Source organism: Rhizocola hellebori, assembly GCF_016862955.1.
GTDB classification, from domain to species: domain Bacteria; phylum Actinomycetota; class Actinomycetes; order Mycobacteriales; family Micromonosporaceae; genus Rhizocola; species Rhizocola hellebori.
This window is the reverse complement of the sequence record NZ_BONY01000036.1, coordinates 1-49,862: the sequence shown is the minus strand read 5'-3', so window position 1 is coordinate 49,862 and position 49,862 is coordinate 1. Positions and strand designations below refer to the sequence as shown.

The 49,862-nt window shown below is 66.6% G+C and carries 81 protein-coding genes (1 of these 81 running past the window's edge); 19 read left to right on the top strand and 62 right to left on the bottom strand.

All coding sequences use genetic code 11. The features are described 5' to 3' along the window. The 20 genes from Rhe02_RS27095 to Rhe02_RS27000 all read right to left on the bottom strand — a co-directional run. Window positions 1-115 carry the 5' portion of a hypothetical protein gene (locus Rhe02_RS27095; RefSeq protein ID WP_203911193.1) on the bottom strand. 89 nt of this gene lie to the left of the window's left edge, so only the first 115 of its 204 coding nucleotides appear in the window; the start codon lies at window positions 113-115; its stop codon lies off the left edge, out of view. Next, window positions 112-321, bottom strand: coding sequence for a hypothetical protein (locus Rhe02_RS27090; RefSeq protein ID WP_203911192.1), 210 nt, complete (start codon window positions 319-321; stop codon window positions 112-114). The genes Rhe02_RS27095 and Rhe02_RS27090 overlap by 4 nt, the downstream gene beginning before the upstream one ends. Further along, the gene (locus tag Rhe02_RS27085; protein ID WP_203911191.1) at window positions 318-617 is read right to left on the bottom strand and encodes a hypothetical protein; all 300 of its coding nucleotides are present in this window, start codon (window positions 615-617) and stop codon (window positions 318-320) included. The genes Rhe02_RS27090 and Rhe02_RS27085 overlap by 4 nt, the downstream gene beginning before the upstream one ends. Continuing rightward, complete coding sequence (locus Rhe02_RS27080) at window positions 614-880, bottom strand: hypothetical protein (RefSeq protein WP_203911190.1); 267 nt, start codon at window positions 878-880, stop codon at window positions 614-616. Before Rhe02_RS27080 ends, Rhe02_RS27085 begins: the two co-directional genes overlap by 4 nt. Then, complete coding sequence (locus tag Rhe02_RS27075; protein WP_203911189.1) at window positions 877-1,644, bottom strand: hypothetical protein; 768 nt, start codon at window positions 1,642-1,644, stop codon at window positions 877-879. Before Rhe02_RS27075 ends, Rhe02_RS27080 begins: the two co-directional genes overlap by 4 nt. Beyond that, the gene (locus Rhe02_RS27070; RefSeq protein WP_203911188.1) at window positions 1,637-1,843 is read right to left on the bottom strand and encodes a hypothetical protein; all 207 of its coding nucleotides are present in this window, start codon (window positions 1,841-1,843) and stop codon (window positions 1,637-1,639) included. Before Rhe02_RS27070 ends, Rhe02_RS27075 begins: the two co-directional genes overlap by 8 nt. Further along, a complete protein-coding gene (locus Rhe02_RS27065) occupies window positions 1,840-2,631 on the bottom strand; it encodes a hypothetical protein (RefSeq protein ID WP_203911187.1) in 792 nt (263 codons plus the stop codon). The genes Rhe02_RS27070 and Rhe02_RS27065 overlap by 4 nt, the downstream gene beginning before the upstream one ends. Before the next feature lie 17 nt (window positions 2,632-2,648). After that, window positions 2,649-2,924, bottom strand: coding sequence for a hypothetical protein (locus Rhe02_RS27060; protein WP_203911186.1), 276 nt, complete (start codon window positions 2,922-2,924; stop codon window positions 2,649-2,651). Between the two features lie 121 nt (window positions 2,925-3,045). Beyond that, window positions 3,046-3,465, bottom strand: a complete 420-nt coding sequence (locus tag Rhe02_RS27055) for a hypothetical protein (protein WP_203911185.1) — start codon at window positions 3,463-3,465, stop codon at window positions 3,046-3,048. Next, window positions 3,466-4,095 carry a group I intron-associated PD-(D/E)XK endonuclease gene (locus tag Rhe02_RS51000; RefSeq protein ID WP_203911184.1) on the bottom strand — a complete coding sequence of 210 codons (630 nt, stop codon included), beginning with the start codon at window positions 4,093-4,095 and terminating at the stop codon, window positions 3,466-3,468. It lies immediately after the preceding gene. A gap of 39 nt (window positions 4,096-4,134) precedes the next feature. Then, on the bottom strand, window positions 4,135-4,560 hold the full coding sequence (locus Rhe02_RS27045) for a hypothetical protein (RefSeq protein WP_203911183.1): 426 nt from the start codon (window positions 4,558-4,560) through the stop codon (window positions 4,135-4,137). Between the two features lie 159 nt (window positions 4,561-4,719). Next, complete coding sequence (locus Rhe02_RS27040) at window positions 4,720-5,319, bottom strand: hypothetical protein (RefSeq protein WP_203911182.1); 600 nt, start codon at window positions 5,317-5,319, stop codon at window positions 4,720-4,722. Between the two features lie 10 nt (window positions 5,320-5,329). After that, entirely contained in the window at window positions 5,330-5,515 is a 186-nt protein-coding gene (locus tag Rhe02_RS27035; RefSeq protein ID WP_203911181.1) for a hypothetical protein, read from the bottom strand. After that, a complete protein-coding gene (locus Rhe02_RS27030) occupies window positions 5,515-5,706 on the bottom strand; it encodes a hypothetical protein (protein ID WP_203911180.1) in 192 nt (63 codons plus the stop codon). The genes Rhe02_RS27035 and Rhe02_RS27030 overlap by 1 nt, the downstream gene beginning before the upstream one ends. After that, a complete protein-coding gene (locus Rhe02_RS27025) occupies window positions 5,706-6,029 on the bottom strand; it encodes a hypothetical protein (RefSeq protein WP_203911179.1) in 324 nt (107 codons plus the stop codon). The genes Rhe02_RS27030 and Rhe02_RS27025 overlap by 1 nt, the downstream gene beginning before the upstream one ends. Further along, window positions 6,026-6,460 (bottom strand): helix-turn-helix domain-containing protein, encoded by a 435-nt coding sequence (locus Rhe02_RS27020; protein WP_203911178.1) that lies wholly within the window; start codon window positions 6,458-6,460, stop codon window positions 6,026-6,028. The genes Rhe02_RS27025 and Rhe02_RS27020 overlap by 4 nt, the downstream gene beginning before the upstream one ends. Then, window positions 6,457-6,804, bottom strand: coding sequence for a hypothetical protein (locus tag Rhe02_RS27015; RefSeq protein WP_203911177.1), 348 nt, complete (start codon window positions 6,802-6,804; stop codon window positions 6,457-6,459). The genes Rhe02_RS27020 and Rhe02_RS27015 overlap by 4 nt, the downstream gene beginning before the upstream one ends. Before the next feature lie 49 nt (window positions 6,805-6,853). Further along, the gene (locus tag Rhe02_RS27010) at window positions 6,854-7,624 is read right to left on the bottom strand and encodes a hypothetical protein (protein WP_203911176.1); all 771 of its coding nucleotides are present in this window, start codon (window positions 7,622-7,624) and stop codon (window positions 6,854-6,856) included. A gap of 221 nt (window positions 7,625-7,845) precedes the next feature. Continuing rightward, window positions 7,846-8,415, bottom strand: a complete 570-nt coding sequence (locus Rhe02_RS27005; RefSeq protein WP_203911175.1) for a hypothetical protein — start codon at window positions 8,413-8,415, stop codon at window positions 7,846-7,848. After that, entirely contained in the window at window positions 8,412-9,338 is a 927-nt protein-coding gene (locus Rhe02_RS27000) for a phage replication protein O (RefSeq protein WP_203911174.1), read from the bottom strand. The genes Rhe02_RS27005 and Rhe02_RS27000 overlap by 4 nt, the downstream gene beginning before the upstream one ends. A gap of 93 nt (window positions 9,339-9,431) precedes the next feature. On the opposite strand from Rhe02_RS27000, the gene Rhe02_RS26995 reads away from it, so the two are divergent. After that, entirely contained in the window at window positions 9,432-9,710 is a 279-nt protein-coding gene (locus Rhe02_RS26995) for a hypothetical protein (RefSeq protein ID WP_203911173.1), read from the top strand. 63 nt (window positions 9,711-9,773) lie between these two features. Here the strand turns inward: Rhe02_RS26995 and Rhe02_RS26990 are convergent, their stop codons facing one another. From Rhe02_RS26990 to Rhe02_RS26820, 36 genes are all read right to left on the bottom strand, one after another. Then, the gene (locus Rhe02_RS26990; RefSeq protein ID WP_203911172.1) at window positions 9,774-10,199 is read right to left on the bottom strand and encodes a hypothetical protein; all 426 of its coding nucleotides are present in this window, start codon (window positions 10,197-10,199) and stop codon (window positions 9,774-9,776) included. A gap of 65 nt (window positions 10,200-10,264) precedes the next feature. Continuing rightward, window positions 10,265-10,489, bottom strand: a complete 225-nt coding sequence (locus Rhe02_RS26985) for a hypothetical protein (protein WP_203911171.1) — start codon at window positions 10,487-10,489, stop codon at window positions 10,265-10,267. Window positions 10,490-10,491: 2 nt separating this feature from the next. After that, a complete protein-coding gene (locus Rhe02_RS26980) occupies window positions 10,492-10,698 on the bottom strand; it encodes a hypothetical protein (protein ID WP_203911170.1) in 207 nt (68 codons plus the stop codon). Beyond that, on the bottom strand, window positions 10,695-11,165 hold the full coding sequence (locus Rhe02_RS26975; RefSeq protein WP_203911169.1) for a hypothetical protein: 471 nt from the start codon (window positions 11,163-11,165) through the stop codon (window positions 10,695-10,697). The genes Rhe02_RS26980 and Rhe02_RS26975 overlap by 4 nt, the downstream gene beginning before the upstream one ends. Before the next feature lie 26 nt (window positions 11,166-11,191). Continuing rightward, window positions 11,192-12,310, bottom strand: a complete 1,119-nt coding sequence (locus Rhe02_RS26970; RefSeq protein ID WP_203911168.1) for a hypothetical protein — start codon at window positions 12,308-12,310, stop codon at window positions 11,192-11,194. A gap of 51 nt (window positions 12,311-12,361) precedes the next feature. Continuing rightward, window positions 12,362-12,697, bottom strand: a complete 336-nt coding sequence (locus tag Rhe02_RS26965) for a hypothetical protein (RefSeq protein ID WP_203911167.1) — start codon at window positions 12,695-12,697, stop codon at window positions 12,362-12,364. Next, window positions 12,694-12,903 (bottom strand): hypothetical protein, encoded by a 210-nt coding sequence (locus Rhe02_RS26960; protein WP_203911166.1) that lies wholly within the window; start codon window positions 12,901-12,903, stop codon window positions 12,694-12,696. Before Rhe02_RS26960 ends, Rhe02_RS26965 begins: the two co-directional genes overlap by 4 nt. Then, window positions 12,896-13,831, bottom strand: a complete 936-nt coding sequence (locus Rhe02_RS26955) for a hypothetical protein (protein WP_203911165.1) — start codon at window positions 13,829-13,831, stop codon at window positions 12,896-12,898. The genes Rhe02_RS26960 and Rhe02_RS26955 overlap by 8 nt, the downstream gene beginning before the upstream one ends. Continuing rightward, window positions 13,828-14,052, bottom strand: a complete 225-nt coding sequence (locus tag Rhe02_RS26950; protein WP_203911164.1) for a hypothetical protein — start codon at window positions 14,050-14,052, stop codon at window positions 13,828-13,830. Before Rhe02_RS26950 ends, Rhe02_RS26955 begins: the two co-directional genes overlap by 4 nt. Further along, complete coding sequence (locus tag Rhe02_RS26945; RefSeq protein WP_203911163.1) at window positions 14,049-14,276, bottom strand: hypothetical protein; 228 nt, start codon at window positions 14,274-14,276, stop codon at window positions 14,049-14,051. Before Rhe02_RS26945 ends, Rhe02_RS26950 begins: the two co-directional genes overlap by 4 nt. Next, window positions 14,273-14,449: a hypothetical protein gene (locus Rhe02_RS26940; protein WP_203911162.1), complete on the bottom strand. Its 177-nt coding sequence runs from the start codon at window positions 14,447-14,449 to the stop codon at window positions 14,273-14,275. Before Rhe02_RS26940 ends, Rhe02_RS26945 begins: the two co-directional genes overlap by 4 nt. Continuing rightward, window positions 14,446-15,867, bottom strand: a complete 1,422-nt coding sequence (locus Rhe02_RS26935) for a DNA cytosine methyltransferase (protein WP_203911161.1) — start codon at window positions 15,865-15,867, stop codon at window positions 14,446-14,448. Before Rhe02_RS26935 ends, Rhe02_RS26940 begins: the two co-directional genes overlap by 4 nt. Before the next feature lie 165 nt (window positions 15,868-16,032). Further along, on the bottom strand, window positions 16,033-16,296 hold the full coding sequence (locus Rhe02_RS26930; protein ID WP_203911160.1) for a hypothetical protein: 264 nt from the start codon (window positions 16,294-16,296) through the stop codon (window positions 16,033-16,035). Continuing rightward, window positions 16,293-16,637 (bottom strand): hypothetical protein, encoded by a 345-nt coding sequence (locus tag Rhe02_RS26925; protein WP_203911159.1) that lies wholly within the window; start codon window positions 16,635-16,637, stop codon window positions 16,293-16,295. The genes Rhe02_RS26930 and Rhe02_RS26925 overlap by 4 nt, the downstream gene beginning before the upstream one ends. Continuing rightward, window positions 16,637-16,915, bottom strand: coding sequence for a hypothetical protein (locus Rhe02_RS26920; RefSeq protein WP_203911158.1), 279 nt, complete (start codon window positions 16,913-16,915; stop codon window positions 16,637-16,639). The genes Rhe02_RS26925 and Rhe02_RS26920 overlap by 1 nt, the downstream gene beginning before the upstream one ends. Further along, window positions 16,915-17,382, bottom strand: a complete 468-nt coding sequence (locus tag Rhe02_RS26915) for a hypothetical protein (RefSeq protein ID WP_203911157.1) — start codon at window positions 17,380-17,382, stop codon at window positions 16,915-16,917. Before Rhe02_RS26915 ends, Rhe02_RS26920 begins: the two co-directional genes overlap by 1 nt. Further along, window positions 17,379-17,783 carry a hypothetical protein gene (locus Rhe02_RS26910; RefSeq protein WP_203911156.1) on the bottom strand — a complete coding sequence of 135 codons (405 nt, stop codon included), beginning with the start codon at window positions 17,781-17,783 and terminating at the stop codon, window positions 17,379-17,381. The genes Rhe02_RS26915 and Rhe02_RS26910 overlap by 4 nt, the downstream gene beginning before the upstream one ends. Beyond that, on the bottom strand, window positions 17,780-18,070 hold the full coding sequence (locus Rhe02_RS26905; protein WP_203911155.1) for a hypothetical protein: 291 nt from the start codon (window positions 18,068-18,070) through the stop codon (window positions 17,780-17,782). The genes Rhe02_RS26910 and Rhe02_RS26905 overlap by 4 nt, the downstream gene beginning before the upstream one ends. Further along, window positions 18,067-18,570 carry a hypothetical protein gene (locus Rhe02_RS26900; RefSeq protein WP_203911154.1) on the bottom strand — a complete coding sequence of 168 codons (504 nt, stop codon included), beginning with the start codon at window positions 18,568-18,570 and terminating at the stop codon, window positions 18,067-18,069. Before Rhe02_RS26900 ends, Rhe02_RS26905 begins: the two co-directional genes overlap by 4 nt. Next, complete coding sequence (locus Rhe02_RS26895) at window positions 18,567-19,058, bottom strand: hypothetical protein (protein ID WP_203911153.1); 492 nt, start codon at window positions 19,056-19,058, stop codon at window positions 18,567-18,569. Before Rhe02_RS26895 ends, Rhe02_RS26900 begins: the two co-directional genes overlap by 4 nt. Next, the gene (locus Rhe02_RS26890; protein ID WP_203911152.1) at window positions 19,055-20,104 is read right to left on the bottom strand and encodes a DEAD/DEAH box helicase family protein; all 1,050 of its coding nucleotides are present in this window, start codon (window positions 20,102-20,104) and stop codon (window positions 19,055-19,057) included. The genes Rhe02_RS26895 and Rhe02_RS26890 overlap by 4 nt, the downstream gene beginning before the upstream one ends. Further along, window positions 20,104-20,328 (bottom strand): hypothetical protein, encoded by a 225-nt coding sequence (locus Rhe02_RS26885; RefSeq protein WP_203911151.1) that lies wholly within the window; start codon window positions 20,326-20,328, stop codon window positions 20,104-20,106. The genes Rhe02_RS26890 and Rhe02_RS26885 overlap by 1 nt, the downstream gene beginning before the upstream one ends. Then, window positions 20,325-20,654: a hypothetical protein gene (locus Rhe02_RS26880; protein WP_203911150.1), complete on the bottom strand. Its 330-nt coding sequence runs from the start codon at window positions 20,652-20,654 to the stop codon at window positions 20,325-20,327. The genes Rhe02_RS26885 and Rhe02_RS26880 overlap by 4 nt, the downstream gene beginning before the upstream one ends. Next, on the bottom strand, window positions 20,651-21,298 hold the full coding sequence (locus tag Rhe02_RS26875; RefSeq protein WP_203911149.1) for a hypothetical protein: 648 nt from the start codon (window positions 21,296-21,298) through the stop codon (window positions 20,651-20,653). The genes Rhe02_RS26880 and Rhe02_RS26875 overlap by 4 nt, the downstream gene beginning before the upstream one ends. Next, the gene (locus Rhe02_RS26870; protein ID WP_203911148.1) at window positions 21,295-21,672 is read right to left on the bottom strand and encodes a hypothetical protein; all 378 of its coding nucleotides are present in this window, start codon (window positions 21,670-21,672) and stop codon (window positions 21,295-21,297) included. Before Rhe02_RS26870 ends, Rhe02_RS26875 begins: the two co-directional genes overlap by 4 nt. Continuing rightward, window positions 21,669-22,241: a hypothetical protein gene (locus Rhe02_RS26865; RefSeq protein ID WP_203911147.1), complete on the bottom strand. Its 573-nt coding sequence runs from the start codon at window positions 22,239-22,241 to the stop codon at window positions 21,669-21,671. The genes Rhe02_RS26870 and Rhe02_RS26865 overlap by 4 nt, the downstream gene beginning before the upstream one ends. Beyond that, complete coding sequence (locus Rhe02_RS26860) at window positions 22,238-22,477, bottom strand: hypothetical protein (RefSeq protein ID WP_203911146.1); 240 nt, start codon at window positions 22,475-22,477, stop codon at window positions 22,238-22,240. The genes Rhe02_RS26865 and Rhe02_RS26860 overlap by 4 nt, the downstream gene beginning before the upstream one ends. Further along, on the bottom strand, window positions 22,474-23,070 hold the full coding sequence (locus tag Rhe02_RS26855) for a hypothetical protein (RefSeq protein ID WP_203911145.1): 597 nt from the start codon (window positions 23,068-23,070) through the stop codon (window positions 22,474-22,476). The genes Rhe02_RS26860 and Rhe02_RS26855 overlap by 4 nt, the downstream gene beginning before the upstream one ends. Beyond that, the gene (locus tag Rhe02_RS26850) at window positions 23,067-23,300 is read right to left on the bottom strand and encodes a hypothetical protein (protein ID WP_203911144.1); all 234 of its coding nucleotides are present in this window, start codon (window positions 23,298-23,300) and stop codon (window positions 23,067-23,069) included. Before Rhe02_RS26850 ends, Rhe02_RS26855 begins: the two co-directional genes overlap by 4 nt. Beyond that, window positions 23,291-23,422 (bottom strand): hypothetical protein, encoded by a 132-nt coding sequence (locus Rhe02_RS50605; RefSeq protein ID WP_275412649.1) that lies wholly within the window; start codon window positions 23,420-23,422, stop codon window positions 23,291-23,293. The genes Rhe02_RS26850 and Rhe02_RS50605 overlap by 10 nt, the downstream gene beginning before the upstream one ends. Beyond that, window positions 23,406-23,717 carry a hypothetical protein gene (locus Rhe02_RS26845; protein ID WP_203911143.1) on the bottom strand — a complete coding sequence of 104 codons (312 nt, stop codon included), beginning with the start codon at window positions 23,715-23,717 and terminating at the stop codon, window positions 23,406-23,408. Before Rhe02_RS26845 ends, Rhe02_RS50605 begins: the two co-directional genes overlap by 17 nt. Continuing rightward, complete coding sequence (locus Rhe02_RS26840) at window positions 23,714-23,941, bottom strand: hypothetical protein (RefSeq protein ID WP_203911142.1); 228 nt, start codon at window positions 23,939-23,941, stop codon at window positions 23,714-23,716. Before Rhe02_RS26840 ends, Rhe02_RS26845 begins: the two co-directional genes overlap by 4 nt. 3 nt (window positions 23,942-23,944) lie before the next feature. Continuing rightward, a complete protein-coding gene (locus Rhe02_RS26835) occupies window positions 23,945-24,241 on the bottom strand; it encodes a hypothetical protein (RefSeq protein WP_203911141.1) in 297 nt (98 codons plus the stop codon). Next, entirely contained in the window at window positions 24,238-24,465 is a 228-nt protein-coding gene (locus Rhe02_RS26830; RefSeq protein ID WP_203911140.1) for a hypothetical protein, read from the bottom strand. The genes Rhe02_RS26835 and Rhe02_RS26830 overlap by 4 nt, the downstream gene beginning before the upstream one ends. Beyond that, window positions 24,462-25,016, bottom strand: coding sequence for a hypothetical protein (locus tag Rhe02_RS26825; protein WP_203911139.1), 555 nt, complete (start codon window positions 25,014-25,016; stop codon window positions 24,462-24,464). Before Rhe02_RS26825 ends, Rhe02_RS26830 begins: the two co-directional genes overlap by 4 nt. Window positions 25,017-25,951: 935 nt before the next feature. Further along, window positions 25,952-26,188, bottom strand: coding sequence for a helix-turn-helix domain-containing protein (locus tag Rhe02_RS26820; protein ID WP_203911138.1), 237 nt, complete (start codon window positions 26,186-26,188; stop codon window positions 25,952-25,954). A gap of 162 nt (window positions 26,189-26,350) precedes the next feature. Here Rhe02_RS26820 and Rhe02_RS26815 point away from each other — a divergent pair, with 162 nt between their 5' ends. The 4 genes from Rhe02_RS26815 to Rhe02_RS26800 all read left to right on the top strand — a co-directional run bounded on the left by Rhe02_RS26815 (window position 26,351) and on the right by Rhe02_RS26800 (window position 30,276). Next, a complete protein-coding gene (locus tag Rhe02_RS26815) occupies window positions 26,351-26,617 on the top strand; it encodes a helix-turn-helix domain-containing protein (RefSeq protein WP_203911137.1) in 267 nt (88 codons plus the stop codon). 10 nt (window positions 26,618-26,627) lie between these two features. After that, window positions 26,628-27,776 carry an acyl-CoA dehydrogenase family protein gene (locus tag Rhe02_RS26810; protein WP_203911136.1) on the top strand — a complete coding sequence of 383 codons (1,149 nt, stop codon included), beginning with the start codon at window positions 26,628-26,630 and terminating at the stop codon, window positions 27,774-27,776. A 142-nt stretch (window positions 27,777-27,918) separates the two neighbouring features. Beyond that, on the top strand, window positions 27,919-28,557 hold the full coding sequence (locus tag Rhe02_RS26805) for a BON domain-containing protein (protein ID WP_203911135.1): 639 nt from the start codon (window positions 27,919-27,921) through the stop codon (window positions 28,555-28,557). Between the two features lie 165 nt (window positions 28,558-28,722). After that, on the top strand, window positions 28,723-30,276 hold the full coding sequence (locus Rhe02_RS26800; protein WP_203911134.1) for an acyl-CoA carboxylase subunit beta: 1,554 nt from the start codon (window positions 28,723-28,725) through the stop codon (window positions 30,274-30,276). A gap of 73 nt (window positions 30,277-30,349) precedes the next feature. Here the strand turns inward: Rhe02_RS26800 and Rhe02_RS26795 are convergent, their stop codons facing one another. After that, complete coding sequence (locus tag Rhe02_RS26795) at window positions 30,350-31,324, bottom strand: hypothetical protein (RefSeq protein ID WP_203911133.1); 975 nt, start codon at window positions 31,322-31,324, stop codon at window positions 30,350-30,352. 48 nt (window positions 31,325-31,372) lie between these two features. Here Rhe02_RS26795 and Rhe02_RS26790 point away from each other — a divergent pair, with 48 nt between their 5' ends. Further along, window positions 31,373-32,410, top strand: a complete 1,038-nt coding sequence (locus tag Rhe02_RS26790) for an alcohol dehydrogenase catalytic domain-containing protein (protein WP_203911132.1) — start codon at window positions 31,373-31,375, stop codon at window positions 32,408-32,410. A 5-nt stretch (window positions 32,411-32,415) separates the two neighbouring features. After that, the gene (locus Rhe02_RS26785) at window positions 32,416-32,865 is read left to right on the top strand and encodes an Lrp/AsnC family transcriptional regulator (protein WP_203911131.1); all 450 of its coding nucleotides are present in this window, start codon (window positions 32,416-32,418) and stop codon (window positions 32,863-32,865) included. Between the two features lie 4 nt (window positions 32,866-32,869). On the opposite strand, the gene Rhe02_RS26780 is transcribed toward Rhe02_RS26785, so the two are convergent. Next, complete coding sequence (locus tag Rhe02_RS26780) at window positions 32,870-33,433, bottom strand: histidine phosphatase family protein (protein WP_203911252.1); 564 nt, start codon at window positions 33,431-33,433, stop codon at window positions 32,870-32,872. Between the two features lie 99 nt (window positions 33,434-33,532). Here Rhe02_RS26780 and Rhe02_RS26775 point away from each other — a divergent pair, with 99 nt between their 5' ends. Beyond that, on the top strand, window positions 33,533-33,817 hold the full coding sequence (locus tag Rhe02_RS26775) for a TFIIB-type zinc ribbon-containing protein (protein WP_203911130.1): 285 nt from the start codon (window positions 33,533-33,535) through the stop codon (window positions 33,815-33,817). An 81-nt stretch (window positions 33,818-33,898) separates the two neighbouring features. Beyond that, on the top strand, window positions 33,899-35,326 hold the full coding sequence (gene gatA, locus Rhe02_RS26770) for an Asp-tRNA(Asn)/Glu-tRNA(Gln) amidotransferase subunit GatA (protein ID WP_203911129.1): 1,428 nt from the start codon (window positions 33,899-33,901) through the stop codon (window positions 35,324-35,326). Between the two features lie 3 nt (window positions 35,327-35,329). Here the strand turns inward: gatA and Rhe02_RS26765 are convergent, their stop codons facing one another. From Rhe02_RS26765 to Rhe02_RS26755, 3 genes are all read right to left on the bottom strand, one after another. Then, the gene (locus tag Rhe02_RS26765) at window positions 35,330-36,313 is read right to left on the bottom strand and encodes an asparaginase (protein ID WP_203911128.1); all 984 of its coding nucleotides are present in this window, start codon (window positions 36,311-36,313) and stop codon (window positions 35,330-35,332) included. Window positions 36,314-36,395: 82 nt separating this feature from the next. Further along, on the bottom strand, window positions 36,396-36,551 hold the full coding sequence (locus tag Rhe02_RS26760) for a hypothetical protein (protein WP_203911127.1): 156 nt from the start codon (window positions 36,549-36,551) through the stop codon (window positions 36,396-36,398). Next, complete coding sequence (locus Rhe02_RS26755; protein WP_203911126.1) at window positions 36,544-37,914, bottom strand: KamA family radical SAM protein; 1,371 nt, start codon at window positions 37,912-37,914, stop codon at window positions 36,544-36,546. Before Rhe02_RS26755 ends, Rhe02_RS26760 begins: the two co-directional genes overlap by 8 nt. A 112-nt stretch (window positions 37,915-38,026) precedes the next feature. Here Rhe02_RS26755 and kdd point away from each other — a divergent pair, with 112 nt between their 5' ends. The 9 genes from kdd to Rhe02_RS26710 all read left to right on the top strand — a co-directional run bounded on the left by kdd (window position 38,027) and on the right by Rhe02_RS26710 (window position 47,860). Further along, entirely contained in the window at window positions 38,027-39,112 is a 1,086-nt protein-coding gene (gene kdd, locus Rhe02_RS26750; protein WP_203911125.1) for an L-erythro-3,5-diaminohexanoate dehydrogenase, read from the top strand. A gap of 5 nt (window positions 39,113-39,117) precedes the next feature. After that, the gene (locus Rhe02_RS26745) at window positions 39,118-40,650 is read left to right on the top strand and encodes an amidohydrolase (RefSeq protein WP_203911124.1); all 1,533 of its coding nucleotides are present in this window, start codon (window positions 39,118-39,120) and stop codon (window positions 40,648-40,650) included. Then, window positions 40,634-42,178 (top strand): lysine 5,6-aminomutase subunit alpha, encoded by a 1,545-nt coding sequence (gene kamD, locus Rhe02_RS26740; RefSeq protein ID WP_203911123.1) that lies wholly within the window; start codon window positions 40,634-40,636, stop codon window positions 42,176-42,178. Before Rhe02_RS26745 ends, kamD begins: the two co-directional genes overlap by 17 nt. After that, window positions 42,175-42,912: a lysine 5,6-aminomutase subunit beta gene (kamE, locus tag Rhe02_RS26735; protein ID WP_203911122.1), complete on the top strand. Its 738-nt coding sequence runs from the start codon at window positions 42,175-42,177 to the stop codon at window positions 42,910-42,912. Before kamD ends, kamE begins: the two co-directional genes overlap by 4 nt. Window positions 42,913-42,957: 45 nt before the next feature. Further along, complete coding sequence (kal, locus tag Rhe02_RS26730) at window positions 42,958-43,332, top strand: 3-aminobutyryl-CoA ammonia lyase (RefSeq protein ID WP_203911121.1); 375 nt, start codon at window positions 42,958-42,960, stop codon at window positions 43,330-43,332. Continuing rightward, window positions 43,329-44,612 carry a glutamate mutase L gene (locus Rhe02_RS26725; protein ID WP_203911120.1) on the top strand — a complete coding sequence of 428 codons (1,284 nt, stop codon included), beginning with the start codon at window positions 43,329-43,331 and terminating at the stop codon, window positions 44,610-44,612. The genes kal and Rhe02_RS26725 overlap by 4 nt, the downstream gene beginning before the upstream one ends. 163 nt (window positions 44,613-44,775) lie before the next feature. Then, window positions 44,776-46,605 (top strand): apolipoprotein N-acyltransferase, encoded by a 1,830-nt coding sequence (gene lnt / locus Rhe02_RS26720; RefSeq protein ID WP_239124074.1) that lies wholly within the window; start codon window positions 44,776-44,778, stop codon window positions 46,603-46,605. Further along, window positions 46,602-47,381 carry a polyprenol monophosphomannose synthase gene (locus Rhe02_RS26715; RefSeq protein ID WP_203911119.1) on the top strand — a complete coding sequence of 260 codons (780 nt, stop codon included), beginning with the start codon at window positions 46,602-46,604 and terminating at the stop codon, window positions 47,379-47,381. Before lnt ends, Rhe02_RS26715 begins: the two co-directional genes overlap by 4 nt. Then, entirely contained in the window at window positions 47,378-47,860 is a 483-nt protein-coding gene (locus tag Rhe02_RS26710; RefSeq protein ID WP_203911250.1) for an FxsA family protein, read from the top strand. Before Rhe02_RS26715 ends, Rhe02_RS26710 begins: the two co-directional genes overlap by 4 nt. Before the next feature lie 9 nt (window positions 47,861-47,869). On the opposite strand, the gene Rhe02_RS26705 is transcribed toward Rhe02_RS26710, so the two are convergent. Continuing rightward, window positions 47,870-48,211 carry an RNA polymerase-binding protein RbpA gene (locus Rhe02_RS26705; RefSeq protein WP_203911118.1) on the bottom strand — a complete coding sequence of 114 codons (342 nt, stop codon included), beginning with the start codon at window positions 48,209-48,211 and terminating at the stop codon, window positions 47,870-47,872. Between the two features lie 143 nt (window positions 48,212-48,354). Here Rhe02_RS26705 and Rhe02_RS26700 point away from each other — a divergent pair, with 143 nt between their 5' ends. Then, the gene (locus tag Rhe02_RS26700; RefSeq protein WP_203911117.1) at window positions 48,355-49,854 is read left to right on the top strand and encodes a peptide MFS transporter; all 1,500 of its coding nucleotides are present in this window, start codon (window positions 48,355-48,357) and stop codon (window positions 49,852-49,854) included. Window positions 49,855-49,862 lie beyond the last annotated feature (8 nt).

The window sequence follows — 49,862 nt, the reverse complement described above, 5'->3', positions numbered from 1 at the left end:
TGCTGAAGTCCCACATTCGGTCGCGTGCGCATCCGCAGGCAAGCACGATGTGGGCACCACCTAGGGCACCGAAGACGACGGCAATCGCAGCCATGCCGCACCCGAGGGCGCTCATTGCTGCTCCTCGTAGACGTTGACCGTGCCGAATCCCATCCGGTGACCGACCTGGTGTTTGTGTTCCCGTATGGCCCGGATGCTGGTGTTGAGTCCTCGTGCCGGTCCGGGTGCGGGCGGGTTGAGGTCTTCCCGTAGGCCCCGAAGCTCGGCGATCAGCTCCTTGATGGCCGCAAGCATGTCGGCGCTGGTGGGCTGGGCGGTCATGGATGCTCCGGCACGTCTAGGCCGTTGGCCTCGGCCAGCTCGACCAGGAGCCACTGGCACAGCCTCCGCGAACCCGGCAGCGCAACCAGCACGCCGTCACCGTCCTTGTCGCCAGCCTTGGCTGTGAGTACCAGCTGAACCCTTTCCAGCAGCCTCGAATGCAGGCCAGCCGCGCCGCCATAGCCGCTATCGGCATCGACGGCACGGCGAACCTGCTCGATCAATGTGTCGCGCCACCGCCGACAGGCCTCCCAGTGAGCGGTCAGCTCCATGAAGTCTGCGTCGTCCGGCTTCATCGCTTCCTCCAAGGCAGTTCGGCCTTGAATGGGCGGCGCAACGTGATGATGGCCATGCCCTTCGATTCCGAGACTAGATACGGCTGGCCCTTGCGTAGGTCGAAGACGTCGACCTCCCACTCGTTGCCTATCCGTTCGATTCGGGTATCGATGGGCACACTGGTGTGCTCGATGTCGTGCTGTTGGCACCACTCATGGAGAGCCTCACGCTCGTCTGGACTGAGCTTCTCGTAGGGCACTCGGCCGTGGCTGTCCAGCTTCATCGGTTCCTCCTGCGCCGGGCTAATGAACGCTGGCGGTAGGCGCGGTGCAGCTGCTTGCGGCGAGCCCTAGGCCGGCCGAGCAAGTGCGGCGGGATGTCGAAGATGCGGGCGACTTCATCGACGATCGGGTCTGCAGCGTCGAACACGCCGCGGTACGTGAGGCTGAACGGCTGCAGGCAGCGCATCCCGTAGCGGTAGGTCGCCACGTCCTGGTCGAAGCTGTAGCTCACGGGCTCGGTGAACATCGGGCCGATCGTGGGCTGGTTGATGACGTACACCTGGCCTTCGGGCACAAGTGGGCTCTCGATGACCGGGATGCCCAGGCCTTCGATGCGCGCGGCGACGTCGGGTCCTGCCACGACGGTCTGCTCGGGCTGGGCTGACGGCCAGTCGTAGTCCATGATCCGGGCGAAGCGACGCAGGGCCTCGTAAGCGTCAAGCGGCTCGCCTTCGGGTGGCGCTGAGGCGGAGATCAGGCCAACCGGGCGAGCCTCGGCGGCAATGTCCACGCTGCGCACATACTCCGTGACGTCGACACCGCCGATGCTTACGTGCCTGGGCTGACCCAGGCGCATGCGGGTCACCCGCTCGTGCGCCACCTCGCCAGCCCAGGCGTGGGCATCGTCCACCCATGTCGAGATGTGGCCATCGAAGCCGCCACGCTCGCCGTTGACTTCCACCATGGCGTCGCCGCTGCCGTGCCAGGTGACGTAGCCCTCTATGGCTTCGTCTATGGCGTCCAAGGTGGGCTTGATGTCAGCCACCGTTGGCCTCCTCGTGGATCACTGGGATTTCGGCACTGAAGACCTCGTTGCCGTGCTCGGGCAAGCGGATGTCGACGCGGACGCGGCGCGAGTCTGCCGACAGCCGCAGCACGATGCTCGGGTCAAGCCCGAGGGCTTCTACCGCAGCTGTGAGCTGCGCCGAGGTGAGCACGGACGGCAGTGGTGGCGGGTTCGTCACGCGTCCTCCCCAATCCCGGTGACCTTGACCACGAGCTGGTCAATCGATGTGTGGCAGGCGCAGCCGCTGGTGTTGCATCCGAAGTCGTCGTGGTTGGCGTCGACACATCCGCACCGGCAACTGCCGAGGGCGAATGCCGTGTCGACCGGAACGCCTGGGTCGAAGCGGACGGTGATCCCGGACGGTCCCGTGGCCTCGACCAGCTTGACGTCCTTGCCGAGGATCCGGTCGCGGACGGCCTTGAGGTCGTCGGCGGTCAGCGGATGGCAGCTGTCGCGTTCGCCAACACGGAAGGGCAGGCCGGTGACGAGCCCGCCTGTCGCCAGCATCGGTTCGGCGAACAGCGCCTCGTCTAGCCGCTTGGCCCCGTCGGCCATGACCTTTCGGAACGCAGCGGCGAAGGACTCGTTGCCGCACCATTCGCAGCCTGGTCCGGTGCAGTCCCACAGCTTCGGCGAGTAGGGGACGAGGTGTTGTTTGGGTTCGAAGGGCAGCCAGCCTGGGTCGTGTCGGCGTCCGTCGCAGCCTTCACGGTTGCAGGCGTAGGTGGTGATCTTTTCGCCGAGGTGGGTGGTGTTCCAGCCGTTGCCCCAGTCGTGGCCTTGGGCGCATGCGGCTGCGATTTCGGCGAGTTGGTTGTCGGCGATGGATGCGTGGAGGATCAGTTCGACGGCGAGGGCTCGGGCGGTGTCGGGTGTGTATTCCTCCCAGCGTTGTCCTTCGCAGCAGGATCCTGCGGGGATGCGGACGAGGCCTAGGTGGGCGTGGACTTGCGGGTCGTCATTCATCCTGAAATGCCCCAATCTCAATATCTAGGACGATCGTCGTTGCAATGCTGGTCGGGCTTGTACACGTCTGGTTCGGGTGCCAGGATTCCCGGGTCGACACTCGGATCTTGAGCTGTCGCGGGCAGCTCTGGCAGCCATGGCGTTTCGTCTGTGGACTCGTACCGTGCGCATGGCCTGTCGTCGCCGCACACGTCCTGGTAGATGGCAGGGCAGTGGCGTGTGGGCATCTGCCTGCACGGGTAGGCGGGATCCATGGGGCCATGGAACGTCGGCTTGAGCGCGTCGTCGCTCATGTCAGCACCTCGATCGCAGCCCATACCGCCATCCCTGCGGCGCCCAAACCGGCAAGAGTGAAAGCGCCGGCGATAACCCAGTCGACCCAGCTGGTGCGGTATCCGGGTTCGGTGTGGCGGGTCACGGGATCATCACCGCCGCGGCGACTGTCAGCGGCACCAGGACGGCCCAGAAGGCGAGCCACAGTTTGACCGGATGCTGGTCGGCCCAGCGGGCTGTGCGCTCGAACCAGCTGTCGGTGCTTTCGCGGCCTACTGCGGCGATGGCGTCGCCGAGTTCGACCGCGTCGGCGGGGCTGAGCCGGAGCCACGTTTTGTGTCCGGCGTTGTCCTTGAGCCAGACCATCACGTGGCCGTCTGGTTCTCGGCGAGCGTCGTAGCTCGGCCCACCGCCCATGATCGGGCATGCGGGAGCAATGTCGGTGGCGTGGGACTTCGCCGCAACGGCCCCGCTTTGGGGTCCAGCGTCGCGCTGTGGCGGGTTTCCCGGCTCGCTTGTGGAACCGGACCCCGGAACCGGGAGAATTGGATTCTCGGCCATCTAGGGCCTCCATCCACAGCCACACGCCCGACGAGCGGACGATCGGTGCATGCCGTCGTCGTAGATCGTGCAGCCATCCGTGCCCACCCAGCCCAAGGCAAGGGCAGGTGCTGGCTTGGCGGGGCCGGGCTTGATCGACGGTCGCCCAGTGGCCTTGGCCTTCTTGGCGAGGAAGTTGGTCCTATGAGCGCTAGCGCACGGTTCGCAGGGCAGCTCACCCCGCTTCAGATGCCGGGTGTACGCCGCGAGATCCCCACACCCAGCGAGCTGCGATGGCTTCCTGCTCGGGCCAAATCCATATGCGGCTCGAACGATGGTCCGTATTTCCGACATGGGAACGTCCGAGTCGAAGAAAAAGTATTTACTCTCTCCGACCAGGGCCAGGATGTCCCAGCTGCCGTTAGTCGGCGTCGGGAAGCCAGGCCCGTATGTGCCAACGGGCTCGGTGATGGTCTTTACCTCGACTCGCCAGAGACTGCCGGCTTTGTGGGCCACCAAGTCGAACGGGGCGCTCGAAGACTCACACCGGAAGACCTGGTAGCCCCTGCGCATGAGCTCGGCACATACTCGCAGTTCGCTCGCGGCCCCGACGGTGGCCAACGTCGCGAACTCACCTCGCGCCTTGGGCATGCCAACCTCCATTCGACCGAGATTTCAGCGGGCTGTCGGTCATTTCTGTGCCTCCAGAGTCGACGGATGAGCGCTAGAGGCGTAGATCGCGCGAACTGCTTCGGTGAGCACAGCTGGCTGCGTGCGTACGGCAGCCAGACGGTCCGAGCCGGGATGTTTGCCCAGACGCTCAGCGCGATCCAGTAGCGCCAGTACCTGGTCCCGCTGCTCGCGGAGAAGGCGGATCTCCGTGTCTCGCTGCGCCAAGATCGCGCATGCGAGCGCGTCGTCCTCGCGGAGCTGGCGCACCTCGGCGAGCAGACTCAGCGCCCCGGTGATGGCGCTCGCCAGGATCAAATCCGAGTCGGCCTCCTCGTTCGCCGGGATGGTCATCTTCCAGCGAGTCAAGCCCTGGGCCAGATCGCAAACGTGCGTGTGGGCCTTGTCGAGGATGGTTCGTAGCGCATCCAAGTCGATCTCGCTCATCGCCGTTCCTCCGTCTCGTGCTGTCCTGACAGGACCACAGCGGGAGGTTTGCTGGGCGATGTGCCCATGCTCATCCGGTATGCGCAGTTCTTGCACGTGACGATGAACAGCAGCTTCGCGAACCGGCCAAGCTTGGCGGTGCAGTACTGGCACAGGCGTCTAGGCATCGGAGCCACCGATGAACTCAGTGACGGCCTCGGCCCAGGCGATCGAGTCCTGGTGGTAGTGCTTCGCCAGCCCGGCCAGTTCTGCTTTGAGACCACTGAGGAGATGGGCCATGTCGATGGAAACCTCTATGCACCAGCAGGCGTTTTGCCAAGGATCCCCAGCCCACGAGTGCCATCGGCCATGACGGGCAGTGCCTGCGTAGTAAGTGACACTGCCGATGGCGTCGTCGACGCTCTGGACGAACGTGGACCAGTCGGCCTGGCTCAGCTTGTCGTCGCTGTTGCCGATCGAAATGTAGACGGTCTTGGTCATCGGGTTGTCGCACCTTCCTCGGTGTCCGTAGTCGCCGGCCCAGACGAAGAGCTGGCAGGGTCGCCTGCCAACTTCGGGCACCAGCCGCAGCATGGTGCTGGCCGCGTCGGCGAGCAGGTGTGGTGTGCGCGGCAGCTGGGCCAGCTCTCGAACTGGCGGTCCCAGCAGCCCAGCTGCATGCAGAACTTGCGATCCGGGTAGTAGCTGGCGTGCCAGCGCTTGAAGCGGCGCTGGATCACTCGTGGCCGAAGCCACAGCGTCCAGCCGTAGAGCGTCCATCGCAGGTAGCTCACAGCTCCTCCAGCGGAATCGCCATCGCCTCGGCGACGTAGTGCTCGCGGATCGCGGCCGAGGTGCGTTCGTAGCTGTTGGGCATCCACAGCCAGCCGCAGGCACACGTGGCGCCGAAGACGAACGGTGGCTGGCCGAGCGGGTAGGGCGAGATGGTGGTTTCGTGTTGCGGCTGGTAGGTCATCAGTGCTCCATCTCGTCGTGTTCGCCGAGCCGTGCCGCATCGGCGGCGTCCTGCTCGGGTGTCTGCGGTGCCACGTCGTGTCGTGGGTGCCGGCGGGGCAGCTTGCAGGTGCAGTACTCGACCGGTTTGAGCGCGAGCGGGTCGGTGATGCCGTCCCACTGGAAGACGTGGGTGGAAAGCTTGGTAGCCATCACGTTCGCCCCTCTTCGGCCCGACGCTGGGCGCGCCACGGAAGCGAGCACCGCGTGCATAGGCAGATGCCTTCGCCGACGTTGGAGGCGAGCTCGTGCTCGATCACCCCGCCCTCCTGTACGAAGGCAACGTGCTTTGCCCAGGCCTTGCGCATGTCCTTCTCGCCGATTTTGAAGTCGCGCCGGAAGCTGCCTCCGTACCAGCCGCAGTCTTCGCAGTGCAGTCCGGTGACCTTGGTCTGGTGGACGTAGACGAGCGAGCTGTTGTGGCCGGCGATGGCCATGTCTGGGTCGGCGAAGTAGCTGGCAGTGTGGTTGCTCATGTGGTTCTCCGTCCAGATGGGATGACGAGGCGGTCAGGCGGGGTTGCGGAAGACAATGCGACCCGCAGCGGCATTTCGCAGCCGCACGGCAACAGCACGGCGGTCAGGCCCTCGGCGTCGCCGCATCCCATGTCGCCGCCAGTCACGCTGCAGGCGCAGATTGGGCAGACCTCAGGGCGGCGTGGCGGGTCCAGACGCGGCGGACTGAGCTGGACTCCGGCAGCGGCATCGACGAGGATCCAGCGCTTCCCGAAGGCGCGGGCGTAGTCGGCCAGGTCGGCGGTGGTCATCGCCCGCTTGCCGCTCTCCCAGTACGAGATGCAGGTCTGGGTCACGCTGAGGTCTCCGCCCAGCTCGGCTTGACTCTGACGGCGGCCCTTGCGCAGCGCCACAAGCGCGGCGAGCATGGCGTCCTCGTCTGGCGATGTCACTCCAGCACCCCCGGGCCGATGAACTCGGTGATGGCCTCGGCCCACGCGATGGAGTCCTGGCGGTAGACCTTGGCGAGCTTGGCCAGCCGCGCCTTAGCGATCGCCATGTGCTCGTCGACGGTCTGACCGGCATCGCCGTGGGATGCCTTGAACTGGACGCACCAGCAGGCGTTCTGGAACGGCGCGTCGGGTATGGACAGCCAGCGGCCATGGATGAGCCCGTACGGGTTGAGGGCGTACACCAGGTCGCTCTGGACGTCGGAGACGAAGTCCGCCCATTCGCGCTGGGTGAGCTTGTCGTCCGAGTTTCCGATCGAAACGTAGATCGTTTTGCTATCGCTCATTGCGGTGTCTCCTCATCGGACGGTGGGCAATGGTCAGGGCTGAGGGAGGTCATCGTGTCCACGCATAGACCTTTTCGCCGCCGAGCAGCGGCGCGCCTTCGGGGCCTTTCACGTGCGGGGCTATCCACACCGGACGGTGAACATTGCGCGTTGCATACCACTGCTGACGCCAGTGGCCGCGCACGATCCATTGGTGTTGGTACTCCCGGTCAGAACCGCTGGTCGAAGTTCCGGCGGGCCGCCGGAGGTTTATCACTCTGACTCGTGGTGGCTTGGGGTGGTTCTTGGCGAGACGTCGTCGGGTTGCCTTGTCGTACTGAGCGTCCGTTACTGCGGTCACCGGTTGGGTCATGAGAAGCCATGCCGCCTTGAGAGTGCCGAGCCATCGCGCGATGCCGCCCGCTTCGAAGTAGGACGCGGTCTCTCCGCCGTTGGCCGTCATCGCCGGAATGGGATCGGGGCTGAAAGGGCATTGGATTTCATTGTCGATCGCCAGTCGGTCCGTGACCGGCCGCAGCTTCTCCGCGAGGCGGCCGCTTACGGTGCCAATCCGTACGCCGCTGTCCAACGCCGCGCGGGCATCTGAGTACCAGGTAACCCAGATTCCGCCGTGCTTCCAGGCCGGGTTGTTGCCTGTCCATGGCCCCCAGCACGCGGCAACAATCGGTGCCTCGCTCAACGGGGTCTCGTCCACGTCTCGAAGGTCGGCCGTTGCGACGGGCTGATCGAAGTACATGAAGCCGCTGCGTGCGGGCAGATCCTCAGGCATCAGAGTGAACTCTGGCAAGCTCGCTCCCGCAGCGATGGCGAGCGCCGACATCTCGCTGCTGACGTAGAAAAGCTCAGCGGCTGTGACCCGCTTCAGTTCTTCTCTGACCAGAACGGCTGCGGCGCTCGTGGCGTCCCCTCTCGGCCTCATGAGCTGACGGCCGGTGCTTATGCCTTGCTCGTAGACGTACTGGCCAACGCGAGCCACGGCGGATACCGTTTCGTCACGGAGTTCGGGTAGATCGACGGGGCGGATGTGCATTCCGGCTCCATTCAGGACTGGCATCGGAGGCAGCTGCGGCGGCCGCAGGCCTTGCCGGACTCGTGGAGCAGCTGGATTGCTTGCTGCTCGGCCACGTCTGGATTGGCCCACGGCGGCGGGACGAGCTTGGGCATCTTGATCTGCTTGCCGCCGACACGGCTGCCGCGCTGCCCTGGGACCGGCCGCTTGCCTCGCTCGCGGCGTGCACGCACAAGGGCCTGACCGTGAAGGTCGTCGGTCGGTGGGCCATCTGGCGCTTTCCAGTGGTCGGCAAGGACCGTGACGCCATTGGCGATCCGTTGATCCCTGATCTCGTCCGCCTCGAAGCGAGACGGTAGGGCAAGCGGCTCAGCCTGGCCCTTACGGTTTTCGTCGCGGATGAGCTTGACGAGCTGGCGAATGTGGAAGGGCTTCAGATAGGCGTCGGAGCCTGCGGTATGGCGGACCACGGCTGCCTGACAGTCAGGCAGCTCAAGGTCTTGGAGAACGGCCTGCCAGGCGACGACGGTGGCGTCGTCGATGCGGCGGTTGTCATAGCGGGCGATCAGGGCGAGCAGGTCGCTGGTTTCGGCGAGGTTCATTTGGTTCCCCCGATGGCTTGCTGGGTGCTGGCAGCGTCGATGGCCTCGAAGCGCTTGCGGCGCTCCAGGTCGGCGACGGTTTCGGGTTTGAGCAGCATGCCGTTGTGCTGCACAAGCTGGTTGCGTGAGGCGGATCCGTTGGGGCGCTTGGCGTGCAGGCGCAGCGTGTCGTACTGCTTGCGCAGTGTCGGCATCGATTTGACGTTGGCGCGCCAAAAGTCATTGGCCTGACACCAGTCGATGGCCTTCATGACCTGATCCTCGGTGCGCCCATCGCGGTCGAGGAGCAGGCGGGCGGACTCGCGCCACTTGGCGGTGACGGTGGGGCGCAAGGACCCGTTGGCTTCGACGCGGTCGGCGAGGTGCGTGCAGATCCGTTCGACGTCGGGTCGGTCGGGCGGAGGCTTCGGCTTAGATTTGGCTCTGCGCCGACGCTTCGTCTTCGTTGTCGTCGCGTTCTCCGACGACGAATGATCTGGTGAGATCTGGTAATGATCTGGGAATAAAGGAACTGTCCCGCTCTGAGACATGCCCTTGTCTCGCTCTGAGACATGGCTTGTCCCGCTCTGAGACATGCTTTCGTCAGAGCATGTCTCACTCTGAGACATGGGCATGTCCCGCTCTGAGACATGACCTATCGACAATCGATAATTTGTTTTCGCGTGCTCTGAGCGAGCGGCTTCAATGGAAGGCCGTTCGCGCTCAAGCCATCCGGACTCTTCGAGAAGATCCAGATGGCGAGCGACGGTGGCCTTTCCGAGCCCAGTCCACTCAGCGATCTGCCGCAGGGATGGCGCGTGTTCCTCAGGGACCACGGCGGTGTCCTTGTCGGCGCTGTCCGAGAGCGCGAACATGATCAGGCGCGACGGCGACGGCAACGAGGAGGCTTTTACCGCCTTGTTGATCGCCCATTTTGTTGGCACGCAACGCCTCCGTGCTCTTCGAACCTACGTACAGATCTTACCAGATTACGAACCCTGGGGTTCACGCCCCACGGTTCGAGTACACTGGTTTCCATGAGTTTGCTGATGTGCGAAACTGCGGATGTGCCGCCCTACGTAGCCAGCGACAAGCTCCGAGCAGCCAAGAAGGCTTTCGACGAAGCGGAAGCTGTCTATGAGGCTGCTCTGGAACGGCTGCGGCAGGCCGTAATTGAGGAGGTCGCCCTGCCCACGCGACCAATCGACGTAGGTCGCGAAGTCGGCTGGCACCCCGGCCACGTTCGACGTCTCGCCCGCGAGGCAGGCGTGCCCAAGCTCGTCGACCGCGAGCCGCCCCGCCGCTCCGACCACTGACTCACCTCCCAGGTTTCGCGGTTCCTAGCTGTGTCCGGGCCCGGAAGCCGGGCCCGGAGAAGATCAGCCCTCGACTGCGGCCACACTCGGCGCAGGCGACCGGTGCGCAGTCCCCTGCCCGACGATGTCCACCGCGATCCGGCGCACCGCACTGTCGACCGGCCCGTCCACCGCAACCTCGGCGTGGTAGCAGATGTCCGTGTCCAGCCGGAACGTGTCGCTTCCGCCCTCCGGATAGAAGAGGGTCACCTCAGCCTCGGAGACGGGACGGCCAACCTCGGTCTGGCCCTCAAACTCGTAGTCGGGCTCGACGAGGGCGTCGACGCGGATGATGCTGCGGTACACGCCGGGCCAGATGACGGCGATCAGGTCGCCGTTGATGTCGCGGAACTCGGCACGCCCCGAAAGGTCGCTATAGGCGTGCGCCTTGATGTCGTCAACGTCGCCGCTGTGGTACGTGACGCCCCAGGTGTATTCCATGTCGCTCACTTGCTTGATCTCCTTCAGTCCTTGGGTTGATCCGGGCGTGACCTCATGCCACGCCCGGGAAAGAGCTACCTGTAACGGCGGGTGGTGCGCCTGCCGCCGAACGCGAGCGCGAAGACGCCGGCGAAAGCGAAGATCACCACCACCAGCGCGAGTGGAATCCACAGCGGCGATAACACCCACCACCAGGACCAATTGATTACCCCGCCCAGCTTGAGGCCGATGAACAGGATGGCGAGCAGGCCGCCGAACCCGATGCCGCCCGAGCGGGCGGTGTTGCTGTCGCTTGCCATGGCTACCTCTTCCTTTTCGTCGGCGCGGGTTTGGTGGTCTTCTTCTTGCGGTCGGCGTCGGTGAAACCGCAGTCGTCTTCACGGTTGGCCCAGTCCTCGGCGTCGCAGTCCTCGACCTCAACAGCGGGTGCCGGGTCACCGCAGGCGGCGGCTCCACTCGCGAGCGTCGCGCTGACAGCGAGCACGGCCAGGATTCGGCGCAGCCTCATGCCGTCGCCTCGCCCTCTGGCCGCGTGATGACAACATCAGGACCGCCCTCGTCGGCCGGCATCGGCTCAGACACCGAAGAGGCGGACGACGACTTGGATGCGCTGCCCTTGCCGTACAAGTGGATGTCGATCGTGCCGTCGACTGCGACATCGGCCAGATACACGACCTCCTCGACGACATGGAAGTCGAAGACGACACCGTCATCGTGGACGAGCACCACGTCGGCGTAGGTCAGGCCAGTCCCGTCGTCCGCGTCGTCCTTGGTGTGGTCGACATCGAACACTTCGGCACGGGCAGCGATGGCGTCCGTTACCGGGTCGATATACGGCTCGCCTCGGTCGTTGAGATCTTGCCGGTTGACGGTGACCTGCTTGGGAGTCATCAGGACGGAGACGACCTCCTCATGAGTGTCGATACCCATGGCCCGCAGTGCGGCCTGAATGCGGCTGAAGCTGATCGTGTTCATCTGTTGCCTTTCGGTTGGTTGTTTGGCTACGGGTTGATGGGTGTGCCGCCGGGCGTCGTGTTGCCGGACCACACGTTCCCGGCCTGACTTGCGGGCCAGTTCGCTACAGGCCCGTACTCGCTCGCACCCAGCACGTTGTCCACGATGCGGGTGTTGGTGATGCCGTACGGCTTGCCCGGCTGCAGGCTGAAGAAGCCCAGGCAGTAACCCGCATCGGTGGAGATGTGCGACCGGGTGATGAGCATGTCGTCGATACCCGGCGGGTCTTCGGAGTAGAAGCTGACCCCGTTGGAGCAGGCGTACCGGTCCGAGTTGCAGCGCAGTGTGGAGTGCTCGATGCGGACGTGCGCCCCGCCATGTGTCGACGCGGCGGTTTGGTGGGCGCCCGGGACGATGCGCTGGTCGTGGACGTAGGAGTCGGTGACGACCACGTTGGAGCCCAACGCCAGCCCGCGCAGGCCGCCGTGGATGTCGCAGCGCAGGCACGAATAGTTCGAGTTGCCGATCGCCGCGAAATTGTCGGTGCCGCCCGAGATTTCGACGTCGACCAAGCGCACGCCGCGCAGGTCGTAGCCCGCGCCTTCGACATGCCCACCGTCGATGTAGGAGCGGCTGATGGTGATGCCGGCCGCCGCAATCACGACGCTGCCGGGGAAGCTACAGCCGTCATAGATGCCACCGGCCACGGCCAGCGTGGTGGGGCAGGTGCGCAGGCTGACGCCGGTGTGTCGCCATCCGGTGCAAGCGCTGTCGGGGACGGCGGGCCATGCGGGGCAGGCGGTGGGTGGTGTGGGTCCGGCGGTGGGCGGGGTGCTCGGGCTGGGTGATGGTGTCGGTGAGACGCTCGGACTTGGTGACGGGCTCGGGCTCACGGATGGGCTGGCGCTCGGCGATGCGCTCGGGCTCGCGCTCGGCGACGGTGACCCGGCCGGAGCGAAGACAGCACGGCAGGTTTCGAGCCAGTTGCGCTGCGCCGGAGTGAGTGGGCGGCCACTGGCCAGCCGGGCGGCACATGCGTTGCCCATGGCGGCCTGGTCGTCCAGCGGCGCTACAGCACTATTGGCTGGTGTGGTGGCGGCAAAAGCCGCGACGATGACGAGTGCGGCGGCGGTACCTGCGATCCAATGCCTACGGTCGAGCTGCATGTCCCTTACCTTTCGTTTTGGTTGCCCGCCCCGGGGAAGGAGCGGAAGGGCTTAGGCGGTGGGATGGGCTGGGCATACGCCGTCCACAAGCTGGCGGGCGCACAGCCGCAGCCCGCCGCCCTCATAGGCGGGGTTCTCGACCGGCTCCCTGCAGCCGTTGCGGACGTCATCTCGCAGGACGTAGGAGTGGCGGATGTCGCGGTCCATGTGCCACAGCCGCACGCAGCCGTAGTCCTTGAACTGGCCGACCATGCCGAACGAGGATTCGTAGCCGCAAGGCTGTTCGCGCATCACCCGGGTCAGCGCCCAGGCAACGTCCTGGCCGCGTACATCGCTGGCGGCTATCGCGTCGCGGAGGACTTGGGCGAGCTTGTCGATGTCGCTCATGCCCCACCTCCGTCGGCCCACTCGACGACCGCGTGCTCCATGTCTAAGACCTCACCGAGGAACTCGAACGGAATGGCGGCATGGAAGCCACCACGAGGCATGCGGACTATGCACGCCCCGTCCGGGAACTGGACGCCATGCAGCACCTCGTCCTCCGGTATCCCGTCGGGGTAGGTGATACGGAACGGGCGCGCGAACTCAGCCACGAGGAGCCTCCAGGCACTCGGCAGCATGCGTGGTGATCTGATCGAGCGCCTCAGGCGTACAGGGCGCGCCATGGGGCACGCTGTGTGCCCAGTGGGTGCAGGCTCGGTCCACGCCGACGCGGTAGAGCCGTGACGAGTCGACCAGCCCGCCTGTCGCCAGCGGGCTTCCGGTTGCCGCGCCCTCCGTCTGCTCGCCGGTCAGCGCACGGCGGGCGTCCACAGCGGCAATCAACTCACCGAGTGCAGCCGCATGCGCTTCCAGCCAAATCGACGAGTCCTCTGTGGCTGGCGACCGCCTCCGCTCAATGTCGAGCAGCGCTTCGGCTGCGGCAGCCACCCGCTCGTCGACTGCCACACGGGCGTTGATGTCGGCGTCCTCGTCCAGCGGGATGTCGAGGTTCGGGTTCCGGATGCTTTCCACGAAGGCGACGTCCGCCAGCATCTGAGGCGTTACCGGGCCGATCTCCAGAGTGGCCAGTTCGTCATCCCGCTCGGCCTGGGCCGTTTCGGTGCCCACCTCGGCGCAGTCGCGACGGACGTGGGTGCCTTCAAGGCCACCACAGCGAGGGCAGTCGAGCGCCGCAACATCCGCCTTGACTTCCGGCACTGTTGAACGCCGTTCGACGTCCCGGTTGATTGCGTCGCAGGCATGCTCATGAAGCCGCTGCAGCAACTCCCGAACCAGCACCTCCACCCCGACCTCGTTGAACCGGAACACCTGATCCCGGACGTAGGCCATCGCGCCCACCAGCAGATCGGCGCGGTCGGAATGCTTGTCACGCGCAGCGGTCGCCTTGGCCAGCTCCGCCAGCAGGGCGGGCACATCTCCCGCCGACATGTTGGCGTAGTGGACTGACCCGACGCCGAGTGCCAGGTAGTCCTTCGACCGCTCGCTGATCTCCGTCAACTGCTCGCTGGTGAGGGTCATGCCGCCACCTCCGTGCACGCCTTCTCGGTGCACGGAACCGCACCCAACTCCAGGGCACGGCCCACCGACAACTCCCGCCACTCGGCCGGATCTGCGTTGTCGCGACGTGGCATACACGCGGGCCACGCACCTTTGCCCTTGCCTGGGCGGTGGGCTATCGACACCTCAGGCTCGATCGGCTCACGGCCGACCACACACTCGGTCAAATGCTGCATAGTCACTTCTGGTCCTCCTCAAAAACTGGACGGCGTTTGGCCGTCTCACCCCGGTACAGCACGTCGATCAGCGGACCGTCCTTGTCGAACCCGTCGGTCAGCTGCACGTACAGGCAGGACTCGAACATCTGCATCGACACCCTCGAGCCGTGCAGCACGTCGTTGTGGGTGGTGCCGTTGACGACATGCACCACCTCGATACGCACCGTCGGCTTTGGTTGGTCGGTCACCGCTGCTCTCCCTCGTTCGGTGTCGGTTTCGGTGTCCAGCCAGACCCGCGGCATCCGTCGTATCCGTCCGCCCAGCCGCTGGCCGAAACGATCTGCTCCTTGTGCCGGGCCACCTTCCCGTCGGCGCCCAAAGGCACCGGGGCGAGGCAGTGGCGGCAGATGCCAGTCGTCATGGCGCCGTCCCGTTGACAGCCTCGGCAACTGCGGCGATCAGATCCCGGGCTGCCGGCGGAGTGACCGCATTACCCAACTGCCGCACCCGTTCACGCCGATTGCCCAGCAGCCGGTAGCCGGGGTCGAACGCCATCGCGGCCTGAATCTCGTGCGGCTCCAACATGCGGAAGGCGCAGTCGTCCGGGTCGATTTCGATGCTTGCCAGGCCGTTGCCCTCGACCGCGGTCTGCGTCGGCAGCGGCGAGGTGACCGGTTTCGCCGGCCCGTTGTAGTCGACGATCATGTGATGGTTGCCCTCGGCGGCAACAGTCATCAGCGGGTCGGTCGACGCTGGCCGTGCCACGGCGTTGTTGCGCAGCGGAACAACCAGCGCATCCTGCAGCCGTGCCGTCTGCGCGCGGAACACACCCGTGGTCAGCCGGGCGTTGGTACCCGTACGGCCCTCCACCGGAACAAGCAGGCCATCAGTCTCAACCGTGGTACGGGTCGCCATCGGCTTGGCCAGCGGCTCCGCTCGATCGCGCCACGTTCCACCGCACGGCACCAGCAGCTGGCTGCCGTAGGTGGCCAGGCCCTTGCGGATCCGTGCCATCGTCTTGGGCGCCAGCGGCCGGCTGCGGTCGCCGATGCGCTGCCCGGTCAGCGACCAGTCGATCGCTGCCGCGGCGGGCAGGAACTCGGGATTCACCACCGCGTTGCGGCATTTCAGATTCGGGCAGCGGTACACGTACTGGCCGCTGCGCCCGAACTTGCCGAACTGCTTGTTCGGGTCCTTCCACGCCTGGATCGGCGTGACCACCTGGTCGCACGGCTGGCAGTAGGCGGGCGGGCGTGTCCACCGGCGCAGATCCGGACGGCGGCAGGCCTTGCGCCACGCCACGATGTAGATGCGGTCCCGTGACTGCGGTGCGCCTGGGCCCAGTTGCTGGGCGTGCATGGAGTTCAGGTAGACGATCTCGTGGTCGTAGCCGAGCGCTTCAAGCTCGCGCAGCCAGTTCGGCCACCACGCCCAGTCGCGGACCTCGACGACGTTCTCCACGATGACCGCCTCGTAGCGGTGCACTGCCGCGAACGTCAGGACATCCTTCATGGTCGATCTGGATCTTTCGGCGGCTTCGTCGGGCAGGGTTTCACCGAACAGGTCGGGCTGCCGGTCGTGTTTGCGTTTACCTTTGGCCTGGGAGTGGTTGGTGCACTCCGGCGAAAACCAGCCGATGTCGGTGCGTGGATACAGGCGCGGGTTTGCCTTGGACAGGTCGGCTTTCTGGTGGTCCACCTCGGGGTGGTTGAGGGCGTGGGTGTCCAGGGCCAGCTGCCAGTGATTGAACGCGTGGGTGACCTGGACGCCAGGTACCAGCTTCGCCCCGGACGAGGATCCGCCGGCGCCGCAGAAGTAATCGCTCAAGGTGAGTGTCATCGCTTCACGTCCTTTTGAATCGGCACGACCTTCTTCTCGACGAGCGCCGACGGCATCAGCCCCGCACCCGGGCAAGGCCCATGCCTGCCCGTCACCCGGCCGTCAGACATCAACGCCGTCTCACGGCCGCAGTGGGAGCAGATACCGCGGGGCACCTTGAAGGCTTTACGCACCATGAGGCACCTCGGGCGCAAGCTGCGCCCGGTCGGCAGCCAAAGCTGCCTCGCCTAGGTCGGTGATCGGATACCGGCCATCGGACAGGCGCACAATCCATCCGTCCGCCAGCAGCTGCTCGACGATTTTGAGCTGGGCCCGGCGTGACGTGTGCCCAGAGACTGTGTGGGAGCGGATAAACGTCCCGCCAGTCTCGGCGTCGTACAGGCGGCCGTATTTGGCTGCGGTCAGATGGCGGCGGGTGTCGACGTTCACTTGGCCACCTCGGGCGGCAGTTGCATCCGGGGCTTGGCCAAACGTGCCAACGTCGCCGCGACCTCACCGGAGTACCAGTGCTCAGGCCGCCACAGCGCGGCGTCAGCGCCGCCGGCATCGAGGGTGCCCAACCAAGCCATCTGCTCCGGAGTGGGCTGCAGGGTCGCATTCTTGAGCTCCCGGAACAGCACGCCGCCGACGCCGGCTAAAACCAAATCCGGGAACCCGACCCCGACGGACTTGCGGCTGTCGCGGACATGAAAAGCGAGCAGCCGGTGAGTGCGGGCCAAGTCCAGGATGGACGCCTGCAGCTGGCTTTCGGTCATCGTGGGACGAGTCATCAGGCCACCCCCGCCAGGTCGAAGGCAACCGCGTCAATCAGCCCAACCACGTCGGCGTACTGGCCCACACACGTTGGGCACCACCACAGCCCTTCAGGCGGCACCGAAGGAAGCGGGTCGATGATGACGGTCAGCGACCTGGTGACGTCATAGCCGTGGACACCGCACAGAGCGGACCGGCCGGGGAACTTGCCGTCCTCACGCATGATGTGCAGCCGCTTGACCTGACCGGCACGAGGGCCGTCCTGGACGTAGCCGCGGTAGAAGGCGCGCGCCATCAGCGGACCTCCATCACGTCACTGAACGCCTGGACCATCTCGTCGATCGCCGCCCGAACATCGAACGGGCTCTCGGCCTTGAGCAGGTGGCCGAGCCGGGCGACAAGGATGTCCTGGTTCTGGTCCAGCTTCACAAGATGGGCGTTGATGGCGTCGGAAACCCTGTCGCCGACCACCATCTCGATGATGTCCTCGTCGAGGTCCTTCAGCTTCGGCTCGTCGGTCGGCGGAAGCTTCGGCGGATTGTGCTCACACCGCGCCTTGAATCGGGCCAGATGCTCGCTCTCCCACTGGTCGTGGGTGATGCGCAGCATCTTCACCCCAGCCGCCTTGGCCGCCGTGACACCAGCTGCGGTGTCGAAGGTTTCCAGCCACATCGCTTCGTCGGCGATGGTTTGTGAGGCGATGGAGAACGGGCAGCCGCAGGGCCAGGTGAACATGTAGTGGAACCGCTCGGCGGAGGTCACTCGCCCCACCTCGCCAGCTCGTCAGGCGTCATCTCCGCAATGCGCTCGGCGTCGTTCTCCATGCGCTCGTCGGCGTCGGCTGGGTCGTACAGGTCACACCGGCCTTCACCTATACAGCCGTTGCAGCAGCATCCGCCTGTGGCCTCGATGTCGTTCGGTTCGTGCAGAACCGACTCGCGGCCAGCGGCATAGGCCGCTTTCACCAGCTCGGCCAGCGGGCCCATGTGCGCTTCCTCGTAGTAGGAGCGCGCGTCGTCGTCGATATGGGCCTGCCGTGCAGCATCATCCGCGTATGCCGCCTTGGCATACACGTGCTTGCTCAGGCAGTAGTCGCGGTACAGCTGGTGCAGCACCTCGGTCGGGATTTCGGCGGCGGCCAGACGCGGCGAAGAGGAGGTCATGCGCCCACCGCCACTCGGGTATGTCCCGCACAGCCGGTAGGACCACAGACCGGACAGCGCGAGGCCAGCAGCTCCTCACACAGCCGCTCCAGCTCATCGCGGGCGTCAGGCTTCCTGCGGGCCTCGTACTGCTTGCCGCCCACCCAGATGTCCCAGTACCAACCCTGACCGCGAGAACCGACCACGCAGGTGCGTATGGCATGGCCAAGCTTCCGGCCGCTCTCGTCGTCGATAGGGCGGTCGTAGGCCAGCAGCGTCGTACCGCGGTCGGCGATGTAGACGGTCATGCGGTCACCTCCGGTCGTGAACCCCAGGAGCCGTTCGAATACAGGAAGACGACTCCATGAAGGAAATGGGTAACTGGCACTCGCAGCGGGTCCTCGTCCTGCCGAATGGCCCATCCGTGCTCACGTGCTTCTTCACGGTGCGACTCGACATGGCTGTGGCAGCCCGCATCGCCAGCACCCGAACCGCACAGGGCCAGCCCGTTCTGCGGCGCATTGGTGTCCGGCTGTTGCGTGCCACCCGCACCGCGGGCGCGGCGGTGCTGGATTGAGTAGTCGAAACCACGCTCGCCATACAGCGCACCGCCGCAGCGGCCGCAGGCGTGGCCATCGCGCTCGAGGATGGCGTCGACCACCTCCGGGGCGAAACCGGCGTGGGGCCGCTTGGCGGTGGCCATCTTCGGCTTCGCCTTGAACGTCGACGTCGGGAAAGGATTGCCCTCAGCGGCCAGCTGGGCGCGGCGCTTGGCTGACATGGGAGCCAGACCCGTGCCCCGCTTCACGAGATCACCTGACCGGCCAAATCCAGCAATGGCTGATCCGACCCACGCAACTCGTCACTCACCCGATAGGCCGGGATCCGCACCTCGATGCCCCGGTAGTGCGCCTGCGTTATGCAGTTCCACGTGCCCGACCCTTTGCCGTTCCAGACCTTGCCCGGCTGCGGGAAGGCCAGCAGCAGATCAGCCATTCGGCCGGCCGTGACATCGTCGAGGTCGTCACCTAGCAGCATCCGCTTGTTGCGCACCGAACCCGCATAGTGGTGGTTCTCCGGCGTCCAGCCAGCGTCGTACACGGCTGGCGTGACGCCATCAGTCCCAGCGATATGGGCGCGGACGATGGCATCCGCGCCTCGCTGCTCGCCGACGCGGACAGTGACCGGCACGGTGCGCTCGCCGAGAAGGAAGTGCTGGCCGATCGCCTCATCGAGGTGCCGCCGGATGAAGGCGGCGTCTTTCCACTCACGCCATCCGCTGACCGCAAGGATCATTCGGTCACCGCCGAAGCCTTGTCGGTGGCGGGCTCCAGCTGCGCCACGTACTTGCGCAGCTTCACCAGCACCTGCTCCGCCTGATCCACGCTCAGCTGAGCCGTCTTCTCCACCGACTCCGGCTTGATCGCCTCGTTGATGTACGGCAGCGCCAACTCCTTCGAGTTCAGCTCAGCCTTCTCCAACAGGGCCATCAGCTCTTCCATCTGCCGCTTGCCGAGCTGCTGCGGCTCGGGCCCCTCCTCGCCCTGCGGGTTCACCAAATCGCGGACGTGTGCCGTGGCGGGCTCGCATTTGAGGATGTCGAAGATGACCCGTTCCAACGTCAAACCGGGCATCGGCCGCGGCCGGTCCACGCCCGGGCGCACACCCGCATGGACTGAGCGGGCACCGACGACAAGCGGGGGATGCTCGCGGGAGACGCGGATCCACACCGAGCAGTCGAAGGCGAGGTTCTTCTGACCCTCGACCTTGTACTCCTTGGTGTTGGCGATGGGCTTGCCGTTGCCGTCCATCGCCGCGACGTCCTTGCCACGTGCGGTGACTACGACGATGCCGGGGAAGGTCATCAGGATCGTCATAAGCCTGCGGTGCCTGGCGGTGGCCTCGTTCCACAGGTCCATCGAGACGGTCACCTCGACGTCGGCGGCTACACCTTTGCCGTTGCGCTTGAGCCGGTCCTTGGCCTTGCCCTGCGCCCAGTCCTTGTGCAGGTCCCACTCGGCGGTCGACGAGTCGATGCCGAGCACCACGGGCGGCTCGCCGAGCTTGGCGACGCGTTCGGCTTCGGCGCGAACTGCTTCTACCTGGCCGAGGATGGAGCGCCACGTGCCGTCGTGTTCCAGGACGAGGTAGCGGGCACCGGGTATGGCACCGTATTCGTCGGCTGCGCCTTCGCCGAGGTCCAGCCAGTAGGTCTGGCCCACCTTGTCCGATGCAGACAGCTCGGCCAGCAGCCAGCTTTTGCCGGCCTTCTCCGGCCCTTCGACGAGGATCAGCGGCCACGGAATGCGGCCTGTCGGCGGCCGGGTCTTCAGGGTTGTCATCAGTCGTCTCCCAATCCGTCGCTGTGGCGCTTGGCGCGGGTTTCGTCCTCTACGGCCTGCGCGAGTGGGCAGATGTGCAGATGCCGGTTGGCCTTGGCGATCAGCCGCTCAAGACGCCGGCGAAGGTCCGCGTTCTCGGCCTCCAGCTGCTCGTTGCGCTTGAGGAGCTTGATGCGGGCGTCCCATGCGTAGAGCTGCCGGGCGAGCTCGGTGAGGGCGGTCACAGGCACTCCTTGCATTCGGCGAGCCGTGTTTCCGCGTCCTGAAGCCGCCCGGACAGCTCGACCAGCTCCTCGTCCATGCGGGCGATCTGCTCATCCCGCTCAGCCAACTGGGCCAGACGTTCGACGCCGATCTCCTTCTCTATGGCCAGCAGCCGCTGCACTGTGCGGATCCCCTGCTCCTTCGCGATCACCTGCGCCGAAAGGTGCGAGTTGACGATCCGCAGGGCACGGTTGTTGGTGGCGATCCGCTTGACCATCGCCACCATGCGGACATGACGTTTGCGCAGAGACGCTTCGGCGAGACGGTTGAGGATGCCCAGGATCATCGGGCACCTGCCAGCAACAGATCGCGCGCAGCGGTCAACCGCCGGAACAGCTCCGGATCGCCGCCCACATCGGGGTGATGCTTTTTGGCGGCGTTGCGATATGCCTGCGCCGCCGCGGCGGGATCGGTGAGCACGTCGACCGGCTTGAACGACGTTTGCCCGGGATGGGCGAGCAAGTCGGCGGCCTGCGCGCGGGTCATGTCGAATTCGCCGGTCGTGACACTGATGGCGGTCCAGCCTCGGTACTGCTCGCCGCTCGAGGTCACGCCATAGCGGTCGACTGCCCGCAACGCCTCCAAGGCCAGCGCGATCGCCCGTATATTGGCCTGCCAGCCAGGCGGGTCGTTGTAATAGCGGGCGTCGTAGGCATCGGTGGCGTAGGTGAGAGAGCCGTGCCGAGACTCGAAGGAAACCTTCACGCCGGGGAAGGCGACCCGGGCGTTCGCGCGAAGCATGCCATCGCGGCGCAGCTCGCCCTCGGTCACGTCGATCTGAATGACGACCAGCTCGCCGCCGAGGTGCTCGACTTCGCGGCCGAGCAGGTCGAGCGTGGATTGCCAGGCTGCCCGGAACCGCCCCGAGGTTGCACGAGGTTCCGTCTTGGGCTGATCCCAATTGCCCAGCGGTCGAATCTCGTACCTCACGGCTGCCACCTCTCCCGGTCGCGGTTCAGGTCCTGCTCGTTCAGCAGGTCGAAGAAGTCCCGCTCCTCCTGGCTGGCGATACGACCATCTACAGCCAGATCAGCCAAGCCCGCCGCGAGTTCGCAGGCGGCAGGGTCGTTGCAGTCGTGGGCGCCCATCGGGTCGTCGGCCGCATCGGATGCGGCCACCATCGCCGCCGGGCCGAACGCCAACACCACAAACGCGATCGCCGAAGCCACCATCAGCACAAAGGCGAAGGCAACAAACGCAAGCCAGTTACCGCCCAGCCCGCCGATCAGCAGCGAGGAGAGCACGATGGCCAGCGCCGTAGCGGCGGCAAGCGTCACAGCGACGCGACGAGTAGACGGGCTCATGAGGCACCGCCAGCGGCCGCGTGCAGGTCCAGGAAGTCGCCAATCCGCCGCAAGTGCTTCGGCGTCAGGCCCGTCCGATCGTTCGGCGATACCAGCAACGCTGGTGAATACGCCCGAAGCCCCGCATCAGCGTCGTAGCGCTTCAAGCTGTAGGTGATGTCGTCGTCCGTCCACACCAGCGGCCGCTTCTCGTCGCGAACCACGCGCTCGGCCGATGGGAGCTTCCACCAGTCCGGGCGGCCCTCGCGGATCGCCTCGGCTGCGTAGGTCACGGCAGCGTCGAACTCGGGCGCGACAGCAACCTCGAAGGCGGGCAGGCCACACAGTGCCTCTATTGCGGCTGCATCCTTCTGCCACGTGGTGTGCCAGCGAACCTCGGCGCGGCCCGACTCGTGCACATCGCGGATGAAGTCGACGACAGGCTGGGCCCACAGGATCGGGAACTCGCCATCCCGGTTTTGAGCTTTCCCGGACAGCCATTGGTCCTTGGGCCAGACGCTGCCATCAGGCTTTCGGGAGCAAGCGTTGACGACGCCGTCGACGTCGAGCAGCCAAACAGGAACAGTCACTTGGACACCCGCTTCCCCGCGAACGGCGACCTAGGAGCAGCAGGCACAGGCTCCGACGCGACAGGCGCAGACGGCGGTGTGGGCTCCCCGAAGCCCTCACCCTCACGAACCGCAGGCAGAAAAATGGTCGCCAGAAACCCGCCCAGCACCACCAAACACGTCACACCGATATACAGCAGCTGATCCTCAGCAGGCAGAGCGGCGAACCAGTCGAACGCGGAGTCGAACACGCTCACGACACCACGACCTTGTTGGCGTCCAAGTCGACCAACACCTTGCGGTTGCTCCGCGCCTTCGGCAGCCATTTTGCAGCCTCGGCGATCGCCGGGTCCTTAGCCTGTTCGCCCGCCGACTCGAAGCCCTGAGCAACCGCCAGCGCCCCCATCTCGACATCCGAGCGCACAAACCGCCTACGGGTATTCGGATCCACCTCAGGCTCCGGACCCGGATCCAAATCCTCCGCGTCGTAGCCCTTGATGATCGGCCACAGCTGTGTGCGGTCAGGGTCGTCCAGCTTCCACTCCGGCATCCGCCACACCGACACGTGATCTGGCAGCGGCGTCGACTCGAACACCGGCACAGTCGCCGCCTCGATCTCGCGACGCCACACCACACCCGTCAAAACATCCGACGTCCCAGCGTCCGACCACGGCGCGACAACCAGCATCGGCGGATCAGCCGCAGGCTCGGCCGGCGCTTCCACCTTGCCGGCGTCGCGGCTGTTGGCGCGCATAAGCTCCCGCGCCCACTGCGCCAGGTACATGAACAGAGCGCCAGCGGCGAAGGTGCCGAGCAGCTCGAAGATGGTGACTGAAAGATTGCGGGTCATCGGGAGTCTCCTTTGAGGGAAGCGAGAAGGTCGGCCTCCACGCGCTCGATGTGAGCGGCATGCGCAGGGCCGAAGTGGTAGGCCTCGAAGTCCATGGGCGGCTGATGCATCAGCTGAGGCGGGTTGCGGCGGGCCTGACGCAGATCGCCGACGTACGCCATACCGATCGGCACGCCGAACACCAGCAGCACCAAAGCGAGGACATGCAAGCCGTTGATAGTCACAGCCATGGCGCCACCCGCCTCCTCATCAGTTCGGCGAGCAGCAGCATCGCCCAATGCGCCAAATACCAGCTGCCACCGGAGATCAGGGCGACGCACACGGCGAACAGATAGTCAGCGAGCGGACGCATAGGACACCTCATTTCGAGGACGAGGGATGGGCCGCCGCGCCGAATTCGGCTTCGGCGGGCGGGAGACATTGCGCAGGCCGCGAACACAGGCGGCTTCGAAGGCGGTGCGGATGACCAGCAGCTCCCGGGTGTCCACCGCGTCGCCCCATGAGGCCAGCTGGTAGACCTGCACCCACAGCAGGTGAGGGCCGATCGACGCCTCACCCATCACGCTGATGACACGCACCCGCAGCGGGCGCAGAAGGTACTGGCAGCCACACAGACCGTCCACGTAGGCCTCCGCGCCGGGCTTCATGACGCACCCCGAGGCTTGAGAAGGCCAATGTCGTACGCGATCGCCACCAGATGCGCCCGATCGACCGCGCCGTACTTGGCGCGCATCTTCTTCGCACGTTTCGTGATCGCCGCTGCGGTCACACCGAACTGCAGGCCGATCTGGCGTTCGGTCACACCAGACCGGAAACCTTCCAGGATGGCCAGCTCCACCTCTTCGGCGGATGCCTTGATTGCCTCGGTCATCGCTCAGCCCTCCAAGAGAGCAGCGACGAGACTGGACTTGGCGCACTCAGGACAGGCGGTGCACGCAGGCGGATCGGCAAGCCGCAACACGGCCACCGCCAGCAACTCCTCGACCTTCCCTGGACCGGAAATGCCGCCAGCCAAACGCAGCAGGTAGCGCAACCTGACGGCCCGCTCCACCTGCGTCGCGTCCTCGCCGAGCACTGTTTTGGCCATGCCCACGATTTCGGTCAGGTTCTCCTCGAGGAATGCCAAACGCTGATCGGCGGCGGCGAGAAGCTCAGGCGGGAACACGGTCATGACTCACCGCCCAGCCGCTCAGCCAGAGCACCATCGACGGCGTACACCAAAGCCGCACGGTCGTCGCGCAACCCGTCGGTGTACGAATAGCCCACCACCACATGCCCCGACAGGACCGCTACCGGCATCACCTCGGCCACCCGGTAGTCGGTGCCGCCGTAGCGCACCATGTCACCGGCACGCAGCGAGGTGACCGCGACAAAGGTTGAAGTCAGAGTGCTCATCGGGCACCGCCCCGAAGCTCGCGGGCGTAATGCACCATCGCGTCCTCAAGCGGAGCCGCAGCATGCACCGGACACAGCATCGACCCGTCGGCAGGAGTCAGCGGCGTATCACAGCCACCGATCCAGTTGCAGTGCGAAAAGATGGTGCGCTCCGGAGCAGCAACCGCCGCCGGGTGCTCAGGTACCAACTCAAGCTGCGGCATCGGCACAGACGCCTTCCCCACCGCAACCAACACGGGAGCATCCACATGGGCGGCGATACGCACATGCCAGCCCAGCCACTCAGCCCACGCCGAATGCGTCGCCGACCCGTCCTGGAACGTCGACGAATGCCGGGAAGCAGAAGACACGCCAAGCGCATCCGCCCACGCCTGCACCTCACCAAACGTCGCCACCTCAACCGTGGCGATTCCGTTCGACTTCGTCATCCGCAAACCATCCGGATGCGGCAAGCTGTAGGCGTCGCGCAGCTCGGCGAACCCGAGCAACGTCGCAGTGATGTTCAGCGGACCGGTTTTCGCCGGCCGCTCGTTAGACCCAGTGAGGTTCACCGAAGTCTCCTTTCGTGTGAACTGGTTCGTGGAGGTCCCTGGGCGCTCTAATCGCCCGGGGCCTTTCTTGTTGTCTGGCCCGGGAAGCCCTGCCCCAGCTGGACTTCCCGGGTTCCGGGACCGCCTCTCACCTCACGGCTTGAGACCTGCCTCCCAGCCGCCCAGGCTGGAAGCTTTTGAGCCCAGGGCCGGGGACCCGGGGGAAGCCCCAGCCCTGGGCGGTATCCCCACGCTCCGCACTACCCCGACGGAAGCAGGCGAGCTGTGGGGACGTGGACGGCCTCACGCATCACGCGAGGCCTTGCCGCCTGGTTAGGGCGACTGGTCTTGGGGTGAGTCACCCGAACGGACGTGCCCGTGCCGGAGCTTGTGGCGCAGGACGGCCTCATTCCGACAAGGCCGACACTCCCTGCCCACGCATCCCTTCCGCTTGCGGAAGTAGAGGTAGGTGTTAGCTAGGTCGTACGGATGGCCCTGGGGGCAGTGCGTCTTGTCGCGCATTGGATTGTTGAGCTTCCCCGCCCGTCCTCGACTGCCGTTTACGGCTTGGGTCACTGCCTCCAAATGCGCCGGGTTGACGCACCGGCGATGGGGGCACGTTTCGCCCCCGCGACAGGAGAGATCGCGGGTGTGGCAAACATGATCAATCGTCAGGCCATCAGGAATTGGGCCGACAAATTGCATGTATGAAAAGCGATGTGCGCTAATTCTTTTGCTGTCGCAAGACAGCTGGCCGTATCCGGCACGTGCGTAGGCAGTCCAACGCCAGCATCCATTTTGCTGCTTGACCACCTTGGCCATGAAGCGCTCTATAGAAGCCTCTGTGACGATCATTTCGGCTCCTCAAGTTGTCGGAGGTAGCGGAACGGGCGGTGGGGGCGGACTCTCGGGCCTAGGTGGAGGCGGGGGAGTCGTTGGCCCTGATGGACCCGGGCTCACGCGACCCGCGCTGGAGCCGTGTCGGGCAGGAATTGAGATACGGGGACACCGAGCACTCGCGCGACCCGCACCAGGTCGTCTGCACTGAATTCGGTCACGCATCGGAGGCGACGGCTGACCCACATCTCGGACACATCCAGCTGCGCTGCGAGCCAGGTGTTGTTGTCGTGGCCTTGTCGGCCCAATTCCGCTCGGACCTCGGCCGCAACGTATTCCGTCGTGCTCTGTCTCATGAGGTTATGCTCTAACGTCAGACGTTAGAAGTCAACATGGCATGATTGAATTACCCGAACGGTTGACGTGAGAACCAAAAGCGTTAGAAACTAACTGTCATGGAGACAGACGCTCATCCAGCGACAGGCCTAAGCGCCATCGTCGCCAAGGAGATTCGGATCATGCTGGTGCGGCTCGATCTGAAGCAGAGCGAGCTAGCGGCGCGCCTAGGGGTCAACGAGATGTGGCTAAGCCGCCGCCTGCGGGGAGCCCAGCCCATCGACTTGAACGATCTTCAGCGGATCGCCGAGACGCTTGGCGTCGAAGTGACCGACCTACTACCTCGCCCTAATGAAGGCCGGACGGTGGCCACTGCGGGAGAGCCCGCACGCACGGCGGCCTATGCGACGGGTGGAGCAGCATCGCGAAACGAGATTAACGTTCGTTAAGCTTGTCGGCATGGCCAGCGTTGTACGCATGCTTCCCACCCCCGAAGCGCATGACCTCATCGACCTCACCTATGAGCTCGCCGACAAGGAGCTCGCGATGAAGGTCGACGAGTTCGAAGGCAGGGGCGAATTTCCCCGCGAGATCATCCGCACGCTCGGCCGGTCCGGCCTGCTGGGTTTGCCCTATCCGGCCGAGTACGGCGGCGCGGAGCAACCCTACGAGGTGTACCTGCAGGTGCTGGAGATCCTGGCCAGCCGGTGGGCAGCCGTCGCCGAGGCGATCAGCGTGCACACCCTGGCCTGCTACCCGGTGGCCCACCACGGCACGCCGGAGCAAAGGCAGCGCTGGCTGCCCGAGATGCTCGGCGGTGAGCTGCTCGGCGCCTACTGCCTGTCCGAGCCGGCCGGCGGCTCCGACGCGGCCAACCTGTCCACCCGGGCGGTCAAGGACCGCGATCGGTATTTCGTCAACGGCACCAAGGCATGGATCACCCACGCCGGGGTGGCCGACTTCTACAACGTCTTCGCGCGCACCGGCGGGCCGGGGCCGAAGGGCATCTCGTGCCTGCTCGCACCCTCGGACACGGCCGGCCTGCATGTGCAGGCGCGGGAGCGGACGATGGGACTCAAGTCGTCCCCGGTCGCCCAGGTCAGTTTCGACGACGCCGCCGTGCCCGAGGACCGTCTGGTCGGGCAGGAGGGCGAGGGTTTCCGCATCGCCATGGGCGCTCTCGACTCGGGCCGGCTGGGCATCGCCGCCTGCGCGGTGGGGCTGGCCCAGGGCGCGCTGGACTACGCGACCGCCTATGCCAAGGACCGCACCCAGTTCGGCCAGGCCATCATCGACTTCCAGGCGGTGGCGTTCATGCTGGCCGACGCCGACACCCAGATCTCCGCGGCGCGGGCGCTGATGCTGCACGCGGCGCGGCTGCGCGACCACGGCCACCCCTATTCGATCGAGGCGGCCAAGGCCAAGCTTTTCGCCTCGGACATGGCCATGAAGGTCACCACGGACATGGTGCAGGTGCTCGGGGGCGCGGGTTACGTCGCCGACCACCCGGTGGAACGCTACTTCCGCGAGGCGAAGGTGCTGCAGATCGTCGAGGGGACCAACCAGATTCAGCGGCTGGTGATCGGGCGTTCGCTCGCCAAAGATTAGGCACGCCAATCGACGCGCTATTTCATGCCAAATATGGGCACTTTTTAAAGATTTGAAATATTTATTTCGAATTGGGTCAAATGTCCTAGCGCAATCTTGGCGATGAGCCCATTCTTGCCAGGTGACACAAAGAATGCACCAAGTGGATCAACAGCTTCAAACAAGCATCAACGAGGAACTGAAATACGAACCAAGCGTCAACGCCAGCGAGGTCGTCGTTCTGGTGAGCAACGGCACGGTAAAACTGTCCGGTGAGGTGTCGAGCCTGCCGGAGAAGCTTGCCGCCAACCGTTCGGCCATGCGGGTGCGTGGCGTCAAAGCCGTCGCCAACGAGCTGACCGTCCGCCACCCGGGCAACACCGATGTGGACATCGCAGAGACTGCGAGCAAGATGCTGGCCTGGGCCGTCGACGTGCCTTCCGGAAGCGTCACAGCCGACGTCAACGACCATGTGATCACGCTTTCTGGCACCGTTGCGTGGCAATACCAGCGCGATGCCGCGACGCGAGCGGTGATGAACCTGCGTGGCGTCACCGCCGTCACCAACCAGGTCGCCTTGGCGCAGCCGGAGTCGGCCAGCCCGGTCCGCAACGCCATCGCCGCCGCGTTCAGCCGCAACGCGCTTCTCGACCCAGAGGCGATCGATGTCCACGTCGAGGGTCATCAGCTTGTCCTGCGGGGCAAGGTGCGATCGTTCGCCGAGGCCCGGCAGGCCGAACGAACCGCCTGGGCCGCCGAAGGTGTGACGAGCGTCCGCAACGATCTGGTGATCACCTCCTGACCTCCCATGAAGAGCCGGTGGGCGCGATTCGATCCAACGCCAGCCTGCCGGTGGATACGGCCAACGCTGTCTGTAGACGCGTTGGCCGTATCCGCAACCCCGCGCGACAAAGGCTTGGACGAGCGAGCTTTCCAGCGCGGCCAAGGGTCATAGTAGAAATTACGCATGGCGAGCGCTGAGGCGACAGATGGGTCCGCACTGCAGGAGATTTCACGGCGGCGAGCGCTGACGCTCGACGCCGCACGCCCGCAGCCGGTGGCCGCGCGGCATGCGGCCGGTGGCCGTACCGCCCGGGAGAATATCGCCGACCTTGTCGACGAGGATTCCTTTGTGGAGTACGGAGCCTTCGCCACCGCCGCCCAGGAGCAGCACCGCAGCGTCGAGGAGCTGATCGAGCGCACGCCCGCGGACGGTCTTGTCGGCGGAACCGCACGGGTCAACGGATTGCCGTGCGCGGTGCTGTCCTACGACTATCTGGTGATGGCCGGGACGCAGGGGATGCGCGGCCATCACAAGACCGACCGCCTGCTCGGGCTGGCCGAGCGGCTCGGGCTGCCGGTGGTGTTCTTCGCCGAGGGCGGCGGGGGCCGGCCCGGTGACAGCGACTATCCCGTGGTCTCCGCCCTGGACGTGCGCTCGTTTGCCATGTGGGCCAAGCTTTCCGGGGTGGTGCCCAGGATCGCGGTGGTGGCCGGAAGATGCTTCGCGGGCAATGCGGTGATCGCCGGATGCTCCGATTTCATCGTGGCGACAAGCAATTCCAACCTCGGCATGGCCGGCCCCGCGATGATCGCTGGTGGCGGCATGGGCCGTTTCGAACCCGAGGAGATCGGCCCGATCGACGTGCAGACCCGCAACGGCGTGGTCGATGTCGCGGTGCGCGACGAGGCGGAGGCGGTAGCGGTGGCGCGCAAGCTGCTGGGCTACTTCCAGGGGCACGCCGCCCCGGCGGCCGCGGCCGGCCAGGAGCGGCTCAGAAGTGTGGTGCCGCAACGCGAGCAGGTCGCCTACGACGTCCGGCCGGTCGTCACCACCCTGGCCGATGAGGGCTCGGTGACCTTCTTGCGGGAGAAGTTCGCGCCTGAGCTGGTGACCGCGCTGATCCACCTCGAGGGCCGGGCGGTCGGGGTGATCGCCAACCAGACCCTGCACATGGCCGGCGCCATCACGAGCAACGCGGCGGACAAGGCGGCCCGCTTCCTGCAGCTGTGCGACTCGTTCGGGTTGCCGGTGGTGTCCCTTGTGGACACTCCGGGGATGATGGTCGGCCCGGAGGCCGAGAAGACCGCGCTGGTAAGGCACACCTCTCGCCTGCTGGTGGCCGGGGCGCGGCTGCAGGTTCCACTGATCGGGGTGGTGCTGCGCCGCGGGTACGGCCTGGGCGCGCAGGCAATGCTCGGCGGCAGCACCCACGAGCCCGTGCTCACACTGGCCTGGCCCAGCGCGCATCTGGGCCCGATGGGCCTGGAGGGCGCGGTACGACTGGGGATGCGCAAGCAGCTGGAGGCCATCGCGGACGACGCCGAGCGGGAGCGCGCGGTGCGCCAGCTCACCGAGGTCTACCGCGAGAAAGCCAAGGCGCTCAACGCCGCCCGCGTGTTCGAGATCGACGACGTGATCGACCCGGCCGACACGCGCCGGATCATCGCCGCCACACTCGACGCGGCCGCTGCCGGTGGCCGCCTGGCCGGCAGCCGCCGCCCCATCGACACCTGGTGACCGGACTGGGCGCGGTCAGCCGGCCCACCGGCAGCGGCTGGCAGCCGCCCCCGGTCGACACCTGGTGACCGGTCTATCGGTCGCCACCGCAGCGCCTCGGGATGGCAAATTGCGTGGGGCCGCTGGGAATCCAGTCGAACTTGACCTGCCAGGCGCCGGTCACGTGGCGCGGCGTGACGCTCAGGGTCACCGTCTGCCCGCGCTGCGGGGGTGTTAAGCCGTCACGGCCCGGACCGGGCTGGGTGGTGTCCCATGAGCCTATGTACGGGGTTAGGTCGTAGTCCCAGAACCCCAAGGTCATCAGGCTGTGGCCGTTGACCGCCAGCTCCAGCTCGCCGGGTGTCTGCGATTCGGCCAGGTAGAAGATGGTGTCGTCCCAGATGAGCGAGACGGTGGCGGGCTGGAGCGGGTCGCCCGGGTTGCTCCGCACGCCGAGGCACTGGTTGGTGTCCTGTAACGGCTTCAGGTTTGCCGGGCGGGTCGGCAGCACCGCCTCCTCGAAGGAAAGCCGCTGGTAAACATCGACTTCCAGCGCGCCGATGGCGGGCACGGGCACGCTGATACTCGCATTGGTGACAGGGTCGTAGCGCACCGCGCCGGTGGCCTTGATGATCACGGTGGCCGGGGTGCCCAGGCGCATTCCTGGTACGTCCTCGAAGGTGGTGAAGGTGCTGCTCGCGCAGCTGCCCGTGTAGATGAGCTTGCCGTTGACCAGGACTTCCACCTGTACTTCCACCGACTCGACGTCCCGGCAGATCGAGGAGATGTGGGTGCCTTTGGCGGAGGTGGGGGTCCAGACCAGGCTGAGGCTCTTGGCCGACAGCGGCACCACGTCGTGTGCCATGAGCCGCAGGCCGTGGCCGATTTCGGCCGCCGCGGAGGGGGAAGGGGATGGGGATGCCGATTCGGCCGGTGGGACAGGCGCGGCGGGCAGGAACTGATACCCGCCAATGAGAGCAGCTATCGCGGCGGCTGTTGCCGCGGTCAGGATGCGGCGGCGACGCCGGATTTTCCGGTCCGCGAGGATGCCGCCTGCATTCATGTCCACTACTACCTTCTGGATGAGCTATTTGGTTGCCCCGGTTAGGATGATCACATGCGCGCTGCGGTCATCCACGCCCCCTTTGACATCCGCATGGACACAGTGCCCGACCCGGTGGTGCGTGAGCCGGGTGATGCGGTGGTGCGCGTGACGCACGCCTGCATCTGTGGCAGCGATCTCTGGGCCTACCAGGGCGTAGCCAAACGACAGCCCGGGCAGCGTATAGGACACGAGTTCGTCGGGGTGGTCGAGGCGGTCGGCCCGCAGGTGAGTTCGGTGAAACCCGGGGACGCGGTCGTCGCGCCGTTCGTGTGGTCGGACGGGACGTGCGCCTTCTGCGCCGAAGGGCTCTACACCTCATGTGCGCAGGGCGGTTTCTGGGGGCAGGCGGGCTCGGACGGCGGGCAGGGCGAGGCGGTGCGGGTGCCCTTCGCCGATGGCACGCTGGTGGCGTTGCCGCCGGGGCTGGACGACGGCACACTGATCAAGATCTTGACGTTGTCCGATGTCATGTGCACCGGGCATCACGCGGCGCTGGCCGCGGGCACGGCCGCGGGCCAGACCGTGGCGGTGGTGGGGGACGGGGCCGTCGGTCTGTGCGGCGTGCTGGCCGCCGCCCGGCTGGGCGCCGAGCGGATCTTCCTGCTGGGCCGCCACGAGCAGCGCACCGCGATCGGCCTGGGCTTCGGCGCCACCGACGTGATAGCCGAGCGCGGCGACGCCGCGGTGGAGGCGGTGCGGGAGCTGACCGGCGGGCAGGGCGCGCACGCGGTCATCGAGGCCGTTGGCACCGAGCAGTCGATGCAGACCGCGATCGCCATCGCCCGCGACGGCGGCAGCGTCGGCTTCGTCGGGGTGCCACACGGCGGATCCGCGGGTGTCGACATTGGACAGATGTTTGACCGCAATGTCTCGCTGCGCGGAGGGGTGGCGCCCGCCCGCAAGTACCTGCCCGAGCTGTTGGCCGATGTGCTCGCGGGCAGCCTCGACCCGTCGCCGGTCTTCGATCAGCGGGTGGGGCTGGACGGGGTACCGGACGGATATGCGGCAATGAACGGCCGCTCGGCACTCAAGGTACTGGTGGTAACTTGAGCGCCGTGGAGGAGACCGATCAGGCGATAGTCGCCGCGCTGGCCACCGACGGCCGGATGTCCTATACGGACCTGGCGACGCAGGTTGGGCTCTCGGTTTCCGCCGTGCACCAACGGGTCCGCCGGCTGGAGCAGCGCGGCGTGATCAGTGGCTATGGCGCGAAGGTCAACTACGAGGCGATCGGGTTGCCGCTGACCGCCTTCGTGGCGATCCGGCCATTTGACCCGGCGCAGCCCGATGACGCGCCGGAACGCCTGGCCCACCTGCCCGAGATCGAGTCGTGTTTCTCGGTGGCCGGTGAGGATTTCTACATTCTCTTGGTACGGGTGAAGTCCCCCACGGATCTGGAGCGCCTGCTGCAGGAGATCCGCACGTCGGCCAATGTCACCACCCGCACCACGGTGGTGCTGTCGACGCCTTTCGAGCAGCGCCCGCCCCAGGTCCGCCTGGACTGACCCGCTAACCGTTCCAGCGCAACAGCACAGCGTTCTCACGTTCGTAGCCGAGCACGCTGAGCGTCGCCGTCTCCAGCCGGAACAGCGCCCCGGCCGAGGGTGCCAGGCCCAGCCAGCGCGCGGTGAGCACCCGCAGCTGGTGAGCGTGTCCGACCAGGGCCACGTCGCCGCTGGGCAGCATGGCCCGGACCCGGTCGAGCACCCGGTCGGCGCGGATCCCCACTTGGGCCGCGGACTCGCCACCCGGGCTGTCGTCGGTCCACACCGACCAGCCCGGCCGTTCCTTGCGGATCTCGGCGGTGGTGCGCCCCTCGTAGGCCCCGTAGTTCCATTCCAGCAGGTCATCGTCGGTGGCGGTGACGGTGAGCCCGGCCAGGACGGCGGTCTGCTGCGCCCGGCGCAGCGGGCTGGAAAGCACTGCGGCGAAGGCACGCGAGGCGAGCACGTCGCCAAGGTGCGCCGACTGGCGTTCGCCCTCGGCGGTCAAGCCCAGGTCGGTGAAGGAGGTGTGCCGACCGGCGGCACTCCAATCGGTCTGGCCGTGCCGGAGAAGGACGATCTCTCTCATATCGCTCATAATCCCACTCCTAGCTGCCTAGGATGCCCAAGAGGGGGTGACCCGTGGTGGTTCGCACGGCGTTTGCCCGGCTGAGCTACGGTCAGACCCATGCAGCAGATGACATGCCCGAAATGCCACGGCGAGATGCGTTCCTACGAGCGCAGCGGGATCACCCTGGAGCAGTGCACCGAGTGCCGTGGGATCTTTTTGGACCGCGGTGAGCTGGAGCGGCTGACCCAGGCCGAGACCGCGTGGCACGGCGGGGGCGGGCACCAGCAGCAGCACAGCCAGTCCCACCAGTCGCACTCCGGTTACGGCCACGACAGCTATGGCTACGGCGGGCACCAATACAAGAAGAAGCACAAGCACTTCCTCGAAGAACTCTTCGACTGAGGCAGAGCGGCCGGGGCCCATGGCCGACTGGCGGCCGTGGGCTTCGCGCCCCGCAAATCCGCTTGGGTAAGCTTGCGATCCATGACCGAATTGCGGACAGCCGTCGAAATGAGCGATGCCCTGCGGGAGAGAACGGTCTCCTCCGCCGAGCTGCTCCAGACCTCCTTCGACACGATCGACAAGACTGATCCGCAGGTCAAGGCTTTTGTCTCCTATGCCGACCGCGATCTGTTGCTGGCCCAGGCGCGCCAGGTCGACGAGCAGCGGGCGGCGGGTAAGGAGCTGCCGCGCTTCGCCGGGGTGCCAATCGCGATCAAGGACAACATCGCGGTCAAGGGGCAGCCATTGACGTGCGGCTCACGCATCCTGGAAAACTATGTGGCGCCCTACACGTCGACCGCGGCGCAGCGAGCGCTCGACGGCGGCCTGCTGATCGTCGGCAAGACCAATATGGACGAGTTCGGATTCGGTTCCAGCACAGAGAATTCGGCTTTCCAGCCGACCCGCAACCCGCATGCGCTCGATCGCATCCCGGGCGGCTCCTCGGGCGGTTCCGCGGCCGCGGTGGCCACCGGCATGGTCCCGTGGGCGCTGGGCACAGACACCGGCGGCTCGGTGCGCCAGCCCGCCGCGATGTGTGGTGTGGTGGGGTTCCGGCCCACCTATGGGCGCATCTCCCGCTACGGCCTGGTGGCTTTCGCCTCTTCGCTTGACGTGATCGGCCCGCTGGCCGGCACGGTGGAGGACGCCGCCTGCCTCACCGAGATGATTATGGGGCGGGACCCGCGTGACAGCACCTCGTTGCCGGACCGCGCCGACCTGCATTCGGCGCCGAAGAAGATGCGGCTGGGCATCCCGGACGAGTACATGAGCGAGGCGTGTCAGCCCGAGATCCAGGAGGCGGTGCAGCGCGCGGCGCAGTACGCCCGGGATCTGGGCTGGACGGTGGATCGGGTTTCGTTGCCGCTCACCGAGTACGCGCTTTACATCTACTACGTGGTGGCCTCGGTGGAGGCGGCCAGCAACCTGGCCCGCTATGACGGGGTGAAGTACGGCTACCGGGCTGCGGGCGCCCCCAACTGGGACGAGATGATCGACCGGTCGCGCACCTACGGTTTCGGTGCGGAAGCCAAGCGCCGCATCATGTTGGGCACCTTCGCCGCGTCCGCAGGCTACCAGGACAAGTTCTATCTCAATGCCACCAAGGTGCGCCGCAAGCTGTCGGACGAGTTCGCGGCGGCGTTCCGCGATTTCGATGTGCTGCTGTCGCCGATCTCGCCCACCACGGCCTGGAAGATCGGCGAGAAGATCGAAGATCCGATGACGATGTATCTGCAGGACATCTACTCGGTTCCGGCGGCCCTGGCCGGCATCCCGGCGCTGGTGATCCCCTCGGGCACGGACAATGCCGGCCTGCCGATCGGGTTGCAGCTGTCGGGTCCGCGCGGCGGGGACGCCAATGTGATCGCGGCGGGCCGTGCCCTGGAGAAGGTCCTCACGCCCGCGTAGGGGCTAGCCGTGGGTGGCGAAGGCGGACTCGATGGCGTCGCGGCTCATGCCGTTGGCGATCAGCACGTGCAGCAGCAGGCGGGCTTTGAGGGCGTCGAGCAGGTCGGCGCAGACCAGCCCGCGGCCGAGCAGATCGACCTCTGAGCCTGGGTAGCCGTAGGTGCGCCGCAGGGTGGGGCCGGAGTCCACGCGGGTGGCGAGCACGACCGGGATGCGCCGGGCCAGCTTGTCGATGGCGTCGACGGCTGCCGCAGGCACGTGTCCGGCGCCGAAGCCGGCGATGACCACGCCGTCGAAGGATCCGTCGTCGAGCTTGGTGTAGAGGGTGCCGTCGTCGCCGACGACCGAGACGATGAGCGCGGTCTTGACCGCGGTGAGGTCGGGCAGCGGGTAGACCGGTTGGCGCAGCGGGGGTTGCAGGAAGCGGACCTCGTCCTCGATCAGGACACCCGCTGTGCCGACGATGCCGGAGCTGAAGGCGTTGCCGGAGGTGGTGTGGATCTTACGAACCCAACGGGCGCAATGGATTTCGTCGTTGAGCACGACGAGGCAGCCGCGGCCGCGGGCCTGCGGGCTGCTGGCGGTGGCGACGGCGGCGGCGAGGTTGAATGCCCCGTCGGGGCTGATGTGTGACGGCCCGCGCATCGCGCCGGTGACGACGATGGGCTGTTCGCAGTCCCAGAGCAGGTCGATGAGGAAGGAGGCTTCTTCGATGCTGTCGGTGCCCATGGTGACCACGAAGCCGGTGATGCCGCCCTGGGCGGCTTGGCGCATTTCGCGCAGCAGCGCGGTGAGGTCGCCGAAGCCGATGGAGGAGCCGGAGAGCTGGCGGAACGAGCGGCCCTCGATATCGATGCCCTTGAGTAGCTGCGCGGGCAGGTAGGAGGCCAGCTCGGCGGCGCTCAGGGTGGGCACTATCGAGCCGCCGGGCCCGACCGAGGTCATCGCGATCGTCCCGCCCAGGGAATAGATCAGGATCTTACTCAACTCGATCTCCGGGAGCTCAGGCAAACGGTCACCAGCTCATTTAAGTGCCCGCTGTTGGTGCCGCGCTCGCAAACCCGGGATGTCAGCGGCTGAAGCCGCTGAGGATGGCGGTCAGCACGAAGCCGACTCCCACGCCGATCAGCGCGCCCGGGGCCACACGATCGAACAGCATGCCGATGCCCACCCCCAACAGGGTGCAGCCGATAAACAACCCACCGCCGAGCTGTGCCCTACGCATCCTCGGAGGGTACACGGTCCACTTCGGACTTTCGCCACCACTTTTGGCCGGACTCGGCGAGGGTGTCGATCGGATCGTAGTAGGCATACCGTTTGGCCAGCACGTCTTCGTCGTGGGTGGCTTCGATGGAGGTGCGATAGTTCTTTGTCCAGTAGGAGATTCCGTGTTCACGGTCGTATTCGGTGACCATGTGAACCCAGCGTTTGCCGACGAACGGGACATCGCAGACGATGCGCGGCGTGGCGTATCCGGGCAGGTATCCCATGATGTCGTGCTGGAGTTGCTGGGCCTGCCAGACGGCGACGCGCCAATGCTCGGCGTTGGGGATCATGTCGCACATGTAGAAGTAGTAAGGCAGGATGCCGGCTTCGCCCTGCAGCGCGAAACACAGGTCGAGCAGGCTGTGGCTGTCGGCGTTGACGCCGCGCATGAGCACACCCTGGTTGCGCACGTCGCGGACGCCGACTTCGAGCGCGGTCTTGGCGGCCTTGGCCACCAGCGGGGTCAGCGAGTTGGCGTGGTTGACGTGGGTGTGGATGGCGAGGTTCACGCCGCGCCTGCGCGCGGTGCGGGCCACCCGCTCCAGCCCTTCCACCACGTCGTGCTGCAGCCAGTGCTGGGGAAGCCCCATCAGCGCCTTGGTGGCCAGGCGGATGTCGCGGATGGTGTCGATCTCGAGCAGGCGCATGAGGTACCCCTCGAGATTGCGCCATGGCACGTTGGCCACATCTCCGCCGGAGACCACGACGTCACGCACGCCGGGGTGGGCTTTGAGATAGGCGATGTGGGCGTCGTAGCGCTCGACCGGCTTGAGTGACAGCTTGAGTTTGTCGACGGTGGGGGTGGAGTTGCCGACCAGGTCCATCCGGGTGCAGTGGCCGCAATACTGCGGGCAGGTCGACAGCAATTCCGCCAATACCTTTGTCGGGTACCGGTGGGTGAGCCCCTCGGCTACCCACATGTCGTGTTCGTGCAGGGAGTCGCGCTTGGAGAAGGGATGCGACGGCCATTCGGGCAGCCGGTCGGAGGCGACCGGGATCATGTAGTGGCGCACCGGGTCGGCGTAGAAGGCGTCGGTGATGTCGGCCACATCGAAGCTGCGCACCATGGTGTTGATCATCTGGGGTGGCACCAGCATCGACATGGTGGCCATGGACTTCTGGTCGGCCTCCAGGTCGGCGTAGAACTCTTCGCCGACGAGGTCGCCGAGCACCGCCCGCAGCTGCTTGATGTTCTTGACGCAGTTGACCCGCTGCCATTGCGCCGACTCCCACTGGGCCTGCGTGACATCGCGCCATCCGGGGAAACGGGTCCAGTCGGGCTCCGTTAGCTCGGTGCGGCGGTAGAGGTACGGCTGGTCCATGTGGCTGCCTCCGGGAAGCATCGTTGCGTCTGCTGGACCATACTGGAAGTTCTACGGTCTTCCAACTATTATCCCGTAGAATTTCTCGTATGGCGCCGGAGGGACAGTAAAAATGACGAGCTCGCCCATTGGCCTGCACCGTGTCATAGATCCTCAGGGTGTTTTGCCTCAGGCGGCCGCAAAATTGGACAACAGCGCCCTTATCTCCCAGGACGAAGTACGCATCTCGGTCGAGCGGCTCAATCTCGATGCGGCAAGCTTCCGGCAGCTCAGCGGCACCCATGACCCGGCCGGGGTCCGCCAGGCCGTGCTCGACATCGTCGAGCAGCGCGGCAAGATGCAAAACCCGGTGACCGGCTCCGGCGGCATGCTCATCGGCACGGTCGCCGAGGTGGGCGCGGCCTCGCCGCTGGGCCTCAAGGTCGGCGACCGCGTGGCCACCCTGGTCTCGCTCACGCTCACCCCGCTGGCGATCACCGACGGCCTGGCCCGCTGGGACGGCCGATCCGAGCAGGTCCCCTGCGAAGGCCACGCCATCCTGTTCGCCCGGTCGATCGCCGCTGTCCTGCCCGACGATCTGTCGCCCGAGCTGGCGCTCGCGGCGCTCGACGTCTGCGGCGCCCCGGCCCTGACCGCGCGGGTCGTGGCCCGCTACCCGGGTGCGAGCGTCGCCGTCATCGGCGCGGCAGGCAAATCCGGATCGCTGTCGCTGGCCGCCGCCCGCGACGCCGGCGCCACCCGCATCGTCGCCGTTGTCCCGCACCAGGCCGAACACGACCTGCTCCGGGCAGCCTCCGCCGCCGAACCGCCTCCCGCCGCTGGGTTTCCCGGCGGCGGTGGCGCGGGGATGTCTGGTGGGGAAGCGTTGGCCGATGAGGTGGTCATTGCCGATGCGCGTAACCCGGTGGCGCTGGCCGAGGCGATCGGCAAACCCGTTGATGTGACGGTGGTCTGCGTCGACGTGCCCGGTTGTGAGCACGGGGCGATCCTGGCCACGGCCCAGGGCGGCACGGTGATCTTCTTCAGCATGGCGACCAGTTTCTCGGCCGCCGCGCTGGGCGCCGAAGGGCTCGCCGCGGACGTCAACATGCTCATCGGCAACGGCTACGTGCCCGGTCACGCCGAGTACGCGGTGGACCTGGTGCGCACCAATTTTGCCGTGCGTGCCCTCTTCGAGGCACGCCTGGCAGCAGACTGATTCCTATGACGACGACGACCACCCCCAGCATCCTGTACACCGCGGCGGCGGTGCGCACCCCGGCCGTGCCCGACGCCGACGCGCTGCTGGTGCGCGACGGTGAGATCGCGTGGCTGGGCCGCTCCGCCGAGGCGCCCGCCGCCGACGCCACCGTGGACTGCGGCGACGCCCTGATCACGCCGGCGTTCGTGGACGCGCACGTGCACGCCACCGACACCGGGCTGGCCATGCTCGGCCTGGACCTGTCGGCGGTGCGTTCACCGCGTGAGCTGCTCGACGCGGTGGCCGGTTTCGCCGCCAAGGGCAGCGGGGTGCTGCTCGGGCACGGCTTCGACGAGTCCACCTGGGGCAGCCAGCAGACCCCGCCGACCAGCCTGGAGCTGGACAGGGCGGCGGCCGGGCGCAGCGTCTACCTGTCCCAGGCTTCGATCCACTCGGCGCTGGTCAGCAGCGACCTGCTGACGATGGCCGCCGATGCACCGGGCTTCGACCCGTCCGGGTGGGTGCGCCGCGATGCTCATCATGTGGTCAGGGAACAGGCTTTCGGCCGGATCACCCAGGCGCAGCGGGAGGCCGCGCAGCGGGCGGCGCTGAGCAAGGCCGCGTCGTTGGGCATCGCCGCGGTGCACGAGTGCGGCGGGCCGGGCACCTCCAGCCCGGAGGACTTCACCGCGCTGCTGGCGCTGTCGGGGCAGGGTTTGCCTGAGGTGTACGGGTTCTGGGGCGAGCTGATGGGCGCCCAGCGGGCCCGCGAGCTCGGCGCGGTGGGCGCCGGTGGCGATCTGTATGCCGATGGGGCGCTCGGCTCGCGGACAGCCCACGTCCGTGAGTCCTATCTGGACACTGACGGCGGCGAGTGCGGGCACGGGTACGTCACCGCGCAGCAGGTCGGCGAACACCTCGTCGACTGCCACCGGCACGGGATGCAGGGCGGCTTCCACGCCATCGGCGACGCCGCGATCAGCACCATCGTCGAGGGTTTCGCGATCGCGGCCAAGACGGTGGGGGTCGACGCGCTGCGCGCGGCCCGGCACCGCGTCGAGCACGCCGAGATCATGGACAAGCAGCTCATCGCGAAGTTCGTCGAGTACGGCATCTTCGCCTCGATGCAGCCCGCCTTCGACCGGCTGTGGGGCGGGGAACACCAGATGTACGCCCAGCGCCTCGGCCTGGCCCGCAGCCTGGCGAGCAACCCGATGGGACAGATGCACCACACCGGGGTCCCGCTCGCCTTCGGCTCGGACTCACCGGTCACCCCGCTGGACCCGTGGGGCAGCGTGCGGGCCGCGATGTGGCATTTCAACCCGGTCCAGCGGATGAGCGCCAAATCGGCCTTCGCCGCGCACACCCGCGGTGGGTGGCGTGCCGTGCACCTCGACCGCGAGGGGGTGCTGGAGCCCAACGCCCCGGCCACCTTCGCCGTCTGGCAAACCACACAGCGCACGGGCAGCCTGCCCACCCTCGATCCCGGTGACGAGCTACCCCGATGCCTGCGCACCGTCCTACGTGGAAAGACAATCTATGAAGCTCAATCTTGATCCCCTCGCTGTCAGCAGAGCGCGTGAACTGGCCCGCCGCGCGGGTCAGCCCGTCGTCGACATGGCCCGCTCCCACACCACCGTCAGCGTGGAGCGGGCCGTGCTGCGGCTGGCCGGGATAACCGGCGCCGACACCGACGGCATCCCCTGGGTGAACCGTTTGGTGGACCAGGTACGCGACGATGTCGGGTTGGGCCACGGGGTGGCGTTGCCGGTTTTCCATGCCCTGGCCGAGTTCGGCGATCTGACTTTGCTCGCGCAGAAGGCGGCGGCCGGGTCGGTGCGTTTCGAGCTGCCGCAGGGCAAGGACGCCACCGCCGCCCGCAAGCTCGCCAAACGCGCTGTGGGACAGGGCATCAAGACGATCGACCGCAACCGCGCCCAGCGCGACCGGCTCGTCAAACGGCACGGCGATCCCAAGCAGCGGCCCTGGATCTACCTGATCGTCGCGACCGGCGACATCCACGAGGACATCCCGCAGGCCCAGGCGGCGGCGCGCGCGGGCGCGGACGTCATCGCCGTCATCCGGTCCACCGGACAGTCCCTTTTGGACTATGTGCCCGAAGGCGCCACCCGGGAGGGGTTCGCCGGAACCTATGCCACGCAAGAAAACTTCCGCCTCATGCGGGCCGCGCTCGACGAGTCGTCGCGCGAGCTGGGCCGGTATGTGCGGCTGACCAACTACGCCTCGGGCCTGTGCATGCCCGAGATCGCCACCCTGGCCGGGTTGCAGCGGCTGGACATGATGCTCAACGACTCCATGTACGGCATCCTGTTCCGCGACATCAACCCGATCAGAACCTTTGTCGACCAACGGTTCTCGCGCCAGATCCACGCCCGCGCCGGGATCATCATCAACACCGGTGAGGACAACTACCTCACCACCGCCGACGCGGTCGAGGCCGCCCACACGGTCACGGTTTCTCAGCTGCTCAACGAATTTTTCGCCCACGAGGCGGGGCTGCAGGACTGGCAGCTGGGCATCGGGCACGCGTTCGAGATCAACCCGGATCTGCCCGAGTCGTTCCGCCTCGAGCTGGCCCACGCCCTGCTGGCGCGCGAGCTTTTCCCGGACGCGCCGCTGAAGTGGATGCCGCCCACCAAACACATGACCGGCGACGTGTTCCGCGGCAACCTGCTCGACGGCTTCTTCAACCTGGTCGGAACCCTTACCGGGCAAGGTATCCTGCTCGTCGGGATGATGACCGAGGCCGTGGTCACGCCGTGGCTTTCCGACCGCGACATCGCGCTGCAGAATGTGCGCTACGTGCTCAACGCCTGCGGGGGCCTGCATGAGGACTTCGTGCCCGCGCCGGGTGGTTTCATTCAACAGCGGGCTCATACGGTACTCAATGAGGCCATCGATCTGCTGGCCGAGATCGTGGACGACACGTTGCTCAACGCCATCGCCGACGGGACCTTCGGCATCATGAAACGCCCGGCCAACCGGGGCAAGGGCCTCGACGGCGTCGCCAAACACGAGCCCGGCTACTACAACCCCGCCACCGAGATCCTGGAAGCGCGATGAAGACGATTGTTCGCCCCTACGGGGACACCACCGGCGACGGGATGACGCAGGTGAGCTTCACCCTGCCGATCCCGCACGACAAACTGGCCGAAGGCGCGGCGCTTCAGCTGGCCGCCAAGATGGGGCTCGAGCCGGCGATGCTGGTGCACGCCAAGCAGATCGGCGACGGGTTCACCTTCTTCGTCGTCTACGGCAGCGTGCGGCATCTGGTGGAGCTGGACAAGGTACAGGTGGTGCAGCGCGACTTCGACCTGCTCAGCGCGAAAGAGGTCAACACGATCGTCAAGCAGCGCTTGCGGCGCAAGCTTTCCGTGGTGGGGGCGTGCATCGGCACCGACGCGCACACCGTGGGCATCGACGCGATCCTCAACCTCAAGGGGATCGCGGGGGAAAAGGGGCTGGAGTACTACCGCGAGCTGAAGGTGCTCAACATGGGCGCGCAGGTCACCGTGCCGGAGCTGGTGGCGGCCGCGCGCTCGGAGAAGGCCGACGCGGTGCTCGTGTCGCAGGTGGTGACGCAACGCGATGCGCATCTGCACAACACGCGGGAGATGTCGGCGGCTTTCCGGGAGGCTTTCCCAGCCGGCAAACGGCCACTGCTCATCGTGGGCGGGCCGCGTTTCGACGAGATGATGACCCAAGAGCTTGGGGTGGACCGGATTTTCGGGCGCGGCACCACGCCGCGGGAGGTGGCCAGCTATCTGGTGCACCGTGTCGCCCGAGAGGGCAGATGAAGTCGGCGAAAGCCGATACAGCCTGGTCATGCAGAGGGGAAAGCAATGAGCGTTGGGCTTACCGTGACACATCGCCGCTACGTGCCTTACAGCCACGCGCATTACGCGGGCAACCTTGTCGACGGCGCCTACGCGCTGGCCGCGTTCGGCGACGTGGCCACCGAGGTCTGCATCCGCACCGACGGCGATGAGGGCCTGTTCGCGTCCTACTCCGACGTGCAGTTCAAGGCGGCCATGCGGGCCGGGGACGTGCTGGAAATCAGCGCCACCATCACCCGGATGGGCACCCGCAGCCGCACCATCGACTTCGAGGCGCGCGTGGTGTGCCGTGGCACGCAAGGGTCGCAGGCGCAGGTCCTCGATCCCGCGATCGTCGCCGTGACCGCGACGGGCACTGTGGTGGTACCGGCAAAACAATGATGGTGGTCTGTGTCGACGTCGGGTCGACCTTCACCAAGGCGGCTGCCGTGCAAGACGGGCGCCTGGTGGCGACGGGCAGTCATCGCACCACCGTGGAAACCGATGTCCTGCAAGGGCTCGACGCCGCCGTCGCGGCGACCGGGGTCGACCCGGATCGGATTCTGGTGTGCTCGTCGGCCGGCGGTGGGCTGCGGCTGGCCGTCGTCGGCTATGAGCGGCTGGTCACCGCCGAAGCCGGGCACCGGGTCGGGCTTTCGGCCGGGGCGAAGGTGGTGCACGTCGCGGCCGGCAGGCTCGACCGGGCGGCGCTTTCGCAGCTGCGCGCGGCCCGGCCCGATGTGGTGCTGCTGGTCGGTGGCACCGACGGCGGCGACGCCGAAACCCTGATCCACAATGCGACCCTGCTGGCCAAGGCCCGCTGGCGGATTCCGGTGGTGCTGGCCGGAAACGCCGACGCCCGCTCCACTGTGGAGGATCTGCTCGCCGCCGCGTCGGTGCCGGTGACCAGCGCGGCCAACGTCCTGCCCGCGATCGGCGTGCTGGACCCGCGACCGGCCCGCGCCGCCATCCGCGAGGTGTTCCTCAACCATGTCATCGGAGGCAAGAAACTGTCCAGGGGCCCGCGTTTCACCTCGCTGGTGCGCGGGGCCACCCCGGATCTGGTGCTGACCGGGGTGGAGGTGCTGGCCAGGCGGATCGAGGGCGACCTGCTCGTGGTCGACGTGGGCGGGGCCACCACGGATGTGTACTCAGTGCTCAAAAACGATGACACGGTTGAGGTGGCCGGGTCGCTGGCGGCTTCCCGCACGGTGGAAGGCGATCTGGGCATGCGATGGTCCGCGCCGGGGGTGGTGGCGGCCGCGCGATCGGAGAAACTGCCCCACGATCCGGCTTTGGGGCAAATAGCCGATTTTCTTGCGTCACATCCGGAAACGCCCATACACGAAGCCGATCCTGAGCTTGCTTCCCTTGCCGTTGCGGTTGCGTTGCGCCGTCACGCCCGGGGCGAGGCATCGATGCCGGGCAGTCCGCGTCGCGGGGGCCGCGACCTTCGCGCGGTAACGCTCGTTGTTGGCTCCGGGGGCGTAATACGCCATCGGCCATCGAACGAAGCAATGTCAATACTTTCGGCTGGATTGTATGACGATGCAGGTGGGTATCCGCTCCCTCGGTCACCTACGGTGGTCGTTGACACCTGCTACATCCTTGCCGCCTCCGGCCTGTTGGCAGAGGAACATGCTGATCAGGCGGCAGTCCTACTGGATGGGCTGCGGCCTTGACCCAGTAGCGGTGCAACGCGTACCGTCGTGGGGTTCTGTTTGGGGGGCCAGTAGAAAACGACGTCTTGTCGGCCCGAAGGTCGCCACGGCAGAGGACCAACGACCGGGGCGCGATCATAATGGTCGCGCCCCGGTTCTCTGTCTTTGAAGAAGTGGTGATGTAGTGCTCGCCGTGCCCTATGCGTTGGTTTGCTCGGTGCTTGCCGGGGCCGCCCTGCTGCTTGCCTTTCCGCCCTACGGGCTGTGGTGGCTCGCGCCCATCGGGGTCGCGCTGCTCGCGCTGGCCTGTCTGGGACGGCGGCTGCGAGCAGGGCTGGGTCTGGGGCTGATCACCGGAATTGTCTTCTTCGGTCCACTTTTGGCCTGGACCAACATGCATGTCGGGTATACCCCATGGATTTTGCTGACCCTGTTCCAGGCAAGCTATCTGGGCCTACTGGGCGCGGCGATCGCCGGGATGACCCCGCTGCTGCGGCGCCGGCGATGGAGCGTGCCGCTGGCCATCGCCACGCTGTGGGTGGCGCAGGAGGCCCTGCGTGACCGCGCGCCCTTCGGCGGGTTCCCGTGGGGGCGGCTTGCCTTCAGCCAGGGCGACTCGCCGGTGCTCGGCTTCGCCGGGCTGGGCGGCGCGCCCCTGGTGACCTTCGTGGTGGCGCTGGGCGGCGGGCTGCTCGTGGCCGCGGCGATGGCGGTGCCCTCGCTGCTCGGCGGGCGCACTGATATTGCGGCCGCCACCGAAGAGAACCCTTCCGCCAGCAGCGATACGGCAGGCGGCGGCGCGTTGGGCGGCAGCGTTGGGGCCGGCGGTGCGGCGGGCGGCAGCGACGCGGCGGGCGATGGTGCATTGGGCGGCAGCGATGGGGCGGGCGGCGGCGCTTCGGGCGGCGGCGCTTCGGGCGGCGGCGCTTTGGGCGGTGGCGCTTTGGGCGGTGGCGCTTTGGGCGGTGGCGCTTTGGGCGGCGGCGCTTTGGGCGAAGGCGCGGCGGGTGGTGAGGGCTCTGGGGCGGCGGTGCGCCGGGCGCTGGTCTGGGTGGCGGCGGCGGTGGCGGTGATGGTGGCCGGGCTCGCGGTGCCGCTGTCCATTCCCGACGGTGCGCCGGTGACGGTCGCTGTGGTGCAGGGCAATGTGCCCCGGCTGGGGCTGGAGTTCAACGAACAGCGCAAAGCCGTGCTGGACAACCACGTTCAGGCCACCATCGACCTGGCCAAGCAGGTCAAGGCGGGCCAGGCCGTGCAACCCGATCTGGTGATCTGGCCGGAGAACGCCTCGGACATCGATCCGCTGCTCAACGTCGACGCCGCCGCGGCCATCGACTCCGCGGCGCTGGCCATCAACGCCCCGATTCTGGTGGGCGCGGTGCTGCGCGGGCCGGGGGACAACGAGTCGCGAAACGCCGGCATCGTGTGGACCCCGGCGCAGGGCGCCGGCGAGATGTACCTCAAGCGGCATCCAGTGCCCTTCGCCGAGTACCTTCCGCTGCGCCCGATCGTCGAGCCGATCGCGAAAGCGATCACCAATCAGGCCAAGCTGCTGCGCACCGACTTCGTGCGCGGGCAGGTTCCCGGCGTGCTGGACCTATCCGGTACCCAGATAGGCGATGTCATCTGCTTCGAGGTCGCCTACGACGAGGTGGTCCGCGACGTGGTCGAATCGGGCGCGCAGCTGCTCGCGGTGCAGACCAACAACGCCACCTTCAACGAGGCGGAGGCCGCCCAGCAGCTGGCCATGGTCCGGCTGCGCGCGGTCGAGCACGGCCGGGACTCCCTGATGGCCTCGACGGTGGGTATCTCCGCTTTTGTCACCGCCGATGGCGAAGTGCACAATGCGACCGACTTCAACACGAGAGCGGTGATAGTGCGCGAACTCCACATCGGTGGGTCGACTACTCTTGCTACGAGGGTTGGCGCGTGGCCAGAGTTCGCGTTGACGTTGCTTGCGGTGGTGCTGCTGGCCATGGCCATCGTGACGAGACGTAGGAGAGACGCTCAATGAGTGAGCAGGTGGACGGGGTTCCGGGCGTAGGCCGGGTGGTGGTGATCATCCCGACCTACAACGAGTCGGAAAACGTTCGGCTGATCACGGCGCGGGTGCGCGAGGCGGTGCCTCAGGTCGATGTGCTGGTGGCCGACGACAACAGCCCCGACGGCACCGGGCGCATCGCCGACGAGCTCGCCGCGGCCGACCCGCAGATCCACGTCTTGCACCGGGCCGGCAAGGAGGGCCTGGGCGCGGCCTACATCGCCGGGTTCGGCTGGGCCCGCGAGCGCGGATACGACGCCGTGGTGCAGATGGACGCCGACGGCTCACACGCGCCAGAGGAGCTGCCCAAACTGCTGCACGCCCTCCGAGACGCCGACGCGGTGATCGGCTCGCGTTACGTACGCGGCGGCAAGGTGGTCAACTGGCCGCTGCACCGCGAGGTGCTCTCCCGCGGCGGCAACATCTACGTGCGCACGGTGCTGGGCATGAAGATCAAGGATGCTACCGGCGGCTACCGCGCCTACCGCATGGCCGTGCTCGACAAGGAGGAGCTCGCCTCCATCCAGTCGCAGGGCTACAGCTACCAGGTCGAGCTGACCTGGCGCATCCACCGCAACGGCTTCATCATGACCGAGGTGCCCATCACCTTCGCCGAGCGGGAACACGGGGCCAGCAAGATGAGCGGCTCCATCGTCAAGGAAGCGCTCTGGCGCGTGACCATCTGGGGCGCCAAGTCGCGCGCCAACTCGGTGCGCCGGGCGCTCAAACCGAAGAGCACGTGGCCCTGATGCGCAAGCTGCGCTGGGTTCCGCTGGGCGCCCTGCTGCTGGGGGCGGCGGAGTTCGTGGCGCTGTGGGCCGTCGCCCAGCTGGTCGGCCTGCCCGTCGCGGTGATCGGCCTGATCGCGCTGAGCCTGCTCGGTGGCCTGCTGGTGCGCCAGCAGGGCCTGCGGGGCTGGCGCAAGCTGCGCACGGCGACCAACTCCGGCAACCCAGCCGGCGACGAGGTTCTCCTGAGCGTCACGGGCCTGTTCGCCGCCTTGCTATTGATGATTCCTGGGTACCTGACCGGCCTGCTCGGCCTGCTGATCCTCATCCCGCCGGTGCGGCGGCTGGTGCGCGACCGGCTGCGCCGCGCCACCGAGCGCCGGGTGTCGTCGAATGTCGCCGGTGACCTGTTCGGCCCCCGCAAAGTGCGGGTCACAACGAAACATCCCCCGAAGTCGCAGACCTCGGAGGATGTTATCGAAGGTGAAATTGTCGACTAGCCTCAGCTGCTAGCCCCGGCCGCGCCGGGATCGGACCTCTTGCAGGCGCTCGTTGAGGATCTCCTCGAGCTCCTCCACCGAGCGGCGCTCAAGCAGCATGTCCCAGTGGGTGCGCGGCGGCTTGACCTTCTTCTGCTCGGGCTCGCTGCCATCGACGAGGCGGGCTACGCTTCCGTCGAACTTGCACTCCCACGTCGCGGGCACCTCGGCGTCGACGGCGAACGGCACCTCGAACTGGTGGCCGTTGGCGCAACGGTATTCGCGGCTCTGCCGCGGCGCGAGCTCGGTATTGCGGTCGGACTCGTAGCTGACGGCCCCCAGACGGCTTCCCCGCAGCATGCGCTCGCCCATATCAGCACTCCTTGAGAATTTAGGTCAGCAGTCAGATCGTGCAACGACGCGGGCCTCGATGCGATTCCCGGGACCGTACGAGAGTACTAGGTGATCTGCCTTTCTGCCTCACCTGAACCGGCGATCACGCTATTGTCCGCTTTATGACGGTTAGTGGTGGCGTGCCGGAGACACCGGCTGCCCCGGTGAAAACGTGGTTCGGTCATCCGGGTGGCCTGCTGGTGCTTTTCCTCACCGAAATGTGGGAACGGTTCAGTTTTTACGGCATGCGCGCCATCCTTCAGCTGTTCCTCACCGCCCCGCTGGCGGTGGGCGGCTTCGCGATGGCCGAAGCCGACGCCTTCACCATCTATTCGGTCTATAACTCCATGGTGTACCTGATGGCCCTGCCCGGTGGCTGGATCGCCGACCGGCTGCTGGGCACCCGCCGCAGCGTGCTGTGGGGCGGCATCGTCATCGCGCTGGGGCATTACACGCTTGCCCTGCCGGTGAAGCCCACCTTCTTCGTCGGCCTCGGCCTGATCGTGCTCGGTACCGGTCTGCTCAAACCCAACATCTCGGCGATGGTCGGCGAGCTCTACAACAAGCACCCCGAGCTGGCCGAATCGCGCCGCGACTCCGGTTTCACCCTGTTCTACATGGGCATCAACCTCGGCGCCTTCATCGCCCCGCTGATCACCGGCTACTTCCAGGAACGCGACGAATACCACCTTGCCTTCGGCATCGCCGCCATCGGCATGACGCTGGCCGTCATCCAGTACGTGCTCGGCGGCAAACGGCTCGAAGGCGTGGGGCTCAAGGCGCACAAGCCATTGGTGCACGGGGAGGCGCGGCGGCTGCTGAAGTTCGCGGCCATCGCGGTCGCCGCGGTCGCTGTGTTCTTCATCGGCGACGTGGCGCTGGGCACCTTCGAGCCCAAGCACATCGCCACGTTCCTCGCGCTCATCCCCTTGGTGGTGGCGCTGTGCTACTTCTTCGTGGTGTTCCGGGACAAGACACTGACCCCGCTGGAACACTCGCGCGTCACCGCCTACGTGTTCATTTTCCTTGGCGCCACACTGTTCTGGATGATCTACGACCAGGCCGGGTCGGTGATCACGGCCTTCACCGACGACAAGGTGCAGCGCGCGATCGGCAGCTTCCAGATCCCGACGCCGTGGTTCCAGTCCATCAACGCCGTGCTGATCCTCATCCTCGCCCCGGTCTTCGCGTGGCTGTGGGTCAAACTGGGCGACCGCAACCCACCGACGTCGAAGAAGTTCTCGCTGTCGCTGATGCTCATCGGTTTCTCATTTCTGATCATGGCCACCGCGGCCATCGCCGCCGCCTCCCGAGGGCTGATCTCGCCATGGTGGATCTTCTTCATGTACCTCGTGCAGACCGTCGCGGAGCTGTTGCTCAGCCCGGTAGGCCTGTCGGTCACCACGAAACTGGCTCCGCTGCGCTACGCCAGCCAGATCATGGGCTTGTGGTTCCTTGCCACCGCATGCGGCAACGCCCTCAACACCTGGGTCACGCCGCTGGTGACGAAGATGCCGGAGAAGGTCTACTACGGCGTCATCGGCATCTTCGCGATCCTCGTCGGCCTGGCCTTCTGGGTCGCCTCACGCAAACTCACCAGACTGATGGGCGGCGTGCATTAATTCTGGCG

What these genes read in the sequence shown, in the direction of transcription:
- Rhe02_RS26815 (WP_203911137.1), top strand. Translation starts at nt 26,351, where the DNA reads ATGCTGGTGCGGCTCGATCTGAAGCAGAGCGAGCTAGCGGCGCGCCTA.
- Rhe02_RS26835 (WP_203911141.1), bottom strand. Translation starts at nt 24,241, where the DNA reads ATGACCGTGTTCCCGCCTGAGCTTCTCGCCGCCGCCGATCAGCGTTTG.
- Rhe02_RS26925 (WP_203911159.1), bottom strand. Translation starts at nt 16,637, where the DNA reads ATGACTCGTCCCACGATGACCGAAAGCCAGCTGCAGGCGTCCATCCTG.
- Rhe02_RS27055 (WP_203911185.1), bottom strand. Translation starts at nt 3,465, where the DNA reads ATGGCCGAGAATCCAATTCTCCCGGTTCCGGGGTCCGGTTCCACAAGC.
- Rhe02_RS27090 (WP_203911192.1), bottom strand. Translation starts at nt 321, where the DNA reads ATGACCGCCCAGCCCACCAGCGCCGACATGCTTGCGGCCATCAAGGAG.
- Rhe02_RS26775 (WP_203911130.1), top strand. Translation starts at nt 33,533, where the DNA reads ATGCAGCAGATGACATGCCCGAAATGCCACGGCGAGATGCGTTCCTAC.
- Rhe02_RS26905 (WP_203911155.1), bottom strand. Translation starts at nt 18,070, where the DNA reads ATGACCGTCTACATCGCCGACCGCGGTACGACGCTGCTGGCCTACGAC.
- Rhe02_RS27060 (WP_203911186.1), bottom strand. Translation starts at nt 2,924, where the DNA reads ATGAGCGACGACGCGCTCAAGCCGACGTTCCATGGCCCCATGGATCCC.
- Rhe02_RS27080 (WP_203911190.1), bottom strand. Translation starts at nt 880, where the DNA reads ATGAAGCTGGACAGCCACGGCCGAGTGCCCTACGAGAAGCTCAGTCCA.
- Rhe02_RS26975 (WP_203911169.1), bottom strand. Translation starts at nt 11,165, where the DNA reads ATGAACACGATCAGCTTCAGCCGCATTCAGGCCGCACTGCGGGCCATG.
- Rhe02_RS26965 (WP_203911167.1), bottom strand. Translation starts at nt 12,697, where the DNA reads ATGAGCGACATCGACAAGCTCGCCCAAGTCCTCCGCGACGCGATAGCC.
- Rhe02_RS26760 (WP_203911127.1), bottom strand. Translation starts at nt 36,551, where the DNA reads ATGCGTAGGGCACAGCTCGGCGGTGGGTTGTTTATCGGCTGCACCCTG.
- Rhe02_RS26790 (WP_203911132.1), top strand. Translation starts at nt 31,373, where the DNA reads ATGCGCGCTGCGGTCATCCACGCCCCCTTTGACATCCGCATGGACACA.
- Rhe02_RS26850 (WP_203911144.1), bottom strand. Translation starts at nt 23,300, where the DNA reads ATGGCTGTGACTATCAACGGCTTGCATGTCCTCGCTTTGGTGCTGCTG.
- Rhe02_RS26855 (WP_203911145.1), bottom strand. Translation starts at nt 23,070, where the DNA reads ATGACCCGCAATCTTTCAGTCACCATCTTCGAGCTGCTCGGCACCTTC.
- Rhe02_RS26935 (WP_203911161.1), bottom strand. Translation starts at nt 15,867, where the DNA reads ATGACACTCACCTTGAGCGATTACTTCTGCGGCGCCGGCGGATCCTCG.
- Rhe02_RS26705 (WP_203911118.1), bottom strand. Translation starts at nt 48,211, where the DNA reads ATGGGCGAGCGCATGCTGCGGGGAAGCCGTCTGGGGGCCGTCAGCTAC.
- Rhe02_RS26910 (WP_203911156.1), bottom strand. Translation starts at nt 17,783, where the DNA reads ATGACCTCCTCTTCGCCGCGTCTGGCCGCCGCCGAAATCCCGACCGAG.
- Rhe02_RS26745 (WP_203911124.1), top strand. Translation starts at nt 39,118, where the DNA reads ATGACGACGACGACCACCCCCAGCATCCTGTACACCGCGGCGGCGGTG.
- Rhe02_RS27045 (WP_203911183.1), bottom strand. Translation starts at nt 4,560, where the DNA reads ATGAGCGAGATCGACTTGGATGCGCTACGAACCATCCTCGACAAGGCC.
- Rhe02_RS27065 (WP_203911187.1), bottom strand. Translation starts at nt 2,631, where the DNA reads ATGAATGACGACCCGCAAGTCCACGCCCACCTAGGCCTCGTCCGCATC.
- Rhe02_RS26890 (WP_203911152.1), bottom strand. Translation starts at nt 20,104, where the DNA reads ATGACAACCCTGAAGACCCGGCCGCCGACAGGCCGCATTCCGTGGCCG.
- Rhe02_RS26895 (WP_203911153.1), bottom strand. Translation starts at nt 19,058, where the DNA reads ATGATCCTTGCGGTCAGCGGATGGCGTGAGTGGAAAGACGCCGCCTTC.
- Rhe02_RS26985 (WP_203911171.1), bottom strand. Translation starts at nt 10,489, where the DNA reads ATGGCAAGCGACAGCAACACCGCCCGCTCGGGCGGCATCGGGTTCGGC.
- Rhe02_RS26955 (WP_203911165.1), bottom strand. Translation starts at nt 13,831, where the DNA reads ATGACCCTCACCAGCGAGCAGTTGACGGAGATCAGCGAGCGGTCGAAG.
- Rhe02_RS26810 (WP_203911136.1), top strand. Translation starts at nt 26,628, where the DNA reads ATGGCCAGCGTTGTACGCATGCTTCCCACCCCCGAAGCGCATGACCTC.
- Rhe02_RS26920 (WP_203911158.1), bottom strand. Translation starts at nt 16,915, where the DNA reads ATGGCGCGCGCCTTCTACCGCGGCTACGTCCAGGACGGCCCTCGTGCC.
- Rhe02_RS26830 (WP_203911140.1), bottom strand. Translation starts at nt 24,465, where the DNA reads ATGAGCACTCTGACTTCAACCTTTGTCGCGGTCACCTCGCTGCGTGCC.
- gatA (WP_203911129.1), top strand. Translation starts at nt 33,899, where the DNA reads ATGACCGAATTGCGGACAGCCGTCGAAATGAGCGATGCCCTGCGGGAG.
- Rhe02_RS26780 (WP_203911252.1), bottom strand. Translation starts at nt 33,433, where the DNA reads ATGAGAGAGATCGTCCTTCTCCGGCACGGCCAGACCGATTGGAGTGCC.
- Rhe02_RS26995 (WP_203911173.1), top strand. Translation starts at nt 9,432, where the DNA reads ATGAGTTTGCTGATGTGCGAAACTGCGGATGTGCCGCCCTACGTAGCC.
- Rhe02_RS27035 (WP_203911181.1), bottom strand. Translation starts at nt 5,515, where the DNA reads ATGACCTACCAGCCGCAACACGAAACCACCATCTCGCCCTACCCGCTC.
- Rhe02_RS26980 (WP_203911170.1), bottom strand. Translation starts at nt 10,698, where the DNA reads ATGAGGCTGCGCCGAATCCTGGCCGTGCTCGCTGTCAGCGCGACGCTC.
- Rhe02_RS26940 (WP_203911162.1), bottom strand. Translation starts at nt 14,449, where the DNA reads ATGACGACTGGCATCTGCCGCCACTGCCTCGCCCCGGTGCCTTTGGGC.
- Rhe02_RS26800 (WP_203911134.1), top strand. Translation starts at nt 28,723, where the DNA reads ATGGCGAGCGCTGAGGCGACAGATGGGTCCGCACTGCAGGAGATTTCA.
- Rhe02_RS26715 (WP_203911119.1), top strand. Translation starts at nt 46,602, where the DNA reads ATGAGTGAGCAGGTGGACGGGGTTCCGGGCGTAGGCCGGGTGGTGGTG.
- Rhe02_RS51000 (WP_203911184.1), bottom strand. Translation starts at nt 4,095, where the DNA reads ATGCCCAAGGCGCGAGGTGAGTTCGCGACGTTGGCCACCGTCGGGGCC.
- Rhe02_RS26755 (WP_203911126.1), bottom strand. Translation starts at nt 37,914, where the DNA reads ATGGACCAGCCGTACCTCTACCGCCGCACCGAGCTAACGGAGCCCGAC.
- Rhe02_RS27030 (WP_203911180.1), bottom strand. Translation starts at nt 5,706, where the DNA reads ATGGCTACCAAGCTTTCCACCCACGTCTTCCAGTGGGACGGCATCACC.
- Rhe02_RS26880 (WP_203911150.1), bottom strand. Translation starts at nt 20,654, where the DNA reads ATGATCCTGGGCATCCTCAACCGTCTCGCCGAAGCGTCTCTGCGCAAA.
- Rhe02_RS27010 (WP_203911176.1), bottom strand. Translation starts at nt 7,624, where the DNA reads ATGTCGGCGCTCGCCATCGCTGCGGGAGCGAGCTTGCCAGAGTTCACT.
- Rhe02_RS50605 (WP_275412649.1), bottom strand. Translation starts at nt 23,422, where the DNA reads ATGCGTCCGCTCGCTGACTATCTGTTCGCCGTGTGCGTCGCCCTGATC.
- Rhe02_RS27015 (WP_203911177.1), bottom strand. Translation starts at nt 6,804, where the DNA reads ATGAGCGATAGCAAAACGATCTACGTTTCGATCGGAAACTCGGACGAC.
- Rhe02_RS26840 (WP_203911142.1), bottom strand. Translation starts at nt 23,941, where the DNA reads ATGACCGAGGCAATCAAGGCATCCGCCGAAGAGGTGGAGCTGGCCATC.
- kdd (WP_203911125.1), top strand. Translation starts at nt 38,027, where the DNA reads ATGACGAGCTCGCCCATTGGCCTGCACCGTGTCATAGATCCTCAGGGT.
- Rhe02_RS27005 (WP_203911175.1), bottom strand. Translation starts at nt 8,415, where the DNA reads ATGAACCTCGCCGAAACCAGCGACCTGCTCGCCCTGATCGCCCGCTAT.
- Rhe02_RS26970 (WP_203911168.1), bottom strand. Translation starts at nt 12,310, where the DNA reads ATGCAGCTCGACCGTAGGCATTGGATCGCAGGTACCGCCGCCGCACTC.
- Rhe02_RS26820 (WP_203911138.1), bottom strand. Translation starts at nt 26,188, where the DNA reads ATGAGACAGAGCACGACGGAATACGTTGCGGCCGAGGTCCGAGCGGAA.
- kamE (WP_203911122.1), top strand. Translation starts at nt 42,175, where the DNA reads ATGAAGACGATTGTTCGCCCCTACGGGGACACCACCGGCGACGGGATG.
- Rhe02_RS26870 (WP_203911148.1), bottom strand. Translation starts at nt 21,672, where the DNA reads ATGAGCCCGTCTACTCGTCGCGTCGCTGTGACGCTTGCCGCCGCTACG.
- Rhe02_RS26700 (WP_203911117.1), top strand. Translation starts at nt 48,355, where the DNA reads ATGACGGTTAGTGGTGGCGTGCCGGAGACACCGGCTGCCCCGGTGAAA.
- Rhe02_RS26725 (WP_203911120.1), top strand. Translation starts at nt 43,329, where the DNA reads ATGATGGTGGTCTGTGTCGACGTCGGGTCGACCTTCACCAAGGCGGCT.
- Rhe02_RS27040 (WP_203911182.1), bottom strand. Translation starts at nt 5,319, where the DNA reads ATGGACGCTCTACGGCTGGACGCTGTGGCTTCGGCCACGAGTGATCCA.
- Rhe02_RS27025 (WP_203911179.1), bottom strand. Translation starts at nt 6,029, where the DNA reads ATGAGCAACCACACTGCCAGCTACTTCGCCGACCCAGACATGGCCATC.
- Rhe02_RS27085 (WP_203911191.1), bottom strand. Translation starts at nt 617, where the DNA reads ATGAAGCCGGACGACGCAGACTTCATGGAGCTGACCGCTCACTGGGAG.
- Rhe02_RS26845 (WP_203911143.1), bottom strand. Translation starts at nt 23,717, where the DNA reads ATGAAGCCCGGCGCGGAGGCCTACGTGGACGGTCTGTGTGGCTGCCAG.
- kal (WP_203911121.1), top strand. Translation starts at nt 42,958, where the DNA reads ATGAGCGTTGGGCTTACCGTGACACATCGCCGCTACGTGCCTTACAGC.
- kamD (WP_203911123.1), top strand. Translation starts at nt 40,634, where the DNA reads ATGAAGCTCAATCTTGATCCCCTCGCTGTCAGCAGAGCGCGTGAACTG.